This window comes from Bacillus paralicheniformis (assembly GCF_001042485.2).
In the GTDB taxonomy this organism is placed as follows: Bacteria; Bacillota; Bacilli; order Bacillales; family Bacillaceae; genus Bacillus; species Bacillus paralicheniformis.
In genome coordinates this window covers 1-50,529 of sequence record NZ_LBMN02000019.1, presented here as the reverse complement: position 1 = coordinate 50,529, position 50,529 = coordinate 1, and the positions used below count along the sequence as shown (strand labels likewise).

55 protein-coding genes, 3 riboswitches and 1 other annotated feature are annotated in these 50,529 nt (G+C 46.7%); of the genes, 42 read left to right on the top strand and 13 right to left on the bottom strand.

The window, feature by feature from the left end:
* Window positions 1–198 precede the first annotated feature (198 nt).
* From ACH97_RS14755 to ACH97_RS14705, 11 genes are all read left to right on the top strand, one after another.
* A complete protein-coding gene (locus ACH97_RS14755) occupies window positions 199–1,023 on the top strand; it encodes a M55 family metallopeptidase (protein WP_020451078.1) in 825 nt (274 codons plus the stop codon).
* Between the two features lie 15 nt (window positions 1,024–1,038).
* Window positions 1,039–1,965, top strand: a complete 927-nt coding sequence (locus ACH97_RS14750) for an ABC transporter permease (RefSeq protein ID WP_020451079.1) — start codon at window positions 1,039–1,041, stop codon at window positions 1,963–1,965.
* A gap of 4 nt (window positions 1,966–1,969) precedes the next feature.
* Window positions 1,970–2,929, top strand: a complete 960-nt coding sequence (locus ACH97_RS14745) for an ABC transporter permease (RefSeq protein WP_020451080.1) — start codon at window positions 1,970–1,972, stop codon at window positions 2,927–2,929.
* A gap of 6 nt (window positions 2,930–2,935) precedes the next feature.
* Window positions 2,936–3,934: an ABC transporter ATP-binding protein gene (locus ACH97_RS14740; protein ID WP_020451081.1), complete on the top strand. Its 999-nt coding sequence runs from the start codon at window positions 2,936–2,938 to the stop codon at window positions 3,932–3,934.
* A gap of 31 nt (window positions 3,935–3,965) precedes the next feature.
* Window positions 3,966–5,591, top strand: a complete 1,626-nt coding sequence (locus ACH97_RS14735) for a peptide ABC transporter substrate-binding protein (protein WP_020451082.1) — start codon at window positions 3,966–3,968, stop codon at window positions 5,589–5,591.
* A gap of 73 nt (window positions 5,592–5,664) precedes the next feature.
* The gene (locus ACH97_RS14730; protein ID WP_228119596.1) at window positions 5,665–6,597 is read left to right on the top strand and encodes a S66 peptidase family protein; all 933 of its coding nucleotides are present in this window, start codon (window positions 5,665–5,667) and stop codon (window positions 6,595–6,597) included.
* Window positions 6,598–6,615: 18 nt separating this feature from the next.
* Window positions 6,616–7,695, top strand: a complete 1,080-nt coding sequence (locus ACH97_RS14725) for a mandelate racemase/muconate lactonizing enzyme family protein (protein ID WP_020451084.1) — start codon at window positions 6,616–6,618, stop codon at window positions 7,693–7,695.
* 14 nt (window positions 7,696–7,709) lie between these two features.
* Window positions 7,710–8,597 (top strand): C40 family peptidase, encoded by an 888-nt coding sequence (locus ACH97_RS14720; protein WP_020451085.1) that lies wholly within the window; start codon window positions 7,710–7,712, stop codon window positions 8,595–8,597.
* Between the two features lie 19 nt (window positions 8,598–8,616).
* The gene (locus ACH97_RS14715; RefSeq protein WP_020451086.1) at window positions 8,617–9,630 is read left to right on the top strand and encodes an ABC transporter ATP-binding protein; all 1,014 of its coding nucleotides are present in this window, start codon (window positions 8,617–8,619) and stop codon (window positions 9,628–9,630) included.
* A 64-nt stretch (window positions 9,631–9,694) separates the two neighbouring features.
* Window positions 9,695–10,693 carry a patatin-like phospholipase family protein gene (locus ACH97_RS14710; RefSeq protein ID WP_048350384.1) on the top strand — a complete coding sequence of 333 codons (999 nt, stop codon included), beginning with the start codon at window positions 9,695–9,697 and terminating at the stop codon, window positions 10,691–10,693.
* The gene (locus ACH97_RS14705) at window positions 10,690–11,406 is read left to right on the top strand and encodes a hypothetical protein (protein ID WP_048350383.1); all 717 of its coding nucleotides are present in this window, start codon (window positions 10,690–10,692) and stop codon (window positions 11,404–11,406) included. The genes ACH97_RS14710 and ACH97_RS14705 overlap by 4 nt, the downstream gene beginning before the upstream one ends.
* A 26-nt stretch (window positions 11,407–11,432) precedes the next feature.
* Here the strand turns inward: ACH97_RS14705 and ACH97_RS14700 are convergent, their stop codons facing one another.
* Complete coding sequence (locus tag ACH97_RS14700; RefSeq protein WP_020451088.1) at window positions 11,433–12,299, bottom strand: dimethylarginine dimethylaminohydrolase family protein; 867 nt, start codon at window positions 12,297–12,299, stop codon at window positions 11,433–11,435.
* A 190-nt stretch (window positions 12,300–12,489) separates the two neighbouring features.
* On the opposite strand from ACH97_RS14700, the gene ACH97_RS14695 reads away from it, so the two are divergent.
* The 13 genes from ACH97_RS14695 to ACH97_RS14630 all read left to right on the top strand — a co-directional run bounded on the left by ACH97_RS14695 (window position 12,490) and on the right by ACH97_RS14630 (window position 22,793).
* The gene (locus ACH97_RS14695) at window positions 12,490–13,008 is read left to right on the top strand and encodes an acyl-CoA thioesterase (protein WP_023856769.1); all 519 of its coding nucleotides are present in this window, start codon (window positions 12,490–12,492) and stop codon (window positions 13,006–13,008) included.
* 118 nt (window positions 13,009–13,126) lie between these two features.
* Window positions 13,127–13,861 carry a DUF421 domain-containing protein gene (locus ACH97_RS14690; RefSeq protein WP_026579830.1) on the top strand — a complete coding sequence of 245 codons (735 nt, stop codon included), beginning with the start codon at window positions 13,127–13,129 and terminating at the stop codon, window positions 13,859–13,861.
* Between the two features lie 209 nt (window positions 13,862–14,070).
* Window positions 14,071–15,378, top strand: coding sequence for a pectate lyase family protein (locus ACH97_RS14685; protein ID WP_020451090.1), 1,308 nt, complete (start codon window positions 14,071–14,073; stop codon window positions 15,376–15,378).
* Between the two features lie 115 nt (window positions 15,379–15,493).
* Window positions 15,494–15,826 carry a PadR family transcriptional regulator gene (locus ACH97_RS14680; RefSeq protein ID WP_020451091.1) on the top strand — a complete coding sequence of 111 codons (333 nt, stop codon included), beginning with the start codon at window positions 15,494–15,496 and terminating at the stop codon, window positions 15,824–15,826.
* 4 nt (window positions 15,827–15,830) lie between these two features.
* The gene (locus tag ACH97_RS14675) at window positions 15,831–16,580 is read left to right on the top strand and encodes a DUF1129 domain-containing protein (RefSeq protein WP_020451092.1); all 750 of its coding nucleotides are present in this window, start codon (window positions 15,831–15,833) and stop codon (window positions 16,578–16,580) included.
* Window positions 16,581–16,672: 92 nt separating this feature from the next.
* Window positions 16,673–17,173 (top strand): small multi-drug export protein, encoded by a 501-nt coding sequence (locus ACH97_RS14670; RefSeq protein ID WP_020451093.1) that lies wholly within the window; start codon window positions 16,673–16,675, stop codon window positions 17,171–17,173.
* Between the two features lie 4 nt (window positions 17,174–17,177).
* Window positions 17,178–17,699: a DinB family protein gene (locus ACH97_RS14665; protein ID WP_020451094.1), complete on the top strand. Its 522-nt coding sequence runs from the start codon at window positions 17,178–17,180 to the stop codon at window positions 17,697–17,699.
* Between the two features lie 46 nt (window positions 17,700–17,745).
* A riboswitch (guanidine-I (ykkC/yxkD leader) is annotated at window positions 17,746–17,848 on the top strand.
* Window positions 17,849–17,907: 59 nt separating this feature from the next.
* The gene (locus ACH97_RS14660) at window positions 17,908–18,237 is read left to right on the top strand and encodes a DMT family transporter (RefSeq protein ID WP_020451095.1); all 330 of its coding nucleotides are present in this window, start codon (window positions 17,908–17,910) and stop codon (window positions 18,235–18,237) included.
* Window positions 18,237–18,551, top strand: coding sequence for a DMT family transporter (locus ACH97_RS14655; RefSeq protein ID WP_020451096.1), 315 nt, complete (start codon window positions 18,237–18,239; stop codon window positions 18,549–18,551). Before ACH97_RS14660 ends, ACH97_RS14655 begins: the two co-directional genes overlap by 1 nt.
* A 113-nt stretch (window positions 18,552–18,664) precedes the next feature.
* Window positions 18,665–19,567: a formyltetrahydrofolate deformylase gene (purU, locus tag ACH97_RS14650; protein ID WP_020451097.1), complete on the top strand. Its 903-nt coding sequence runs from the start codon at window positions 18,665–18,667 to the stop codon at window positions 19,565–19,567.
* A 55-nt stretch (window positions 19,568–19,622) separates the two neighbouring features.
* Window positions 19,623–19,841, top strand: a binding site (T-box leader).
* A 59-nt stretch (window positions 19,842–19,900) separates the two neighbouring features.
* Window positions 19,901–20,998 carry a glutamate 5-kinase gene (gene proB, locus ACH97_RS14640; RefSeq protein WP_025812022.1) on the top strand — a complete coding sequence of 366 codons (1,098 nt, stop codon included), beginning with the start codon at window positions 19,901–19,903 and terminating at the stop codon, window positions 20,996–20,998.
* A gap of 12 nt (window positions 20,999–21,010) precedes the next feature.
* The gene (locus ACH97_RS14635; RefSeq protein WP_020451100.1) at window positions 21,011–22,258 is read left to right on the top strand and encodes a glutamate-5-semialdehyde dehydrogenase; all 1,248 of its coding nucleotides are present in this window, start codon (window positions 21,011–21,013) and stop codon (window positions 22,256–22,258) included.
* A gap of 112 nt (window positions 22,259–22,370) precedes the next feature.
* Complete coding sequence (locus tag ACH97_RS14630; protein ID WP_020451101.1) at window positions 22,371–22,793, top strand: organic hydroperoxide resistance protein; 423 nt, start codon at window positions 22,371–22,373, stop codon at window positions 22,791–22,793.
* A 40-nt stretch (window positions 22,794–22,833) separates the two neighbouring features.
* Here the strand turns inward: ACH97_RS14630 and ACH97_RS14625 are convergent, their stop codons facing one another.
* Window positions 22,834–23,286 (bottom strand): MarR family winged helix-turn-helix transcriptional regulator, encoded by a 453-nt coding sequence (locus tag ACH97_RS14625; protein WP_020451102.1) that lies wholly within the window; start codon window positions 23,284–23,286, stop codon window positions 22,834–22,836.
* 160 nt (window positions 23,287–23,446) lie between these two features.
* Between ACH97_RS14625 and ohrB the strand changes: the two genes are divergently transcribed.
* Both ohrB and ACH97_RS14615 read left to right on the top strand, forming a co-directional pair.
* The gene (gene ohrB, locus ACH97_RS14620) at window positions 23,447–23,860 is read left to right on the top strand and encodes an organic hydroperoxide resistance protein OhrB (protein ID WP_020451103.1); all 414 of its coding nucleotides are present in this window, start codon (window positions 23,447–23,449) and stop codon (window positions 23,858–23,860) included.
* A gap of 71 nt (window positions 23,861–23,931) precedes the next feature.
* Window positions 23,932–24,594, top strand: coding sequence for a hypothetical protein (locus ACH97_RS14615; protein ID WP_020451104.1), 663 nt, complete (start codon window positions 23,932–23,934; stop codon window positions 24,592–24,594).
* Window positions 24,595–24,627: 33 nt separating this feature from the next.
* Here ACH97_RS14615 and guaD read toward each other — a convergent pair whose 3' ends face one another.
* A complete protein-coding gene (guaD, locus tag ACH97_RS14610) occupies window positions 24,628–25,098 on the bottom strand; it encodes a guanine deaminase (RefSeq protein WP_020451105.1) in 471 nt (156 codons plus the stop codon).
* A gap of 146 nt (window positions 25,099–25,244) precedes the next feature.
* On the opposite strand from guaD, the gene ACH97_RS14605 reads away from it, so the two are divergent.
* Window positions 25,245–25,877 carry a histidine phosphatase family protein gene (locus ACH97_RS14605; protein WP_020451106.1) on the top strand — a complete coding sequence of 211 codons (633 nt, stop codon included), beginning with the start codon at window positions 25,245–25,247 and terminating at the stop codon, window positions 25,875–25,877.
* Between the two features lie 160 nt (window positions 25,878–26,037).
* Here ACH97_RS14605 and ACH97_RS14600 read toward each other — a convergent pair whose 3' ends face one another.
* The 4 genes from ACH97_RS14600 to ACH97_RS14585 form a co-directional block, all read right to left on the bottom strand.
* The gene (locus ACH97_RS14600) at window positions 26,038–26,751 is read right to left on the bottom strand and encodes a hypothetical protein (protein WP_048350418.1); all 714 of its coding nucleotides are present in this window, start codon (window positions 26,749–26,751) and stop codon (window positions 26,038–26,040) included.
* A complete protein-coding gene (locus tag ACH97_RS14595) occupies window positions 26,748–27,062 on the bottom strand; it encodes a hypothetical protein (RefSeq protein ID WP_020451108.1) in 315 nt (104 codons plus the stop codon). Before ACH97_RS14595 ends, ACH97_RS14600 begins: the two co-directional genes overlap by 4 nt.
* A gap of 207 nt (window positions 27,063–27,269) precedes the next feature.
* Complete coding sequence (gene metE / locus ACH97_RS14590) at window positions 27,270–29,558, bottom strand: 5-methyltetrahydropteroyltriglutamate--homocysteine S-methyltransferase (protein ID WP_048350419.1); 2,289 nt, start codon at window positions 29,556–29,558, stop codon at window positions 27,270–27,272.
* 148 nt (window positions 29,559–29,706) lie between these two features.
* Window positions 29,707–29,895, bottom strand: a riboswitch (cobalamin riboswitch).
* 130 nt (window positions 29,896–30,025) lie between these two features.
* Window positions 30,026–30,979, bottom strand: a complete 954-nt coding sequence (locus tag ACH97_RS14585) for a S8 family peptidase (RefSeq protein ID WP_023856779.1) — start codon at window positions 30,977–30,979, stop codon at window positions 30,026–30,028.
* Between the two features lie 292 nt (window positions 30,980–31,271).
* Here ACH97_RS14585 and ACH97_RS23475 point away from each other — a divergent pair, with 292 nt between their 5' ends.
* From ACH97_RS23475 to ACH97_RS14575, 3 genes are all read left to right on the top strand, one after another.
* Window positions 31,272–31,427 carry a transcriptional regulator SplA domain-containing protein gene (locus ACH97_RS23475; protein WP_020451111.1) on the top strand — a complete coding sequence of 52 codons (156 nt, stop codon included), beginning with the start codon at window positions 31,272–31,274 and terminating at the stop codon, window positions 31,425–31,427.
* A 139-nt stretch (window positions 31,428–31,566) separates the two neighbouring features.
* A riboswitch (M-box (ykoK) riboswitch) is annotated at window positions 31,567–31,731 on the top strand.
* A gap of 248 nt (window positions 31,732–31,979) precedes the next feature.
* Window positions 31,980–33,335 (top strand): magnesium transporter, encoded by a 1,356-nt coding sequence (gene mgtE, locus ACH97_RS14580; protein ID WP_020451112.1) that lies wholly within the window; start codon window positions 31,980–31,982, stop codon window positions 33,333–33,335.
* Between the two features lie 89 nt (window positions 33,336–33,424).
* Entirely contained in the window at window positions 33,425–33,832 is a 408-nt protein-coding gene (locus tag ACH97_RS14575) for a hypothetical protein (protein ID WP_020451113.1), read from the top strand.
* 30 nt (window positions 33,833–33,862) lie between these two features.
* Here ACH97_RS14575 and ACH97_RS14570 read toward each other — a convergent pair whose 3' ends face one another.
* Window positions 33,863–34,195, bottom strand: coding sequence for a MerR family transcriptional regulator (locus ACH97_RS14570; RefSeq protein ID WP_020451114.1), 333 nt, complete (start codon window positions 34,193–34,195; stop codon window positions 33,863–33,865).
* A 191-nt stretch (window positions 34,196–34,386) separates the two neighbouring features.
* Between ACH97_RS14570 and ACH97_RS23470 the strand changes: the two genes are divergently transcribed.
* The 3 genes from ACH97_RS23470 (at window position 34,387) to ACH97_RS14560 (ending at window position 35,462) form a co-directional block, all read left to right on the top strand.
* Complete coding sequence (locus tag ACH97_RS23470; protein ID WP_095323572.1) at window positions 34,387–34,542, top strand: hypothetical protein; 156 nt, start codon at window positions 34,387–34,389, stop codon at window positions 34,540–34,542.
* A 104-nt stretch (window positions 34,543–34,646) separates the two neighbouring features.
* Window positions 34,647–34,826 carry a hypothetical protein gene (locus ACH97_RS14565; RefSeq protein ID WP_025812004.1) on the top strand — a complete coding sequence of 60 codons (180 nt, stop codon included), beginning with the start codon at window positions 34,647–34,649 and terminating at the stop codon, window positions 34,824–34,826.
* Between the two features lie 174 nt (window positions 34,827–35,000).
* Entirely contained in the window at window positions 35,001–35,462 is a 462-nt protein-coding gene (locus ACH97_RS14560) for a MarR family winged helix-turn-helix transcriptional regulator (RefSeq protein ID WP_020451117.1), read from the top strand.
* A 5-nt stretch (window positions 35,463–35,467) separates the two neighbouring features.
* On the opposite strand, the gene ACH97_RS14555 is transcribed toward ACH97_RS14560, so the two are convergent.
* From ACH97_RS14555 to ACH97_RS14545, 3 genes are all read right to left on the bottom strand, one after another.
* Window positions 35,468–37,318 (bottom strand): DNA ligase D, encoded by a 1,851-nt coding sequence (locus ACH97_RS14555; RefSeq protein ID WP_025812000.1) that lies wholly within the window; start codon window positions 37,316–37,318, stop codon window positions 35,468–35,470.
* A 3-nt stretch (window positions 37,319–37,321) separates the two neighbouring features.
* The gene (gene ku, locus ACH97_RS14550) at window positions 37,322–38,194 is read right to left on the bottom strand and encodes a non-homologous end joining protein Ku (RefSeq protein WP_020451119.1); all 873 of its coding nucleotides are present in this window, start codon (window positions 38,192–38,194) and stop codon (window positions 37,322–37,324) included.
* A gap of 148 nt (window positions 38,195–38,342) precedes the next feature.
* Window positions 38,343–39,995 (bottom strand): diguanylate cyclase domain-containing protein, encoded by a 1,653-nt coding sequence (locus ACH97_RS14545; RefSeq protein ID WP_048350420.1) that lies wholly within the window; start codon window positions 39,993–39,995, stop codon window positions 38,343–38,345.
* A 288-nt stretch (window positions 39,996–40,283) separates the two neighbouring features.
* Between ACH97_RS14545 and ACH97_RS14540 the strand changes: the two genes are divergently transcribed.
* The 4 genes from ACH97_RS14540 (at window position 40,284) to ACH97_RS14525 (ending at window position 44,104) form a co-directional block, all read left to right on the top strand.
* Window positions 40,284–40,925, top strand: coding sequence for a DedA family protein (locus ACH97_RS14540; protein ID WP_041817192.1), 642 nt, complete (start codon window positions 40,284–40,286; stop codon window positions 40,923–40,925).
* Window positions 40,926–41,197: 272 nt separating this feature from the next.
* Window positions 41,198–41,965, top strand: coding sequence for a TerC family protein (locus ACH97_RS14535; RefSeq protein ID WP_020451122.1), 768 nt, complete (start codon window positions 41,198–41,200; stop codon window positions 41,963–41,965).
* Between the two features lie 295 nt (window positions 41,966–42,260).
* Window positions 42,261–43,019 carry an RNA polymerase sigma factor SigI gene (gene sigI / locus ACH97_RS14530; protein ID WP_020451123.1) on the top strand — a complete coding sequence of 253 codons (759 nt, stop codon included), beginning with the start codon at window positions 42,261–42,263 and terminating at the stop codon, window positions 43,017–43,019.
* Entirely contained in the window at window positions 43,016–44,104 is a 1,089-nt protein-coding gene (locus ACH97_RS14525) for an anti-sigma factor domain-containing protein (protein WP_020451124.1), read from the top strand. Before sigI ends, ACH97_RS14525 begins: the two co-directional genes overlap by 4 nt.
* Window positions 44,105–44,116: 12 nt before the next feature.
* Here the strand turns inward: ACH97_RS14525 and ACH97_RS14520 are convergent, their stop codons facing one another.
* Complete coding sequence (locus tag ACH97_RS14520; RefSeq protein WP_020451125.1) at window positions 44,117–44,314, bottom strand: alpha/beta-type small acid-soluble spore protein; 198 nt, start codon at window positions 44,312–44,314, stop codon at window positions 44,117–44,119.
* Between the two features lie 130 nt (window positions 44,315–44,444).
* On the bottom strand, window positions 44,445–45,164 hold the full coding sequence (locus ACH97_RS14515; RefSeq protein ID WP_020451126.1) for a DUF1836 domain-containing protein: 720 nt from the start codon (window positions 45,162–45,164) through the stop codon (window positions 44,445–44,447).
* A gap of 141 nt (window positions 45,165–45,305) precedes the next feature.
* On the opposite strand from ACH97_RS14515, the gene htpX reads away from it, so the two are divergent.
* The 5 genes from htpX to ACH97_RS14490 all read left to right on the top strand — a co-directional run bounded on the left by htpX (window position 45,306) and on the right by ACH97_RS14490 (window position 50,251).
* Window positions 45,306–46,199, top strand: coding sequence for a protease HtpX (gene htpX / locus ACH97_RS14510; RefSeq protein ID WP_020451127.1), 894 nt, complete (start codon window positions 45,306–45,308; stop codon window positions 46,197–46,199).
* A gap of 148 nt (window positions 46,200–46,347) precedes the next feature.
* Window positions 46,348–47,697 (top strand): TrkH family potassium uptake protein, encoded by a 1,350-nt coding sequence (locus ACH97_RS14505; RefSeq protein WP_026579814.1) that lies wholly within the window; start codon window positions 46,348–46,350, stop codon window positions 47,695–47,697.
* A 111-nt stretch (window positions 47,698–47,808) separates the two neighbouring features.
* Window positions 47,809–49,809: a penicillin-binding transpeptidase domain-containing protein gene (locus ACH97_RS14500; RefSeq protein WP_020451129.1), complete on the top strand. Its 2,001-nt coding sequence runs from the start codon at window positions 47,809–47,811 to the stop codon at window positions 49,807–49,809.
* Window positions 49,810–49,856: 47 nt separating this feature from the next.
* Window positions 49,857–50,072: a hypothetical protein gene (locus ACH97_RS14495; RefSeq protein WP_023856450.1), complete on the top strand. Its 216-nt coding sequence runs from the start codon at window positions 49,857–49,859 to the stop codon at window positions 50,070–50,072.
* The gene (locus tag ACH97_RS14490; protein ID WP_048350421.1) at window positions 50,069–50,251 is read left to right on the top strand and encodes a hypothetical protein; all 183 of its coding nucleotides are present in this window, start codon (window positions 50,069–50,071) and stop codon (window positions 50,249–50,251) included. Before ACH97_RS14495 ends, ACH97_RS14490 begins: the two co-directional genes overlap by 4 nt.
* Window positions 50,252–50,529: the final 278 nt, after the last annotated feature.

Sequence of the window (50,529 nt, the reverse complement as noted above, 5' to 3'; positions counted from 1 at the left end):
TTGTCGACAAGCTGAAGCTGCCTGATCAGGCAGCTTTTTTATTTGCATTCGACAACATTCATCAAAATTCCAATTTTATATTAAATTTCTAAAATTACCAATGGTTATTGCATTTCTATTAAAATTCTAATATAATTTGTTAGAATATTCCCAAAATAATAAAAAATTTGAGACGTTTTTCATAAGGGGTGGTTTTTTGTGAAGCTTTATCTGTCTGTTGATATGGAGGGAATTTCCGGGCTTCCGGATGATACGTTCGTCGATTCAAGCAAGCTGAACTATGAAAGAGGCCGGAAGATCATGACGGACGAGGCCAATCATGTGATTGACGAAGCGTTCAAAAGCGGATGCAGAGAGGTGCTTGTCAATGACAGCCACTCTAAAATGAACAACCTGTTAATTGAGCGGCTTCATCCTGAAGCGCAGCTCATTTCGGGAGATGTCAAGCCGTTTTCGATGGTTCAGGGTCTTGACGATACATGCGATGGAGCCGTGTTCGTCGGCTACCATGCAAGAGCGTCGATGAGAGGCGTGATGTCACACAGCATGATTTTCGGCGTCAGACATTTTTACATAAACGATCAGGCGGTGGGCGAGCTAGGGTTTAACGCTTATGTTGCCGGTTATTACGGCGTCCCGGTTATCATGGTTGCCGGTGACAGCGAGGCGGCAGTTGAGGCGGAGGAGCTGATTCCGAACGTAACGACAGCAGCCGTCAAGGAAACGATCTCCCGTTCGGCGGTCAGATGCCTGACACCGGAGAAAGCGGGGCGGCTTTTAAGAGAACGGACGGCATATGCGATTCAAAACCGCCGTCAAGTCAAGTCGCTCACGCCTCCGGACAAGCCGGTGCTGCGGATAGAATTTGCCAATTACGGCCAAGCCGAGTGGGCGAGTCTGATGCCGGGTGCTGAAATCGAACCGCAAACGACGACTGTCCGCTATCAAGCGAAAGACATTCTAGAAGCCTATCAAGCGATGCTTGTCATGACCGAGCTTGCGATGAGAACGACATTCTCCTAGGAAGGTGGGATGAAAATGGCGGGTTACATCATGAAGCGGCTCCTGTCGATGCTGGCGACCATTTTGGTGATCACGACATTGACCTTTGTGATGATGAAAGTGATTCCGGGCTCTCCCTTCAATGAAGAAAGAAACACGAATGAAGCGGTTCAGCGCAACCTTGAGGCTTACTACCAGCTGGATGAGCCTCTCTTTGTTCAATATTTGTATTATGTAAAGTCGATCGTTACCTTTGATTTCGGACCGTCGATTAAGCAGCCTTCGCAAAGCGTAAACGATTTGCTGTCAAGAGGGTTCCCTGTTTCGTTTGAGCTGGGGATGACGGCGCTTATTGTCGCGGTCATTTCCGGGATCGCACTCGGAATCTTTGCGGCGCTGCGGCAAAACGGCATCATCGACTATATAGCGATGACCATTGCCGTTCTCGGCATTTCGGTTCCCAACTTTATTATGGCGACCTTGCTGATACAGCAATTTGCCGTCAATTGGAACATATTCCCTCCGTCGACATGGACGAGCCCGCTTCATATGGTGCTTCCGACTGCTGCTTTGGCGATGGGACCGCTGGCGATTATCGCAAGGCTGACCCGCTCCAGCATGATCGAAGTGCTGACACAGGATTATATCCGAACGGCCCGGGCTAAAGGGCTTTCCCCTTTTAAAATTGTCATGAAGCACGCCTTGAAAAACGCCCTTATGCCTGTTGTAACGATTCTCGGGACGCTTACCGCTGCGATTTTAACGGGAAGCTTCGTCATCGAAAAAATCTTTGCGATTCCCGGCATGGGAAAATATTTTGTTGAAAGCATCAACTCCCGCGATTACCCCGTGATTATGGGCACCACCGTTTTTTACAGCATCATCCTCATCATCATGTTGTTTCTTGTCGACATGGCCTACGGAATCCTGGATCCGCGTATTAAACTGCATAAGAAAGGGTGAGCTTATGAGCCTTCCAGTCCGCACAGAAAACGAAGCGTCTTCAGGCAGTGATATCCCTGTTGAATGGTTTGCCCCGCTGAAACAAAAGCAGGATGAGCGTGAATCCGTCGCAAGGCCGAGCCTGTCATACTGGCAGAACGCCTGGCGGATTTTACGGAAAAACAAGCTGGCGATGGCGGGATTGAGCGTGTTAATCTTCCTGTTCATCATGGCTGTTCTCGGACCGGTTCTTTCTCCGCACAGCGTCACCCAGCAGACGCTTTCCGAGCAAAACCTGCCTCCGTCGGCGGAGCATTGGTTCGGAACCGATGAGCTCGGACGCGATGTGTTTACAAGAACGTGGTACGGAGCGAGGATTTCACTTTTTGTCGGCGTGATGGCGGCTTTGATCGATTTTGCAATCGGCGTCATCTATGGCGGCATCTCCGGCTATAAAGGCGGCAAAACAGACCACGTCATGATGCGGGTCATCGAAGTGCTGCACGGACTGCCTTATTTATTGGTCGTCATTCTTCTCATGGTCATGATGGGTCCTGGACTCGGGACAATCATCGTGGCGCTGACCGTCACCGGCTGGGTCGGCATGGCGCGGATCGTCAGGGGTCAGGTTTTGAAGGTGAAGCATGATGAGCATGTTCTCGCATCCAAAACCTTCGGAGCGAAAACGGTAAGGATCATCAGGCGGAATCTCCTTCCGAACATGATGGGAGCGATCATCGTCCAGATGACCTTGACGGTGCCGTCGGCTATTTTTGCCGAAGCGTTTCTCAGTTTCCTCGGTTTGGGCATTCAAGCGCCGTTTGCGAGCTGGGGTGTCATGGCGAACGACGGCCTTCCGGTGATCTTATCGGGACATTGGTGGCGGCTGTTTTTTCCCGCTTTCTTTATTTCATTAACAATGTTCGCATTTAATGTCGTTGGAGACGGGCTGCAGGATGCGTTAGATCCGAAGCTGAGGAGGTAATGTATTTTGCGGAAAAAAGTATTGGAAGTCGAGAATCTGCATGTTTCATTTACGACATACGGCGGCACGGTTAAAGCTGTCCGCGGCGTGAGCTTTGAGTTATATGAGGGGGAGACGTTTGCGATTGTCGGCGAGTCGGGATGCGGAAAAAGCGTGACATCGCAAAGCATCATGCGGCTTTTGCCGAAGTTTTCGGCAACGATCACAGACGGTCTGATCCGCTTTAAGGGAAAAGACTTGCGCCATCTGTCCGAAAAAGAGATGAGAAAGATCAGAGGGGCCGAAATCTCAATGATCTTCCAGGATCCGATGACGGCCTTGAATCCGACCTTGACCGTCGGAGACCAGCTCACAGAAGCGCTGTTGGAACATCGGCCCGTATCTAAAACAGACGCTCGAAAAGCGGTCATTTCGATGCTTGAGCTCGTCGGGATTCCGAATCCGCAAGAGCGTTTGAGGCAGTATCCGCATCAATTCAGCGGCGGGATGAGGCAGCGGATCGTTATCGCCATGGCGCTCATCTGTGAACCGGAGATTCTGATTGCGGATGAACCGACGACCGCGCTTGATGTTACCATTCAGGCGCAAATTCTTGAGCTGTTTAAAGACATTCAGCGGAAAACCGGTGTATCCATCATTTTAATCACCCATGATTTAGGCGTAGTCGCACAGACGGCGGACAGAATCGCCGTGATGTACGCCGGGAAAATAGCGGAAACGGGAGCGAGGAGGGATATTTTTTACCGTCCGCAGCACCCGTATACAAAAGGCTTGCTGCATTCTGTTCCGAGGCTTGACCTCGAAGGTGCGGATCTCGTTCCGATTGACGGGACGCCGCCGGACTTGTTTTCTCCGCCTGAAGGGTGTCCGTTTACGGCGCGCTGTTCCTATGCAATGGAAGTGTGCAGCAGGGTTTATCCTGCCGTTGCAGAAGTCTCGGCGGGGCATCGTGTGTGCTGCTGGCTTCAGGATGAAAGGGCGAAACGGGCTCTACTGACGACATAATCATGAAATCGATTTTTAATGGGGGGATTTGATGAAAAGGCTAGCGAGCGTATTGGCTGCCGCATTTGCGGTCATTCTGCTGTTCGGATGTACGGCAAATGAACAGGCTGGGCAGGAAACGAAGAAGAAAGCGAAAGAAACGGCTGGAGAACAGGTCCTGAGGCTGAACAATGAAAATGAACCGACATCTTTCGATCCGCCGATCGGCTTTAATAATGTCTCATGGCAGGCGCTGAACAATCTGATGGAAGGTTTGACTAGGCTTGGCGCAGACCATGAACCGGAAGCGGCGTCCGCCGAAAAGTGGAACATTTCCGACGATGGGAAAACATATACTTTTACAATCCGTGATGATGCCAAATGGTCGAACGGAGACCCTTTAACCGCTGGGGACTTTGAATATGCGTGGAAACGTCTGCTCGATCCGAAAACGGGCTCCTCAGCCGCGTTTTTAGGCTACTTTATCGAAGGCGGCGAGGCCTTTAACAGCGGAAAAGGTGCGAAAGATGATGTCAAAGTCAAAGCGGAGGATGAAAAAACGCTTAAGGTGACGCTCGAAAGTCCGCAGCAGTCGTTTTTAAGCATTGTAGCCAATCCGGCTTTTTTCCCGGTTCCTCAGAAAATCGCCGAAAAAAATCCGAAATGGCATGAAGAAGCTGCTACATTCGTCGGCAACGGTCCGTTTAAACTGACAGAATGGAAGCATGATGAAAGCTTTACGATGGTAAAGAGCGATACGTATTGGGACCGGGATACTGTGAAGCTTGATAAAGTGACATGGGCGATGGTCGATGACAGAAATACCGACTACCAAATGTTCGAGTCGAATGAGCTTGATACGGCTTATGTCCCGGCTGAAATGAGCGAGAAGCTGATGGGTTCTGACGAGGTGAAGGTGTTCGATCAGGCAGGTCTTTACTATTACAGGTTCAATGTCAATAAAGAACCGTTCCAGAATGAAAAGATCAGAAAAGCGTTTGCGATGGCCGTCGATCAGCAGGAAATCGTCGATTATGTCACAAAAAACGGTGAAAAACCGGCCCGCGGGTTTGTGTCTCCGGGAATCAAAGGGCCGAACGGCAAGGATTTTCGCGAGGAAGGCGGCGATTTGCTCAAATATGACGCCGATGAAGCGAAGCAGCTGCTCGAAAAAGGCATGAAGGAAGAAAACTACGAAAAGCTGCCCGCCGTTACGCTGACATACAGCACAAAACCGGAGCATAAAAAAATGGCGGAAGCGATTCAGCAGAAGCTGAAAAGTACGCTCGGCGTCGATGTGAAGCTCGCCAATATGGAATGGAACACATTCCTTGAAGAACAGAAGGCGCTCAAATTTCAATTTTCCCAAAGCTCTTTTCTGGCTGATTATGCGGACCCGATCAACTTCCTGGAAAGCTTTCAAACGGGCAACGCAATGAACAGAACAGGCTGGAGCAATTCAGAGTATGACGAGCTGATCAAGGCGGCGAAAAATGAAGCTGATGAAGAAAAGCGCACAGAGCTGCTGCATCAGGCTGAAGAACTGCTGTTTGAAGGGATGCCGATCATACCGATCCACTTCTACAATCAAGTCCATTTGGAAAAGGAGAATGTGAAAGGCATCGTCCGTCATCCGGTCGGCTACATTGAACTGAAATGGGCCGAAAAAACGTCATGATCAAACTTGTCCGTCTGCCACTTTCTTTGTGCCCGCCACCGCACAGAGGCGGGCGGACTTTTCATAAAGGGGGATGTCTCAGTTGAATATTGCGCCTCAAAGATTAATGCAGGGAGATACGGTCGGTGTGATTGCGCCGGCTAGTCCGCCCGTCCCAGAAAAGCTTGACCGCGCCGTCCGGTTTTTAAAAGAGCTCGGGCTTGAAGTCAAAGTGGGACGCTCGGCCGCTGAAAGACACGGCTATTTGGCGGGGAGCGATGAAGAGCGCCTGGAGGATCTGCATGACATGTTTGAAGACCGTTCGGTCAAAGCTGTCATCTGTGCCTGCGGAGGTTATGGCACAGCGCGGATTGTCGAGAAAATTGACTACCGTCTCATCAAGAGCCGCCCGAAAATTTTTTGGGGCTATTCAGATATCACTTTTTTACATACAGCGATCAGGCAAAACACCGGACTTATTACATTTCACGGTCCGATGCTCAGTTCGGACATCGGCAAAGAAGACGTGCATCCGCTCACCCGGCGCTCCTTCCGGCAGCTGTTTCAAAAAATGACGCTCACCTATACAGAAGAGCTGTCGCCGTTGGAAACGCTCGGAAACGGTGCGGCGAAAGGGGAGCTCGTCGGCGGAAACCTTGCTCTTCTGGTGACGACGCTCGGTACGCCTTATGAAATTGATACGAAAGGAAAGCTTTTGTTTATCGAGGATGTCGATGAAGAGCCTTACCGAATCGACCGGATGCTGAATCAATTGAACATGGCCGGGAAATTATCGGACGCCGCCGGCATCCTGCTGTGCGATTTTCATAACTGCATCCCGAAAAAACGCGGTGAGTCACTCACATTAAAAGAAGTTTTCCAAGATTATATCGCCGCTGCAGGAAAACCGGCGCTGTCAGGCTTTAACATCGGCCATTGTTCACCGAATATCGCCGTTCCGGTGGGGGTGCAAGCCGTCCTTGACGCCGACAAAAAACAGCTTACTATCGATCCGGGAATTTCTTGATGGAAAAAGGAGGCTGCCATGAAGATTGCCGAAATGACGACAAACCGCATCGCCGTGCCGCTGAAAAAGCCGTTTAAAACGGCGCTTCGAACCGTCCGCACCGCAGAAGCCGTCATTGTCAAACTAACGGCTGAAAACGGGATGACAGGCTGGGGCGAAGCGCCTCCGACTGCCGTTATTACCGGTGAGACGCTTGACAGTATTGAGGGGGCAGTCAACACGATATTCGCACCGGCGCTCTCAGGGCGCAACTTGCGAATGACGGAGGCGATATTTCATGATATCGACAAGCTGATTGTTGGAAATACAAGCGCAAAGGCTGCTGTAGAAACAGCCGTCTACGATTGCTTGGCTCAGCTTTGCGGTCTTCCCCTGTATCAATTGCTGGGCGGATACAGGCGGGAGATCGAGACGGATTTTACCGTCAGCGTCAATGACCCGGAAGAAATGGGGAAAGACGCGGCCCGTTATGTAAAAGAAGGGTTTCGTACGCTCAAAATTAAGGTTGGAAAAAACGACATGGCAACAGACCTCGAACGAATCAGGGAAATCCGCAAACAAGCGGGTGCCGCTGTCCGGATCCGCGTGGACGCCAATCAAGGCTGGACGGCGAAACAGGCTGTCAAAGCGATTCGGAAAATGGAGGATGAGGGGCTTTCGATCGAGCTTGTCGAACAGCCGGTCCACCGGTGCGATCTCGAAGGCTTGAAACAGGTGACAGATGCCGTCGATACGCCAATTATGGCGGACGAAAGCGTGTTTACCCCAAGGGATGCTTTTCACGTGCTGAAAACGAGAAGCGCCGATCTCATCAATATTAAACTGATGAAAGCGGGCGGCATCCGCCAGGCGCTGAAGATCAACGCCATGGCAGAAGCGTGCGGAGTGGAATGCATGGCCGGAAGCATGATCGAGACAAGGGTCGGTATCACAGCAGCCGTCCACTTCGCAGCAAGCCAGAAAAATGTGACAAAATTCGATTTTGATGCGCCGCTCATGCTGAAGGAGGATATTGTTGAAGGCGGCATCCGCTATCACGGAGGAACGATCACGATACCGGATGCTCCCGGACTCGGTATCACGAAAGTCAACCATTGAGAGGGGGAAGACGAATGAGCCTTTATACGACAGCCGTCTCGGTCGCCAATGTCTGGACCAGTCCGGAAGCACCGCGCCGCATTGACCGGTTGATGCTGTCAAATCCCGTACATGTGAGAAGCTGGCTTGACGCATTGTCCTTCGATGAGCGTCTTGAGCTGTGTACGGCAAACCTTGTTCAAACACAGGTGCTTTTCGGAGAAGATGTGCAGCTTATAAAAGAGCGGGGAGACTGGGCGTTCGTCATCATTCCCGGGCAGCCGTCTGCAAAAGATGCCCGCGGCTACCCGGGCTGGATACCAAAGGAATGCCTGGTCGAAAAAAGCCCGGCGAAGTCTGAGACAAGCGCCGTCATTCAAAAACCGACGGCTTTTCTATATGATGACAAGAAAATGAAAGTTCTTGAGTTGAGCTTTCTCACTAAGCTGCCCGTTTTGTCTTCGGACGGTATCTGGTTTGAGGTTGATACACCGCTCGGCCGCAGATGGCTGAAAAAAGAAGATGCGGATATCGAAACACCTGTAAAAGGCAGCGGAGACGACATCGTTCAAACCGGTGAGGCGTTTTTGAACCTGCCCTATCTTTGGGGAGGAATGAGCGGTTTTGGCTACGACTGCTCAGGATTTGTCTTCAATATGCTGAAGGCGAACGGCCGCTCAGCGCCCCGCGATGCCGGCGATCAGGCGAACGGCGGAGAAGAGGTGTCCTTCAGCAGCCCGAAGCGGGGCGATCTACTGTTTTTCGCATATGAAGAAGGCAAAGGGCGGGTTCACCATGTCGGCATTTACCGCGGAAACGGAGAGATGCTTCACTCTCCAAAAACGGGAAAATCGATTGAGGTCATACCTCTTAAAGGCACAATTTATGAAAAAGAGCTGTGTGCCATCAGGCGCTATTTTTAATTCGAACGGGGGGATTGGCATGCAAACGGGCGCTTTATTGAAAGTCAGCCGTCTGAAAATGCACTTTGACGCAGGAAGGGGCAAAACGGTCAAAGCGGTCGACGGCATTTCATTTGATATTAAAGAAGGAGAGACGTTCGGGCTCGTCGGAGAATCGGGCTGCGGCAAGTCGACTTCCGGAAGGGTGCTGATGCGCCTTTATCAGCCGACAGAGGGCGAGGTTACATATCGGGGGAAAAACATCCACAATTTGAGCGATGATGAATCATTCCAGTATAACCGGAAAATTCAAATGATTTTTCAAGACCCCTATGCTTCACTAAATCCGCGGCTAACGGTCAGGGAGATTATGACAGAGCCCATGGAAATCCACGGCCTGTACGGAGGGAAAAAGGCGCGTCTTGAAAAAGCGGACGAGCTTCTGGAAGCAGTCGGCCTGCACAAAAGCTTTGCCAATCGCTATCCCCATGAGTTCAGCGGTGGACAGAGGCAAAGAATCGGCATCGCCAGGGCGCTTGCGCTTGAGCCTGAATTTATCGTCGCTGATGAGCCGATATCTGCACTTGATGTCTCCGTCCAGGCGCAAGTCGTCAACCTTTTGAAAAAGCTGCAAAAGGAAAAAGGGCTCACGTTTTTATTTATCGCCCACGATCTTTCCATGGTGAAGCACATCAGCGACCGGATCGGCGTCATGTATCTCGGGCACATGGTCGAGATCACCGACAGCGGCCGACTTTATCAAGAACCGCTGCATCCTTACACCCAGGCGCTTTTATCGGCTATCCCGATTCCCGATCCGGATGTGGAAGATAAGCGGAAACGAATCATACTGAAAGGCGAGCTGCCAAGTCCGATCGATCCGCCGAGCGGCTGCGTGTTCAGAACGAGGTGTCCCGCCGCGACGGACATTTGCGCCGCCAAAAAACCGCTCTTAAAAGAAGCCGATGACGGTCATTTTGTCGCCTGCCATCTGTATGACGGAGATGTGAGAAAAGAGGACGACGGCCTGAAGGTGACACTGCAGGCGAGGTGAAGCAAATCCCAGCATAATTCGTGCTCTCTATAAGAATAATAACAATCAAAAAGGAGACATGAAGATGCTGGAAGATAAGACGTATAAACTGGGTTTGGCTCTCTCCGGCGGCGGATTTCGCGCCGGATTTTTTCATATTGGAGTTTTGTCAAGGATGGCTGATATAGGCCTGCTTCGTCACGTTGACTTGATTTCAGCAGTTTCAGGAGGGTCAATCATCGGTACACTGTACTACCTGCGTTTAAAAAAGCTGTATGAAAGTAAAAAAGGAGCTGAAGTAAAAGATGAAGATTATCAAAATATGATGGTCGAGATACAAAACGATTTTCTCAGAGCAGTCCAGTGCAACATCAGACTTCGCACCTTTACTAACCCTTTGAAAAACTTGAAAATGTGTTTGCCAAACTACTCGCGCAGCGACTATGCAGGCGAACTTTTTGAAAAATTCATGTTCAAACCAGTGGGTGCGTTTTGCGAATGCAAGCGATGTATCTACATGCACGATTTAACAATAAACACGACTATAAAAAATGCGAAAATTCCCAAGCTATTGATGAATGCCACTGTTTTAAAGAACGGCCATAATTGGGTATTTACCAATTCGGGAATGGGGGAAATCGATAGGGATAAAAGTCTTTTGTTTGTTGATGGAAATTTCAAATTGGAACGTGTCAAATCCTATCAAGACTTATGTAAAAGTAACTGTCATTCACGGTGTGAAGAACAAAATAAACGGAAACGCGGACCGTGCAAGCATAGTTGTTTCAGGCTGGGCCATGCTGTTGCTGCTTCAGCAAGCGTCCCTGGAGTCTTTGTCCCCCTTGCCATCAGTGATCTTTATGAGGAAGGCATTCGGGTGCAGCTTGCTGATGGGGGTGTTCATGATAACCAAGGGATTAGTACTCTGTTGAGTGAGAGACCTAAGTGCACTCATTTTATTATTAGTGATGCGTCTAAGCAAATGGAAAGCGAAAAAGAACCGTCCACGCATATCCCTGGAGTTGTGGGGCGAAGCGCCAGCATTCTCGCCGATCTGGTGAGGGAAAGATTTCAGGCCATATGAAAAAATACCATCGCACGACAGCATTGTTGCACTTGAAAAAGCGGCTGTCAATTGACTCGATCCCGATCAAAAATCAAGAAAGACAAGGCTGCTCGTTTAAAGGGCCTTACCACACATACGGTGTCAACGAAGAAGTTCAAAACCTGCTTTCAAAAGTCCGGACAGATCTTGACTCTTTTTCTGAAGTCGAAGCCTACTCATTAATGCTTGACGGGTACAAAATGAGCGAGTACGAGTTTAAGCGATCCCAAATAAAGGATCTTGCCGCGAAGTCTCCTATAAAACCAAAGAATTACCGCTTTTTCGAAATAGATAGCTGGCTTACGGCAGAAGAGATTCATCCATATTATAAAAGGCTTTTAACAGCTTCAAGCAAAACGTTGTTTAAACCTTTTAGAATAAACAGAGGTCTGGGGAATATCGGCATTTTAGTTGCGGTATTTATAGGAATTATGCTTATGCCTAACATCGAGATTCCTTCTAATATATCCTTGCCAACAGTGCTTTTCATTTTGCCAATTTTGTATGTACTTCTTTTAAAAGCAATATATACCGGTCGACTCAGAAACCCTGCAATCAAAATTTTGTTTAAAATTGTTCCTGCGGTATTGATCGCTTTAACGGGATTTATCTTTGTGAATATGTACCTTCTAGTGTTTGATAAGCTCTTCTTATACTTTGGCAGTATGCAAAAGTTAAAAAGAAAAGCGTAAAAAAGAGCCTTCATTCTGAGGCTCTTTTACGTACAGCTACGCTCAATCGGCAATGTACAGCATCTGAAAGACCCGCCGGATTTTATGATCTCGGATAAGTCGATTTCGATGACCGTATAGCCCCTTTTTCTGAGCTCCTGATTCACGTGGCGGTTAACAGGCAGGCTGATCACGGTTTTATTGCCGATGGACAGAACGTTTGTACCGAGTTGGAACTGTTCATCATCCGTAATTTCAATCATCTCATAGCGTTTTTTCAAGACGTCGTATTCTCTTTCTCCTAAGGCTTTTGGATAGACAAGCGCTTCTGTCGGCGAAAGAATGTTGAAGACGCAATCCAGATGAAGGAACGTTTCTTCAAACGGAACCGGTATGACTTCATAAGAGGGAAGCCTGCGCTTCAGTTCTTGGACGGCCGAGAACGTCGTTCTGTGGCTGATACCGGCATATATGGTATTTTGGTCGACGAGGATGTCGCCGCCTTCGATTTGATAGCCTTCATTAAATGTGGCCCAGGAGATCTGTTCTTTTGCCAGCCATTCCTGCAGGACGTTTTCTTCGCCCTGGCGGATGTCGGCTGATAGCTGCGCGGAAAACACAGTGTCTCCGATCGTAAACCCGATATCGCGCGTGAAAACCTGTTCCGGAAATTGGCTTAAAGCAGGCAGAATCACGACTTCAATACCCCGGCTCTCCAATTCTTTTATCAATGTATGATGCTGGCGGACGGCCAGCGTTTTATCGATATTATCTTTTTGAAAATACTTTTGTGTTTCATTGATCACTTCTGCAATCTCCATATATTCCGGTCTGCATAACACCACTTTTTTTAAGACGTCGTATTCGCTTGTACAGCCCGCCCCGCGGTTTTTTTTCGATAATGCTGAGTCCATTTTGATTCCCCCGTCCTCTCTTTAGTCATTTCATTATTCCCTTCCCGCAGCGAGAAATAAACCTTTTAGCCAGAAAATCTGACAGTCAGCCGGATAAAAAAGTTTAGACAAATGAATTCTAATAGTGTTTAATATAGAAAAAATCCACTTTACAAACGCATCTTAGTAGACATCAAAGGAGTAATGGATGATGAATGGACCTGAAAAGAGATACTGCAAAGAATCAAAAGTTGTCAAAACAAGCAGGGTATTTCCGCTTGATACGAACAATCACAACACCTTGTTCGGCGGCAAGCTGATGAGCTATATCGACGATATCGCTTCGATTTCGGCAGCGAGACACTCGAGGTGTGAAACCGTGACAGCTTCCATGGATTCCGTCGATTTTCTCGAACCGATCCGCCAGGAGGATTCAGTCTGCCTTGAATCTTATGTGACATGGGTCGGCAGAACGTCAATGGAGGTATTCGTCAAAGTCATTAAAGAGCATTTGCTGACAGGCGAACGAAAGCTTGCGGCGACATCCTTTTTAACCTTCGTGGCGCTTGATCAGGACGGCAATCCTCAGGCCGTTCCCCAAGTTGTACCGCAGTCTGAAGAAGAAATCATGCTGCACCAGACCGCCCGGCAGCGCGCCGAAGAACGGAAAAACCATCGCAAACACAGCAAAGCACTGGCTCAGGCGCTGGCTGTTGACAAACCTTGGTAAACATACGAACAAAACCCCGGCTCAGCATCAGTTTGCCGGGGTTTTGCTGTGCAATGAATACACAACCCAATATTTGTTCAAAATAAATGACAAAAAACGGAAAGAAGTTTTGGGTGAAATGCTTGAATTTGTATGGACTTTTTTAGCCAAACCTGCTTTAGTGTTCTCTATAGCTTATATTCTTTTTCGAATCGCAGGGAAGAAAGCAGTTTCGCAAATGACGAACTTCGATCTTTTGCTGACATTTGCGATCGGAACGATCATCAGCGAACCGATTCTTACTTCTAAAATCTCAATGTCCATTTATTATGCCCTTTCCTTTCTGATCTTCTATTTGTTGATTGAAAAGCTGTCATTACACAATAAATGGCGCTGGTTTCTTGTCGTCAGCCCGACTGTGCTGATTCGAAACGGCAATATTGATGAAGGGGGATTAAAAAGAGAGCGGCTGACCGTCAATGAACTGCTCGGCAAATTGCGCGAAAAAGGCTATGCCGATCCGAAAGATATCGACATCGCCCTGATTGAAGAATCGGGCCAGATCAGCGTGATTCCCAAATCGGAAGCGAGGCCTGTACAGCCGCGGGACCTCAGCTTGGAGACGAAGCGGAATTTCGTGCCGATTCCGCTTATTTTAGACGGCGAAATCATCGAACACAATTTAAAATACTTGAAAAAAACGAAAGAATGGCTGTTTCAAAAATTAGAGGATCAAGGGATTAAGCAAGCGATGCTGCCAACCATTACGCTCGGCACCCTGAACGAAAAAAATGAGATTATGATTGATAGGGAAGATCCCGGCAGCCCGTTAACTGATGATCCATATCTTTATAAACCGGGGCAAGACCATTAATTTTCGCCGAATAGGCGATTTTTTTATTTTGTGTTATTTCAGAAAAATATTAAGAGTCTGTTCTTTGCTACATCTGTAAAATGAAACGGGTCATATGTCATGAAAGTTGAAAATGGTGTCACAAAAAATAGGAGGAAAATATGTTGTTTTCTGTATTTTTATAGCATATATTAGTTTTTGTGAAAAAATTTTGATGGTAGGTGCAATTGATGAAAAGGTTTTTTAGTGTAATAATTTTGGGCGCCCTGCTGCTGCTCGGCACTTCTGTGCCAATCGAAGCGGCAGACTACGGACGCGACGTCCTCGGCTCAAAAGACGGCTGGGGCGCTTATGGAAAAGGAACGACCGGAGGCGCTGACGCTTCTTCTGATCAGGTATATACGGTCAAAAACCGCAAGCAGCTTGTTGAGGCATTAGGGGGAGACAATAAAAAGAACAGCGAAAATGATACGCCGAAGATCATCTATGTGAAGGGAACAATCAATCTTAGTGTTGATGATGACAACAATCCTTTAGGCTATGAAGATTATAAAGACCCTGAATATTCGATCGAAGCGTATCTCAAAGCTTATGATCCGAAGAAATGGGGGAAAAAGGAGCCGTCAGGAAAGCTTGAAGAGGCAAGGCTCCGCTCCAAAGACAATCAGAGGGAGCGTGTCTTGATCAGAGTCGGTTCAAACACGACGATAATCGGGCTCGGAGATGATGCGAAAATCGTCGGCGGAGGCCTTTATGTCAAAAACGCGGAAAACATCATTATCCGCAATATCGAATTCGAAAACGCGTACGATTTCTTCCCTGGCTGGGATCCGACGGATGGGAGCAGCGGAAACTGGAATTCAGAATATGACAACCTGCTGATTGAAATGTCCAAAAATATTTGGATCGACCACTGCTCATTCAATGACGGAGATCAGCCTGATGAGCTGAACGAAACGTATTTCGGGCGTGAATTCCAGCATCACGACGGACTGCTGGATATCAAAAAGCAGTCGGATTTTATTACGGTATCCTACAGCATATTTTCAGGACATTCTAAAAACACGATTATCGGATCAAGCGACAGCTACAAAGCAGACAACGGTCATTTAAGGGTGACATTCCACCACAATCTCTACGAAAATATAAAAGAGCGGGCACCGCGCGTCCGCTACGGAAAAGTGCACATTTACAACAACTATTTTAAAAGCACGAAAGACAGCTACAATTATTCATGGGGTGTAGGCTATTCTTCAAAAATTTATGCTGAGGACAACTACTTCGACCTGCCGGAAGGAACGAAGCCTCAAAAATTGATGAAGGTCTTTAAAGGTGACGCTTTATATGAAAAAGATACGGTCGTAAACAACCAAAAAAGCGTCGCAAAAATCGATGTTGTCAGCACATACAACAAAGCAAACAATGCGTCTGTCAAAAAATCGGCCGGCTGGAAGCCGACGCTGTTTGAAAAAATCGACGACGCAGAAGATGTGCCGACAATCGTTGAAGCGCAGGCAGGCGCAGGAAAACTGAAGTAATATACGCAAAGCGGACATGGTGTCCGCTTTTTTTGTTCGGGTATCTTGCAATACAAAATACCATATGTTATGATTCGTCTATCTTGTATTGCAAGATACATAAAAGAGGTGGCTTATGAGTTCAACGCAAATGCTGAAAGGGATTTTAGAAGGATGTCTGCTTGCTGTCATATCCGAAGGGGAGATATACGGCTATGAAATGACAAAGGTGCTTGCAGGATACGGTTTTTCGGATATCAGCGAAGGAAGCATCTATCCGATTCTCCTGCGCATGCAAAAGGAAAAATGGGTGGAGACCGAACTAAAACGGTCGGCGAGCGGCCCGAAGAGAAAATATTACAGACTGACACCCCTTGGCGAAGCGGAGCTTCGATCGTTCATCGGGCGTTGGAAGGCATTATCCGGGAACGTCAATGCGCTGCTCGAAAAAAAACTGAAGGAGAAGTGAAATCGTGCTATCAAAAGACATGCAAAACGTATTGGACGACATGAGATTGTATTTAATGTCTGTAGGAAAAAGCGACAAAGAAATCGAAGGGATCATGAATGAGCTGACAGTTCATGCCTTGGAAGGGGAAAAGGAAGGAAAAACCGTCCGGCAAATTTTTGGGGATTCTCCCAAGTCATATGTTCAAGCACTGTCAAAAGAGCTTTCATCAAGGCCTGGGGAGATCGCCAAGTTGTTCTTTGCCATTTTGATCGGCGCGATATCCTATTTTATATTCAGTGACGCCGTGAACGACAGCCTCAATTATTCGGTCTATGTACTGGCAGGCTATCCGCTTTATATTTTGCTGGCAGCGGCTATGTTACCGCTGTTGGGCCGCGTTTCAGCGTTTAAAGGGAAGAAAACGGCCTTCATGTATACGGTGATGTACACCGCTTTGACGTTTTTTCCGATTTTGGCGATTATTTTTATTGATCGGCAATTCGGGACACCTATTCTTTCGTTTGACGGGGGAAGCCGCTGGCTGATTATGGCTCTGTCGTTTCTCGTGATCGTACTTTTGTCTTTCAGGTTGAAAGCTGCAGCCTTGTCCATATTGCCGCTGCTTTTAGCCGGAACGCATTTTTTGTTTCAGTATATGAAGTGGGATTCAGCCGGAGCCATGCTGGCAGAAACTTATATTCCCTATATCGGGCTGTTGCTCGTCATGTTCATTGAGACAAAGCGTGCCAAAAATACGGCTCAATATGAATGAAATACGGAAGAGCATGATATTTTTTAAGGTAAAGACTCTTGCCTTTTGGCGATCACAATGTTTATGATCAGAGCATGAAAGGTGGCCGATATATGGATATGATGTGGGGCTATGTACTCGTCTTTATTTTGGCTGCGATTCCGTGGTTTGAAGTGATCGGTGTCGTGCCGCTAGCGATCGTTGCCGGGCTTAAACCGGTTCCGTCCGCTATTATCGCACTATTCGGAAATCTGTTAACTGTACTGCTGCTTATTTTTTTAATTGACAAAGTGAAGGCGTGGCTTGAAAGAAAACGCGGGGAGCGGGGAACGGAGACCGATAAGCTCTCAAAAAGGAAAAGCAGAGCGAAAAAAATATGGCTGACCTACGGCATCCCGGGCCTTTCTTTCGTCGGACCTTTCTTTATCGGCTCCCACTTAACCGCGTTTATGTGCATGGGCTTCGGGGCCAAGCACAGGCAAACGGCGCTCTGGATGACGGGGAGTCTCACGGTATGGACAGCGGTGTCGGCTGTCGCTGCCTACTACGGTTTCAGTTTCCTCGCTCCTGAAAATGAAGGGCTGCTGAAAAATATCTTTAAACAAGAGGAGTGAAGTTATGCCGTTTTTAAAGGATTTATCTCCAGTTGAAGAGATGGCGCCGACAGTCGGGGTGCTTTTTTCGGCGGTCAATGAAAACATCGAACGGCTGAAATCAATCGTCTCCGGCATCAGCCGGGAGGAGCTGGAATATAAAGGGGAGCATGGCGACAAAAACAGCATCGCCCAGCTGATCTATCATTTAATCAATGTCGATATTCGCTGGGTATACAGGCTGAAGGGAAGCGAATTTCCCAGAGAGCTGGAAGAGAAATACGGGCCGATGACAGATGAAAACGGACGTTTGCCTGAGGTAAAAGGCTTACCCTTATCCGTGTTAATCGAGTGGTATGACGAGGTGCTGGAGATGTTGAAACGCACCGTTAAAGGCTTCTCGGAAACAGACTTGTTGAAGAAGGTTCCGTATGAGGGAGGGTTTTCGACCATCCGCTGGGGAATCTGGCATATGTCTGATCATAACCGCTATCACCAAGCGCATATCCAGGCCTGCTTAGGGGAGTACCGCAAGCAAAACAGTTGATTTTTTCGAATGATTTGGTATGATGCTAATTAGCAAACTTCATAGCGTTAAAGTTTTCTAGGGTTCCGCACATTCGGATGTGGTCTGGTCCGAGAGAAAACACATATGATTTGTTCATATGCACACGGAGGGATAAAAGCCCGGGAGTATCGTTTTCATCGATAACCCGGGTTTTTTCTTTTGCTGAAAATGAATTGGAGGGATTTTGATGAGATGGGGCAGTGTCATACTTGCAGCCTTGTTTGAAATTGGCTGGGTCATGGGGCTGAAACACGCTGATTCGGCTCTTGAATGGATCGGCACGGCGGCGGCCGTCGCGATGAGCTTTTATATACTGGTGAAGGCGGGAGAGAAGCTGCCGGTCGGAACCGTGTATGCCGTATTTACCGGTCTCGGCACAGCGGGAACGGTCGTCTGCGAAATCGTCTTGTTTCATGAGCCGGCAAATATCGCCAAGCTTGCTCTGATCGGTGTTTTGCTATGCGGCGTGATCGGCTTGAAGCTTGTAACAAATGAAGAGAAAGGGGAGGCGTCATAATGGAATGGATCTGCCTCATCGCCGCCGGTATACTGGAAATGCTCGGCGTGACGATGATGAACCAGTTTCATAAAGACAAGCGGCTGAGATGGATCTTATTGTTGATCATCGGTTTTGCCGCTTCGTTTTTCTTGCTATCCCTTGCGATGGAGACGCTGCCGATGGGAACGGCGTATGCAGTTTGGACAGGGATCGGCACGGTTGGAGGTGCGCTTGTCGGCATCCTGTTTTACGGAGAGCCGAAAGACGGAAAACGCATCTTTTTCATCGCGCTCATTTTGGGATCAGCCGTCGGACTGAAACTGATAAGCTAGAGTCCGGCCCGTGCACTTCATGGCAAATGGGCGTCCGTAAATTGATTTTTCAATAAACTCCAGTATAATGAAAAGATAGTTTACGAATTACAAGCAAAGAGGGTTTTACGAAAATGAATGCATATATGAAACAGCAGTTATCGCAATATCAGGAAATCAATAACGATAAGGCCCGCCTTCTGGTCAGCTGTCCGGATCAGCCTGGAATCGTCGCCGCCGTTTCTTCCTTTTTATTTGAAAATGGCGCGAATATTATTGAATCGAGCCAGTATACGACAGACCCTGAAGGAGGCCGGTTCTTTCTGCGGATTGAGTTTGAAGCCGAAGGCATCCGCAAAAAGATCGAACAGATGAAAGCGACATTCGCCACTGTGGCGGAGTCCTTCCAAATGACGTGGAGCATGAATTTGGCGAGCGAGCTGAAACGCGTCGCTATCTTCGTTTCAAAAGAGCTTCACTGCCTGCATGAACTGCTGTGGGAGTGGCAGAGCGGCAATTTGATGGCGGAAATTGCAGCGGTTATCAGCAATCATGAAGATGCAAGAGAAACCGTTGAATCGCTGAATATTCCGTTCCTTTACATGAAAGCGAACAAAGACATCCGTGAAGAAGTGGAAAAACAGCAGCTGAAATGGCTTGAAGAGTATCGTGCGGATGTCATCGTTCTCGCCCGCTACATGCAGATTTTAACGCCTGATTTTGTCTCGGCTCATCCGAACAAAATCATTAATATTCACCACTCATTCCTGCCGGCTTTTATCGGAGCGAATCCGTATAAACGGGCATATGAAAGAGGCGTTAAACTGATCGGAGCAACATCGCATTATGTGACAAACGAATTGGATGAAGGACCGATCATCGAACAGGATATCGAACGGGTCGACCACAGAGACAATGTGGAAGCATTGAAAAACATCGGCCGCACGATTGAGAGAAGCGTTTTGGCAAGAGCGGTCAAATGGCACTTGGAAGACCGGATTATCGTGCATGGAAACAAGACGATCGTCTTTAATTAAATTGTTTGATCTCCCTCTTGACAGAGGCGTTTTTCCTAGGCATAATAATAAAAAATCACGAGCGTTGAAGAGGGCCAGTAAGCAGTTCTTTCTGTGAAAGAGAGTGAAATGGCATGCTGAAACATTTCACCACATGAAACCTGCTGAACCTGCCTCGGAGTCTCAGGGGGAAAACCTGGGCGCATACCCTGGCGTTAAAGGGGAAAGAGGAGTGCGCTTTTTTCTCGCGCATTCAATGAAGGTGGTACCGCGGAAAGCTCTTTTCGTCCTTTTATTTGGACGAAAAGGGCTTTTTTTGTTGGCTTCTGCCAGATCATCTCGGAGGGAAAAAACGTGAAAAAACAACGGATTGTCATTAAAATCGGAAGCAGTTCATTAACCAATTCGAAAGGCAGCATCGATGAGGCGAAGATCAATGACCATGTTCGGGCGATAGCTGCTCTGAAAAAAGAAGGCCACGACGTCATCTTTATTTCGTCCGGCGCTGTCGCTGCGGGATTTTTACAGCTCGGCTATCCCGCGAGGCCTGTCACGCTAAAGGGGAAACAGGCTGCAGCGGCCGTCGGCCAGAGCTTGTTAATGCAGACATACATCAAGCATTTTGCAGACCGCGATATCAAGCCTGCGCAAATTTTATTGACAAGAAACGATTTTGCCAAACGGGAACGGTATCGAAATGCATATGCGACCATTATGGAACTGATTGAACGGGGGCTTGTCCCGATTATTAATGAAAATGATTCGGTATCTGTTGAAGAATTGACGTTTGGGGACAATGACATGCTATCCGCCCTGGTGAGCGGACTGATTCATGCCGACAAACTCATCATTTTAACGGATATTAACGGCCTCTATGATTCGAATCCGAATGAACATCCTGATGCCCGCCGTTTTGATTACATTCCCGAAATTACGGACGAACTTTTGGGCTGCGCCGCATCCGCCGGTTCAAAAGTCGGGACGGGCGGAATGAAGTCGAAGCTTTTGGCGGCAAAAACCGCTCTTTCACTCGGCGTCAATGTTTTCATAGGCGCCGGAGAGGGAGATGATAAGCTGATTCAGATTTTAAAAGGAAACGGGGACGGCACCTATATCGGCCAATCCGACCTGTCTTCCGTCAACAATCATAGACAGTGGATCGCTTTTCACTCTCCTGTCTCAGGGAAGATTACCGTTGATGAGGGGGCTGAGCTGGCGATTATCGAAAATGGCGGCAGCTTGCTGCCGGCCGGCGTAACAGCAATATCCGGGGATTTTCCGAAAGGGGCGGTTGTCGAAGTTTACGGACCGAACGGCTTGGCCGGAAAAGGCCAAACGCTGTACTCCGCAGCAGAACTTGAAGAGGTGAAAGGGAAACGAAGCGATGAGTTCCATCATGAAGAAGGGATAGAAGTCATCCATCGAAATGATTGGGTAAGTATTAAAGAATAAGGGGATGAAAGAATGAGCGAAGTGATTGAAAAAGCAAAAAAGGCTAAAGTCGCAAAAGAAGAACTGGTTCATCAGCCGACTGCAAAGAAAAATGAGGCGCTTTCCTTCATCGCCGAGGCGCTCCGCTTTAAGCAAGATGAGATATTGGCAGAAAACGAGAAAGATATCGTTCGCGGCAAAGAAAAAGGCTTTTCACCTGCGCTGCTTGACCGACTTGCCTTAACGCCGGAGAGACTGAATGATATGGCAGACGCCGTCATGCTGCTCATCAAGCTTGAAGATCCTGTGGGGGAAACGCTTGAAACGATCCGCAAAGACAACGGGCTTTTCATTGAAAATGTCAGGGTTCCGCTCGGAGTCGTCGGCATGATCTACGAGGCCCGGCCGAATGTAACGGTCGACGCCGCGACCCTCTGTTTGAAAACGGGAAATGCCGTCATCCTGCGGGGCAGTTCATCAGCCATCAACAGCAATCAAGCGCTCGTCCGCGTAATCAGAGAAGCGCTCGAACAATCTGCGCTTCCGCAGGATGCCGTTCAGCTCATTGAAGATACAAGCAGGGAAGCGGCAAAACAGCTGTTCACTTTAAACGACGGCTTGGATGTCCTGATTCCGCGAGGAGGGAAAGACCTCATTGATATGGTGGTGCGGGAATCCACAGTGCCTGTCCTTGAAACAGGCGCGGGAAACTGTCACATATTCATTGATGAATCGGCTCGGTCCGACATGGCCGAGCAGGTTGTAATCAATGCCAAAACGCAGCGTCCTTCTGTCTGCAATGCGATTGAAACGGTGCTTATCCATAAAGACTGGGCGAAGAAGCATACGACAGCGCTGCTTCAAAAGCTTGAAGAAGCAGGCGTTGAAATCAGGGGAGACGAAGCTGTATGTGCGCTGCTGCCATCTGCGGTTCCTGCTCGCGAGACCGACTGGGAAACCGAGTTTCTTGCGCCGGTTGTCAGCATCAAAATTGTCGCCGGAATCGATGAAGCCATCCGGCACATCAGGCAGTACGGCACGCGTCATTCGGAAGCGATTCTGACTGAAAATCAGGAAAACGCCCGGTTTTTCTTAACGTCTGTTGACGCTGCAGCGGTTTACCACAATGCTTCCACGCGTTTTACGGACGGCTTTGAATTCGGCTATGGCGCCGAAATCGGCATCAGCACGCAAAAGCTTCATGCAAGGGGGCCGATGGGCCTTAAAGCGCTGACTTCTTCTAAATATATCATTAAAGGAAACGGGCAAATCCGGATATGAAAGTGAAACATCCTGTCTTGACATGCAGACAGGATGTTTTTTTGTTGCGTTTTCGTATTTAATTTTATAAAATTTAATTGTGCACAATATAAATTAAAGGAGACGATAAATCATGAAACCTATATTTACCTCGCAAGCTACTGCCAAAGGCGGCAGAGACGGACAAGTCACCTCATCTGACCGCGTCCTTGAACTGGAGCTGGCCATGCCGGGAACGCCAAAAGCCAAGAAGAACGAAAATGCCACCAATCCGGAGCAGCTGTTTGCTGCCGGATATGCGGCATGCTTTGACAGTGCATTGCAATTGACCGCCCAAAAAGCGCGTCTTCGAATGGAGACAGAGGTGACGGCAAACGTCAGCCTTCTGAAAGATGAAGCAGATGGAGGCTATAAGCTCAGTGTCACGCTGCAAGTAAAAGGAACCGGCGTTGAACAGTCGGAGCTCGAAAAACTCGTTCATCAAGCTCATACCGTTTGTCCGTATTCAAAAGCGATTTCCGGAAATGTTGATGTCAGCCTTGAAGTCATTTCTTAAAAAAAGGCGCCTTCATATCGAAGGCGCCTTTTTGCTGTCTTTACAGCGCATCTGTTTTTTTCGTCAATGAAGCCAGAAGGGATTCAAGCGTTTGTTTCAAGTTCTTCAGTTCGCCAGCCGACAGATCGGTCTGGGCGATCATGTGTTGCGGAATGCTGCTCGCTTTTTCCTGAAGTGCCTGGCCGCCTGCTGTCAGTCTGACGACCACAGACCGTTCATCTTCAGGTGACCGCTCCCTTGTTAAAAGCCCGTGCTGCTCCATCCTCTTCAGCATCGGCGTCAGTGTGCCGGAATCGAGATAAAGGAGCTTGCCCATTGTTTTGACGTTTAATTCCCCGTGCTCCCATAATAAAAGGAGTGCGAGGTACTGCGGATACGTAATATTGAGTTTATCAAGCAGCGGCTTGTAAAGCTTCGTCATTTCACGCGAACTGGCATAAAGGAGAAAACAAAGCTGTCTGTCAAGCCTCATATGTTCAAATTCGTTTGTCATCGTTTCACCAACTCTTTTTTATGTTCCTTTTTATTGTATAAGATTTTTCGTTTTTTTCCCATTGTTCTGCAGAAAACCCGAAAAAACAAAAACGGATGTTTAAAAAACTCATTTTGTGAAATATAAAGAGTAGAGGAAAAAAACGTAAGGAGGAATCAGGATGACTGCATTATTTACAGCAAAAGTCACGGCAAAAGGCGGAAGATCAGGACATGTCACATCAGATGACGGGGTTTTGGATCACAACATTGTCATGCCAAATGAAAAAAAAGAAGGCGAATCAGGGACAAATCCTGAACAGCTCTTTGCGGCGGGATACGCGGCATGCTTCGGCGGCGCATTGGAGCATGTCGCAAAACAAAAAGGCATTAACATCGATTCTGAGGTTGAGGGCCATGTGAGCTTGCTGAAGGATGAGAGTGACGGCGGTTTTAAAATCGGCGTCAAGCTGATCGTCACCTCAGGCGGGGTAGACAAAGAAAAAGCGAAAGAGCTGGTCGAAGCCGCTCATGACTTTTGCCCTTATTCAAAAGCGACGAGAGGAAATATCGACGTCAGCCTTGAAGTAAAATAAACAAACGGGAAAGATGAAAACGAGAAAGCAAACAAAGCTTGTTTGCTTTCTTTTTTAGAAAGGAGCAGCAAATGGCATATCTTAAAAAAGCGCTTGTATTCGCCGTGCTCTCTGCCGCCTTCGTCCTTGCAGGATGCGGAACCGGAGCGAAGGAGAACAACGGAAATCAACCCTCGGCTGATACGGCCAAACAGAAAGCGCCTGATTTGAAAACATATTCTCTTGACAAAAATATCCGGTCTGAAGAAGATTTTGATTTGATAGGCAAGTATGTTCATGCCGAAGACGACCAAATCACGCTCGAAATAAAGGATAAGGAACTGATTGTCCCGAAAAGCAGCCGTTTTCACAGCGAAGAAGACCATGATGACTTAATCGGGAAGCTTGTGAAGGTAGAGGTGGACGGAAAAACGCAAGAAGCCGAAGAAGCTGAGCTCATGCCGCAGTCAAAAGCCGACCAAAACGGCGTATATGAACAGGAGAATGACGGCAGCCGAAAAATCATTGCCGCGTTTGTCAGCGAATCGGAACAAAACATTACAATCAAAACAAAAGCAGGGGAAAAAACTTATCAGAAAACAGCCGATTTTGAGAGGGATGTCGCCGAAGCACCTGAAAAACTGAAAGGGAAAATCGTCAGGCTTGAAATTGAAAAGGATGGAAAGGCGGAAAGCCTTGATTTGGAATCTGAAGATCAAAAGCTTGAATGGTATGAGCCGTCAGCTTCAAAATGAAAAAGCTTCCTTCATCAGGAAGCTTTCTTTATTTTAATATTCCACTTTTTGATCGGTCGTTTCCCACGTGAGAAAGGGTTCAAGCTTTGCTTGAAGGTCCATTTTATAAAAAGGAATTGTCCGTTCGCTTTGCGTTTTTGTGATTTCTTCATAAATAAAAGAATCGTCAAAACCGGCCGATGCGGCATCTGAATGCTGAGCGGCGAAGTAAACTTCCTTCGGTCTCGCCCAGTAGATGGCTCCCAGGCACATTGGGCACGGTTCGCAGCTTGTATAAAGAATGCAGTCGTTCAGCTGATAATCGCCAAGTGCTTCACAGGCGAGCCGAATAGCCGTTACCTCAGCATGCGCGGTCGGATCATTGCTTGTTGTGACATTGTTTTTTCCCTCGGCAATAATTTGGCCGTCTTTGACAATCACAGCGCCAAAAGGTCCGCCCGTGCCGCTTTTCACGCTCTCCACCGCAAGGTCGATTGCGCGCTGCAAAAATGTTTCATGATTCATTTCTGTATCCTCCTTGGTTGTCCTGCCTTCTTATTATAGCTGATGAATCTTGTAAAATAAACGCGCATCAGAATATTCAGTATGTTTGATTTCGAACGGACCATCGCATACAATGAATGCTAGAATGATGAACGGGGGATGATGTTTTGCTTACATTGTATATTGCAAGACACGGTCAGACGGAATGGAATATTGAAAAAAGAATGCAAGGCTGGGAAGACTCCAATTTAACGGCTTTGGGGCTGGCAAATGCAAACGCCCTCGGCGAACGGCTGAAAGATGTTCAATTCCAAGCCGCATATTCCAGTCCAAGCGGCCGGGCTGTTGATTCTGCGCGGGCTATGCTGCAGAACCGCAGTGTTCCCTTTATAACAGACGACAGATTAAAAGAAATCTCGATCGGCCGCTGGGAAGGAAAAACGTATGATGAGATCAAACAAAGCGATCCTGACTTGCTGGAAGCGTATTTTAATGCGCCTGAAACATACATGCCTGATGAAGGGGAGAGCTTTTACGATTTTGAAAGACGGGTCAGCCGGGTGTATGAATTCATTCTCCGCCGCCATCGGGAAGGCAATGTCCTCATTGTCAGCCATTCCGTGTTTATTTTGATGCTTTTGAATCTGTTAAAAAAGAGGCCGGTCAGTGAACTATGGAACTCCAGCTATGTTCATGACACAGCTCTTGCAGTTGTAGCAGTTTCTGATGATGGAAGGGTCACAATCGAAAGAGAAGGAGACGGAAAACATAGAGTAGAAGCAAAGAATGCCACCTGGTAGGCATGCCAAAAAGCCTGATTTCAACAATCAGGCTTTTTGCGTGTCGATAAACCCTTGCAGGCCTGCAAAGGCGGTGCTCACAGGATCGGCGGCAAACCATCCAGGCGTCCTGCCTGAACGCCGCTGTCATCATATCCTGTGAAAGTCCGCTCCGAGCCTCTTAGCCGGAATACATTTTGGCACTGAAGCTGTGGAGCGTGGCAGCGGAAATCGTTTTGTTTTTTGAAAGACAAACGGTTTTGACATCTGCCGCATCTGCTTCCGCTTTTTTTCCGAAAAGGAAGACCGTAAGAGAAAGAGGGCCTTTTGCGATTTGCTGATACGCCAGAAGGCAAAGGTTGTCGGCGATTGTGCGGCTGATCATGCGGCGTGCTGACCACAGCTGCTGCTGTCCCTCTTCATCTAACTGAATATATGCTGCGGCTCGTTTTTTCGTAAAGAGTCCTGACAGGCCGTTTTGTTTGATCTGCTTCATGAGAGCGAGCGGTTCAGACAGCGGCGGCGCGGTCAGTCTGTAGCTATCAGGGGAACATTTGGCCGCAGCCAAAAAAGACATGATCGGCAGGTAGCCTGCCAGACGCCCGCCGCTCTGGAAGAGCTTCTTTGCAAGCATTTGATCGGTCTTTTTCATGCGGATTTCTGTAAAGTGCAGAAGATGCTGCAAATCATCGAGCGTGTGTAAAAATCCATTGAGTTCATGTTCCATTTCGGATTGCGCCTGATCGATCCCGTATGTCCTTGCTGTTTTCACGCTGGAGAAAAGAACATGAAAATGGCGGTTCAAAAGGTTTATTAAATCGCTGATTCGCTGGTGGGAATAGCGAAATTGGCGGGCGAGCGCGTGCAGATCATTGATGTTCAGCCGGATCGTCATGTCAGCTCCTCGGCTTTCAGCTGAAGCCGCTCAATTTCTTCGGACGCCTGCTCCTTAATGGCCCTCAGCCTGTCATACACGCGCGATTCCGCCCGGTCAAGATCGTCCAAAAGTGCGTCATACATTTCGCGCGCCTGTCCGCGCCATCCGTTGATATACATTTGGTGTGCTTTTAAAATAGAAGAACTTTCCTGCCTCAGCTCATCAATGGCGGCAGTCACTTCTTTTACGTATAGCTGAAGAGAGTGAATGTCTTCCTGATATATTTTTCGTTTGATTTTTCGTTCTAACGCTATTCCATCGTCAATCACTACATATTTTCCTTCCCTTCCATCATCTACTACAAATATGTTAAAAGAAAAGGATACGGAAGGAAATCGTACGAATGAATCAAAAGTCTTAATGATTTTTGGGCGGACATACCTTATATAACGGTTCTTTCGGCCTAAAAAGGGCTGAGGACATGAAAAGAGCCGCCCGTGTGAACAGGCGGCGTTTGTGTTGGATTTTTTGTGGAATTAAACAGTCTGAGCGAGTTTGCCTCTTGCTTGTTTGGCTGCTTCAACCATATGTTTAAGCGCTGCGATCGTTTCTTCAGGCTGTCTCGTTTTTAAACCGCAGTCAGGGTTTACCCAGAAGCGGTCAGCCGGGCAGACTTTCAGCGCGTCTTCTATAATCGTGAGCATTTCATCGCTGGAAGGGACGCGGGGACTGTGAATATCATAGACGCCAAGCCCGAGTCCTTTCAGGTAAGGATGCTGTTCCAGATAATCAAGGAATCCGCCGTGGCTTCTGCTGTGCTCGATCGTAATGACGTCTGCGTCAAGATCTTCGATCGTGTCTACAATATCTTCAAAGTTGCTGTAGCACATATGCGTATGGATTTGCGTCGTATCTTCTACTGATGAAGTGGACAGTCTGAACGCTTCGGCAGCCCATTTAAGGTACTCGTCCCAATCCCGTTCTTTAAGCGGCAGGCCTTCTCTCAAGGCGGGTTCATCGACCTGGATGATTTGAATGCCTGCTTTTTCGAGCGCTTCAACCTCTTTGCGGAGAGCTTGGGCGATTTGGAAGGCAATCTCTTTTCTCGGCAGATCATAGCGGGCAAAGGACCAGTTTAAAATCGTAACAGGACCTGTCAGCATGCCCTTGACTTTCTTCGAGGTCAAGGATTGGGCGTAAACTGTTTCTTTTACCGTCATCGGCTCTTTAAACTCGACATCTCCATAGATGACCGGCGGACGGACGCAGCGGGAACCGTATGACTGAACCCAGGCGTATTTGGTAAAGGCGAATCCTCCGAGCTTTTCACCGAAATATTCAACCATGTCTGTCCGTTCGAATTCTCCGTGAACGAGAACGTCAAGTCCGAGGTCTTCCTGAATGTCAATCCATTTCTTTGTTTCTTTCTGAATAAATGCTTCATACTGCTCGTCAGACCATTCTTTTTTCCGCCATTTTTGCCGCGCGCTCCGCACTTCCGCCGTCTGCGGGAAGCTGCCGATCGTCGTTGTCGGCAATAGAGGAAGTCCGAGAGATTCATTTTGGATCCGCAGTCTTTCTTCAAAAGTTGTCGAGCGTTTAAAGTCTTCCTCGGTCAGCTTGTCTATTTCTTCGGCAAAGGCCGAATTTGTCGCTGCACCGTATTGTTTGAGAGCTTGAAGGTGCCCGTGCGCTTCATCGATTTCCGTTTGGATGGCCGCTTTTCCGGAAACAAGTCCGTTCTTCAGCAGTGTAAGCTCCAGAAGCTTTTCTTTTGCAAAAGATAAACCGTTCAAGAGATCATCGGCAAGCTGCTCGTCCGGGTGTTTTGCGACAGGGACGTGAAGCAGGCTGTTTGAAGGCTGAATCCAGACTTCGTCAACACCCGCACTCTGGATCAGCTCAAGCGTCAGGTTCAGGCGTTCTTCGAGATTGGCTTTCCAAATGTTGCGCCCGTCTAAAATACCGGCGGCAAGGACTTTGCCTTTAGGAAAACCGTGCGCTTTTAAATGCTCGAAGTTTTTCCCTTTATCATGAACAAAATCAAGACCAATCCCGGCGACAGGAAACGATATCAGCTCTTCATAAGCGTCAACCGAATCAAAATAGGTTTGCAGAAGGATATTCACTCCAGGGACTTCCTCTGTAATCGTCTGATAGATTTCTTTGACTGCAGCCGCTTCTTCATGTGAAGCCGTCACTAGAGCGGGCTCGTCGATTTGCACCCATTTGCCGCCTTCCTGCTCAAGCTCTTTCAGAACTTGGATGTAAAGAGGTGTCATTTGGCTATAAATATCTTTGATATCTTGTTGTTCATAGCCTTTTGCAAGGGCTACGAAAGTGTAAAGGCCGAGTATGACGGGCTTCGTTTCTGTTCCCAATGCTGCTTTTGCTCTTTTATAATCTTCAAGCGGTTTGTTTCTCGTCACGCGGTATTGTGCGCCTTTTTCAAATTCAGGCACAATATAATGGTAGTTTGTGTTAAACCATTTTGTCATTTCACACGATACAGCATCTTTCGTGCCTCTCGCCATTGCGAAATAAGTATCTAACGGATCATGTACATCCTTGAATCTTTTTGGAATCCAGTTGAACATCACCGCCGTGTCAAGAACGTGGTCGTACAGGGTAAAGTCGGAAACCGGTATGATATCGATTTGCTGATCAAGCTGGGTCTGGAGGGCTGCTAAAAATTGTTCGTCCATTTCTTTTAAAAAGGTCTCACGGTCTGTGTTTCCTTTCCAATAAGCCTCAAGCGATTTTTTCCATTCTCTGTTCAAGCCGATTCTTGGAAATCCCAAGCTACTCGTTTTTACATTTGTCATTCTGGTCTCCTCCTTTAGTGTTCAATAAAAAAAGACACTCACACTTCGGACAATGAGAAGGTGAGTGCCTGAAAACAGCATTTTGCGAACGAGAAATAAACGTAGCGATTGTTACGTCAACTCGAACACCTCCTATCGACCGTAGGTTGATGGTGCGTCAGAACAGGCAGGTCTCCTGGCTCATGAATCGACGGTTATTTCCCCCTTCCCGTATAGAAACAGTGGGTTTTATGAAATAACCTCCTCATTCACAGTGGCGGGACCGCGTCGGATTTTCACCAAACTTCCCTTTTAAAATCTAACCTCGTTAGATTACCATGTTCCCGGCGATGAAATTGTTTAGTAGATTATATACCGTCACGATCTTTTAGTCAAAATAATTTTTGAATTCTTGCAATTAAAAAGATTCGGCCTTATCGATAGCCATGAAAAAGGCCGCCGACATTGTCGGCAGTCTCCTTAGGCTGTTAAAGGGAAAGAAGTTTTGCTTCGCCGGCTTTTTCCGCCAGTACCTCCGGCGCCGACAAATATAAGAATCCATTGCCGATCAGCGCTTTTGAGTAATCAAGAGGAAGCGTGCGGCGGATTAACTGAGCATACAGTTCCGGTTCTGTCAGCTTCCGTTTAAACGCCTCTTCTTCAGCTGACTTGATGAGAGCGAGCGCGCCGCTGACGTGCGGTGTGGCCATCGATGTTCCCGTCAGCTTTCCGTATTGATGATCGGGCAATGTAGAGAGGATTTCTTCTCCTGGTGCAACGAGGTCAATTTCTTTGTTCGCATTTGAGAATTCGGAAGACTCCCGCGTCAATGACACAGACCCGACAGCGATGACTTCGTTGTATGCAGCAGGGTATGAGTACTCCTCTGTACGGTCATTGCCGTCGCCTTCGTTTCCGGCGGCGCAGACGACGAGCACTCCGTTTTTCACGGCGTTTGTCACCGCTTCTTTCAATTCCGGAACGTCGGCAGGTCCGCCGAGCGACATTGAAATGATATCGGCTTTTTGTTCGACGGCGTAGTTGATCCCGTTGATGATCCATTCATAATCGCCGCTGCCGTCTTCACCGCCGAGCACCTTGACGATTAATAGGTTCGCTTCAGGTGCCACGCCGGAGATGCCGCCGTTTTGATCGTTTGCGGCAATCGTACCCGCCACATGGGTGCCATGTCCATTATAATCATGAAATTGATCTTCTTTTCCATTGTCATCATCAGTAAAGTTTCTGCCTCCGATGATTCGGTCTGCCAAATCGGGATGGGTTGCGTCACAGCCTGTATCAAGCACTGCGACAGTGATATCTTTTCCTTTAAAACCTTGTGACCACAGCTCCGGTGCCTTAATCGCATCGATTCCTTCCGGCAATTCGTTCACGTCCATCAGCTTTGTGTCAGTGACATAAGGAATTAATCGCATTTGCATTTCAAAGCCCTCCCTGTTATATGCTGCTTTAGATGGGTTACAAGGTGCGTGATTTTATTGTAAAACATTCACTTTGTTAAAAAAAGGTTCATTTGTATGAATTTTATGAAAAGTTAAAAAATATAGATAATAGAGGAGAAAAGTCGAATAACTGCGAACAATGCTGGAATTGTAAGCGAAAAGACCTGTGAAATCGGCGAAAGGGCGAGAGAATCACTATATATATGAGATTTCGCTTCATCATATTATCCCGGCAAAAGGATATCCTATTATAAAAAGGAGTTGATACAGGGTGAAAGAACAAGAAAACGAAAAAAGAGACGAATTGTCAATCGAGCAGGCGGAGTTTGTGCCGCATCCAAAATATGAAGGAGAATACGCGCTTTTGCTGCACGAAAACTATCACCTGCTGTCAAAGGACGACCTTGAACAGGATAGCGAAAAGTAAGAACGGAGCTCGGCATCTCGGCGAAAGAGCTGGTTTAATTTTGACGAAAAAGGGAATCAACCATAATAGAGAGCATTAAGTTTGCTTTTCTTATTGACAGTTATCCTTTTTTTCTGTAATCTCATTGTGTCCGGTAAATACAGCTCTTCGTTAGGTGAGGCTCCTGTATGGAGATACGCTGCTGCCCAAAAATGTCCAAAGACGCCAATGGGTCAACAGAAATCATCGATCTAAGGTGATTTTTAATGCAGCTGGCATGCTGCCTATGCCATACAGTGCTAAAGCTCTACGATGGAAGGCGTTAGGGTTTTATTTTGTATGGCTTTTAACACCTTCATTTCAATGAAATAGGTGTTTTTTTATTTTTTGAGGAAAGTGAACTTTCCGTATTAAACAAGGAGGTGGAAGTATGGATTCTCCCCATTCGAGGCGGTTTAATCATACGAGAAATATTTTACAGCATCACACATTGATTGATGAGGAGATCCTTATACTTCACCCCTTTTGCTATGGTGATATAAGGATCTCCTGAAAAGGGAGGTACAGATTGCCATGGTAAAAAACATGACATATGATGAACTGATTTTACGCATTATTATTTTACTGAGAGACGGAAAACGAAAAGAGTTTCAAAACGTTTTAGAGGAACTGCAGCCTTATGATATGGCGATTCTGTTTAAGGAAATGCCCGAAAAGCACCGCGGCCGGTATCTGTCTTTTTTAACGGTTGAAGACATTACCGATCTCATGGGCGAACTGGACAGAGAAGAGCAGCTTGTCGTTCTGAACAAGGTCGGCAAGGAAAAGGCGATCCATGTGATGAATAAAATGGACAACGACGACCTTGCCGCGCTCTTCGAGGAAATGGACTCAGAGCTGAAAGACCAGCTTCTTTCCAGTATGGAAGCGGAAGAATCTGAAGCGGTCCGCGTTCTGATGAACTACCCACCTGAAACAGCGGGAAGAATCATGACAAACCGCTATGTCTGGATTCCGCAGCATTACACGGTAAAAGAAGCGGTTGTCAAGCTGAAAAGCTTTGCGGAAATCGCGGAGTCGATCAACTATTTATACGTTATCAATGAACAAAAGCAGCTTGTCGGGGTTATCTCATACCGGGATCTCATTTTGGCAGAACCCGATGAGAAGGTTCAGGAATTAATGTTTACAAGGGTCATCTCGGCGGACGCTCTTCAAGATCAGGAAGAAGTCGCAAGGCTCATTGAGCGGTACGACTTTCTGGCGATTCCCGTTGTAGAAAAAAACCATGAGCTTGTCGGGATCGTAACGGTCGATGACATTATTGACATCGTCATCCAAGAAGCGAATGAAGACTACGAAAAATTTGCTGCATCAGGTAAAGCAATCACGTTTGATACAAAATCGTATGTCGCTGCATATCGACGTTTGCCGTGGCTGATCTTGCTTCTGTTCATCGGTTTGATCTCAGGCAGCATCATGAGCTATTTTGAAGACACACTGCAGCAGGTTGTCGCATTGGCCTTTTTTATGCCGATGATTGCAGGAATGACGGGTAACACCGGAACGCAGTCTCTCGCTGTCGTCATCAGAGGGCTGTCAAAAGAAGAACTCAATAAAAAAACGATTTTCCGCTTGATTTTCCGGGAGCTCAAGGCCGGCATTATTATCGGCGTTGTTTGTGCGGTCGTGATTACAGGAATCGCGATTGTATGGCAGGGGAATCTGCTGCTCGGATTTGTGGTAGGGACTTCGCTCTTTGCCACACTGATCATCGGAACGATGGCGGGAACGATCGTCCCGATCATCCTTCACAAGTGCAACGTCGACCCTGCGATTGCATCGGGTCCGCTGATCACAACTTTAAATGACATTTTGTCACTGCTGATCTACTTCGGTATTGCAACTGCATTCATTCATTCACTGTAAGACAGCAGCCCTCCTTTTTAGGAGGGTTTTTTGCTTGCCAGAATCCGTAAAAGCCTATATATTTTAGGCAGAGATCAGGGGGGATTGGTATGAGAAGATTTGCAGCTGTGCTGATTTGTTTAGCCGTTGCAATGGTTGCTGCCGGCTGTCAGAATGAAGATGAAGGAAAAGACAGGCGGCTCGTCGCAGTCGAGGGTATGCTTGAGGCGATATTGAACGATGATGTGTCAAAGATGAAGCGGTTGTACGTGGAGGGCGCAACCCCCTCTCCGGAAACAATCCTGGAAAACAAACAGAAATGGGGAATTTCCGGGCTTCGTGCTGATGATTTTCAAATTTCTGAAGCGAGCATCCATGTGTTTCATGCCGCTTACAAGATGGAAAATACCGGTCAGCCCGGAACGATCGCGTTTCGGATACGCAATGATCCAGATAAAGGCGTTATGATTGATTTCATCGGATACATAAAGGAAACGAAACAGCAGGAAAACAGGTGACGAATCATCCGGAGGGTATGATTCGTTTTTTTAGCGGTTTTTGTATTTAAAATGAGCGTTAAGCTGTCCTTCGAGCATTTTCTTTCTGAGCTGCTGGTCGTTTTTCAGTCTCTGTTCTTTTTTGCGCATATCTTTGAGGATTTCTGCCGTCTGAACACCGTCTTCCCGCTTGTTTGCGATTTCCATCAGCCGTTCGACGTCAGCAAAGGAATACTTGCGCGTGCCTCTTGAAGAGCGCTGCGGATAGATCAGCTTGCGTTCTTCGTAATAGCGGATCTGCCTGACCGACAAACCCGTCAGCTCGCTGACAATGCCAATAGAAATCACTTTTTTATCTTTATAAGAAAGATCTTCGACTGTCATTTTCCCACCCCTAAGATGACTTTTTTTGTATTATATAAGAAAACGCGCGAAAAAACCTGACGTTTGTTAGAAAATCTAACATTGTTGAAAAACTTTTAAAAAAATCGCGGAAGAAAAGTTTACAGGAACCATGCGAGGGGTAAAAGTGTTTTGTATACTGTAGGTACAGACTGATGAGGAGGAATCGTTGGATGAAGGAACACAAAGCCGTCACGCTCGCCAAAGAAATCGTTGCTTTAGACATTAAGAGAGACGAATTGCTCGAGACATTCATGAAGCTTGCCGGAAAGGATGCGTTTCCGCTGCTGAGGGCGGTGCAGAACGGCTTTTATCAAAAGTCCTCTTAAATCCGGAAGCGGGCGTGAAAGCAAACTTTACACAGCCTTAAAGCCTGGTTAATAAATAAGGTCTATTCTTATATTACAACACACGAAAATGAAAGGAGAAAATCATGAGCAGATTGTTAAAAAACGCTTTGGAAAAGGAAAGAAACCACTATTTAAAAAAACTGAACTCACTCGGTGAGTATAATCAGGATGTTTTGCAGAGGATGACGATTACGGAGCTCAGAAATGAATATTTTTATTTTTTCCGGAAAAATAAAGCCCGTTTTCAAAATCGGCCATTTTGAAAAAAACGGGCTTCTTTTTAATATCTTAAAAAAAATAAGCAGGAGTTTTCTTTCGGATAACGAAAATATATACATATAGAATATGGGAAAAGCATGACCCTTTCTTTTTCTATATTTGTAAGGGTTTTCATTTCCCGGGTGCATTTTAAGAAAATAGTATAAGAGGTAGATGATATGAGACTTTCGTTTAATGAGGAAGAAGTACACCGTGCTATGTCGCTGTACAAGGTTTTTGCCAGGGCTTTTAAAAGCGTTTCAGAACATAGTATTCGGGACAGCAAGGAACACGGCTTTAATCCTACAGAATTTGCTGTATTGGAGCTTTTGTATACGAGGGGAGCCCAAAAGCTGCAGCAAATCGGCTCGAGGCTGCTCCTTGTAAGCGGAAACGTAACCTATGTGATCGACAAATTGGAAAAAAACGGTTTCATCAAACGAGAGCAGGACCCGAAAGATAAACGGTCTGTCTATGCGAATTTGACAGAGAAGGGAAAGGCATATCTCGATGAGATTTATCCGATCCACTCCCTGAGAATTGCGCGGGCTTTTTCAGGCTTAACAAAAGAGGAACAGGAGCAGCTGATGGCCCTTCTGAAAAAAGCCGGAATCCACAGCCAGCACCTATTGTTTCGCTGAAAAAGTCAGTTTTCCGTACGGTCATTTTCTTTTAAGTGATCGAGAATAGCTTTGATCTGTTTGTCTTGGGGCTGTCTGAAGAAGCTTTCGAAAGGGCATCCGAGTTCCTTTGTGCGTTTGATGACAGCCTCCATCGTAAAATTTGAGGGTGCCAAGTCTGAATGGACTTCATCCCAAAACAGCGGTGCGGCCACTGTGCCAAGCTCATTGCCTCTTGTGGAATACGGGCAGATAATCGTTTTTCCCGGAGCGTGCTGCACATAGTCAATATAGAGTTTTCCGCCCCTGTTTTTAATCAGGCGTTCGGTTGTGAACAGATCGGGAAAAAGCGAGACACAATAAGAAGCCGCAAAGCTTGTGAAAAGGCGGGTTTCTTCATAAGTAAAGGCGTTTTTTGAAATCGGAATATAGATTTGTATCCCTTTATTTCCCGACAGCTTTGGAAAAGATAAGAGGCCGAGCTGATCAAATAAACGGTGAAGCTCTTTCGCGGCTCTGACGGCCAGCGGAAACGCCGACCTTGAAGGCGGATCGAGATCGAAAACGATTTCGGTCGGACGGGTCGTATCCGCTGTTTGAAAAGGGATATGGAACTCCAGCGCAAGCTGATTGGCAAGCCACAGCAGAACCGAATAATCGCTGCAGATGATATGCTCGTGCTCGTCATCCCGAATCGACGTGATAAATTCGGGTGCGTAGTCGGGCTTGTTTTTTTGAAAAAAAGATTCTCCGCCGGAACCGTGCGGATAACGGATAACGGTAAGCGCCCGATTGTCGAGAAACGGAAGCAGAAAATCGCCGATTTCATTCAGGTATCCGATGTAATCCGCTTTTGTTTTATTGCTTTTAGGAAAGATGACTTTATCAAGGCTTGTCAGCTGCAAATCGGGGTGGACGTTTCTTGAATGAAGCAGCAGGCGCTTGTAAGTACAATCTTCCCAAGCCATGTCAAATTCAAAAGAAACAAACGACACCTCGCGCAATGTCCCGTCATGAATCGTTAAATAATGGACCGTCATGCAAATCGACGGATCTATGGTATATTCGCCGGGCTTTGTTTCGGTTCCGTACTGCTTGACGATTGAAAGAATGGCGTTTCTTTCCTGTTCTCCAAGTCCGTGGGAAACCGAACCGACTTCTTTGATTTGACCGCGGTCATAGACGGCGATGGTCAAATAACGGTTTGCCATGTTGTAGCCTGTCATAAATACAGCTGCTTTTTTGTAGTTTTTGAGCTTGAGCCATTCGGCTGTTTTTTTACTTTCAGCCCAGCGGCTGTCTTTTTTCTTCGCGACAATTCCCTCGCCGTCAAACCTTTTAACAGCATGCCAAAGAGCATGGAAATCTGAAGTGTCAGGGATGTATTGAATTCGTGCGTAAGCCATCGGATCGGGAGCCATCGGCAAGCCGAGTTCTTTCATCAGGTCGGAAAGCATGCGTTTTCGTTCGGTATAGGGGAGCGGGGTTACACTTTCTCCTTTAAAGACCAGTAAATCAAAAGCGAGGTACTGACACGGTTTCTTCGCGGCAGCTTGTTCAATCGACTCGGTCTTTTTGCTTAACCCTCTTTTTTGGACGTATTCAAACCGGGAACGAAAACGGTTTGTCAACGACACAATTTCCCCGTCAATTGTGATCGGCAAGTGTTCTTTGAGATTTTCGATCATGCTTTTTGCAAACTCCGTAATTTCCGGAAATGTGTTTTCGAGCGGCTGCGCGTTTCTGCTGATGAGCGAAACGTCGCCGGCCGCGGAAATTTTTAAAAGCCCCCGATACCCGTCATACTTGGCTTCATATCGCCAATTGCCGCCTGAAGGAGCGGATGTGGTCAATACGGGCTGCATCGTGATTCCCATTTTTTATTTTGCCTCTGAAGCTTTTTTGCGCGACGTTTTTTTCTTTTTTTCCCCGGTTCCTTTTGCAACAGGCGCTTTTGCCGCTTCCCGGTCAGGCGCTTTTGTTCGTTCGATGCTGGCTTGGAGAGCGCTCACGAGATCGATGACATCTTCGCGCGGAGCGGCGGCCCCGGCATTTGGCGTGACACCCTCATGATGATCGATTTTCTCTTTGATTTTATCCATCAGCGCAAGTCTGTACGTATCTTCATATTGTTCAGGCGCAAATGTCGTCGTCAGCTCGTCTATTAGTGAAATCGCGGTTTGCAGCTCTTTTTCGTTGACCGCGGTTTCCTCCGGAACACCGGGTACGTGGGCCGCGTTTCGGACTTCATCAGGGTAGTGGATGGACTCCATTAAAATACAGTTTTCGTAGACGCGAAGAATGGCGAGCTGTTTTTTTGAGCGGATGGTCATATGGGCGATCCCGATCTTTTCTGTTTTTCTGAGCGCTTCGCGCAAAAGGGAGTACGCTTTTACACCGTTATCTCCCGGTCCGACGAAATATGAACGGTTGAAATAGATGGGGTCGATTTCCTTTAGCTGCACAAAATCAACAATTTCGACAGCCTTGTCTTCCTGCTCTTCTTTGAGCTGTTTCAGCTCATCGTCTGATAAGACGACGTATTTGCCTTTAACATATTCGTAGCCTTTGACGATGTCGTCGGGCGCGATTTCCTGATGGCAGTTTGTGCACTTTTTTTCATACTGAATCGGGGCGCGGCATTCTTTATGAAGCGACCTTAATTTAATATCCTTATCCTCTGTCGCTGCGAACAGTTTAATGGGGATATTGACAAGGCCGAAGCTGATTGAGCCTTTCCACATCGTATGCATCGGTTCGGTTCAACTCCTTTTCTTTTATTGATGCCTCTCTGCAGATTGTTTCATGAATAGCAACTTATGGATGACGCAGAGCGAAAAAAAGCATCCGGGCTTCGGTCCGGATGCTTGCGCCATACAGTGATTTGCTTGGAGAAAGCGCTTAGTTCGGCTCGGTTTCCTCCTGCAAAGACGGCCTGTTCTTTCTGGCGAGAGAAGTTGAGAAATATTGGTATCTGCTTTTGCTTTTGTGCTTCGCGGCGTACATGGCCATGTCGGCTTTTCTCATCAGCTCATCACCGTCTGTTCCATCGGCCGGAGAAACGGCGATTCCGATGCTGACCGATGTTTTGAGGCGGTGCTCTTTAATGTGAAAAGGCGTTTCAAACTGACTGATCAATTGCCTGGTCAGCTGATCTGTCCCTTGTAAAGGGGCGACAATGATAAATTCGTCACCGCCTAACCGGGCGATGAAGCCTTCATCAGGCACACAATGCGCCAAACGCTGTGCTGCCGCCACCAGCAGCAGATCACCGATGTCGTGGCCAAGGGCGTCATTAAACACTTTGAAACGGTTTAAATCCAAAAACAACACAGCCGTCCCCGTCTTCTGCCGCTCCAGAACATTTGCGAGATGGTCGACTGCATACCGTCTGTTTGGCAAATCTGTCAACGCGTCATAGTGAGCCATCCTGTGGATTTTGCGTTCTGCTTCACGCTGGTTTGTCATATCTTTGCAAATGACATAAATGCTGTCGAGCTGCTTTCTGACGTACACCGGTATCAGCGTCACATTTACATCAAAACGTTTTTCAGCTATTTCGATTTCCGTGTCGCGGTTGAGGGCCTGTTTTTCATTTTGGACCTGAAGAAACCAGTTGAGCAGTCTGTCATGATCCTCCTGTCGAAAAAACGAAGACAGGCGCTCAGGCTCAACTCCCATTTTTTCAAGAAGGCTGTATCCCGATGAATTGGCGGAAAGCATTTTGCCTTCAAGCGAAAACACGTAGATCGGATCAATGTTGTGGTTAATTAAGGACTGGAACCGTTCCTCATTATCTTTGATTTTCTCGATATGAAACAGCAGACGCTTGTCAGTGAAGGCGCCGAAAATCAAGAAGCATTGAAGCATCAGGCTGACAAGTACGATCATAATGCCCAGTTCAATTGCATCGATTCCTTCGCGGCCTGTATCACGGCCGTCAGTCATGAAAAGCGTAGCTGCTGCCATTCCTGTATAGTGCATGCCGGAAATGGCGCCGCCCATTAAAAGCGCGCTTCCGATTTTAATGAACAAGATTCGAAAGGAGCCGGTTTTTTTGGCGAATACCACTGACAGTTTTAAGGCAGCGAAGGAGGCGAAAATGGCGATTGCAAAAGAGGCGGCATAAAGAACGGGATGATAGACGATTGTCATATTCTCCATCGCCTCCATCCCGAGAAAATGCATGGATGCGATCGCACTTCCCATTGCAAGGGAGCCCGCCGCCAGTCTTGCATTCGTCGGTTCTTTTCCATTCACAACATAAAATGAAATGAGCGAGCCTGCGAAAGCGGCAACAATCGAAAGCAAGACGAATCTCAAATCGTATTTCATTTCTTCGGCTGTCTGAAATGACAGCATCCCGATAAAGTGCATAGACCAGATACCAAGCCCCATCGTGAGGGATCCGGCCAAAAGCCATCCGATATTTTTCCTGCCCTTTGTATGGACGACTCGTTCCGATAAATCAAGGGCTGTGTATGCTGCCAAAACCGCAGTGATATAGGATAAAAGAACGAACCATCCATTATATTCACCAAAAACTTCTGTCACTTTCTTCTCCGCCTTTTTGTACTATGATGAAAAATCTGAATTTCTATACTGTATTATGAAAGGCCAGACTGCCGTACTCTTAACCGTTGACATAAAAAAGCGGCAATAGCGCTACATCCGGTATAATTCGTGAATTATACTATATATAATGAAATTCGCCAATAAAAAATGATATCCTTCTGCTCTTTCTAAGGAGGACTTCCCATTTTGCTCTTCAATTTTCCTGAATTGTGTTAAAATCGTTTTTGTACGTTCTTTGGAACTTGAAATTATCAATCGTCAAAGGTTGTGGTCGATATCGAGGAGTTTATTTTATCATTGGCTGAGGCGTTTAAGAGCCTCTCGTATTTAGGGATTTTTCTGGCGCTGTGCATCGAATTCGTGCCGGCTGAAATCGTTCTGCCGCTTGCCGGCTACTGGGTGTATCAAGGCGATATGTTGCTGATCGGGGTCGTTGCCGCAGGTTCACTGGGCGGTGTCGCAGGTCCGCTGACGCTTTACTGGCTCGGGAGGTACGGGGGGCGGCCGTTTTTGGCGCGCTACGGCAAATACTTCTTCATTAAGCCTGAAGCGCTCGAAAAATCGGACAGGTTTTTTGAAAAGCACGGGGGGTTTGTCGCATTCAGCGGCCGGTTTATACCGGGCATCAGAACGCTGATTTCCATTCCATGCGGACTCGCTAGAATGAACGTGTGGGTGTTTTGTATTTATACATTCCTTGCGATCACGCCGATTACGTTCGTCTATGTCTATTTAGGCTTTTACCTCGGCGAAAACTGGAGCAAAGTCGGCAGCCTATTGGACGGATACCTTCTTCCGGTCGGCATCGGATTCATCGTTTTGTTCGTTCTTTACCTTTGGGTGAAAGGCAGGCGGAAGAAAGTCAAATCGCAAAGCGTTTCAACTTTTTTAAATAAAAATAAGGATTGACAGCCGGGCGCATATGAGGTTAATATTATCTTATAATTCAATATTTTCTTTTATCCCAAAGGGGAGTAGCGTCCGGATGTTAAAACCGGAAACAAAGTCGTCAGTTCATGGATGTTCATCCATCGGCTTTGTTGGCATGATTTAATCAATGATAACCATGTCTAGCAAGACCTTTGCCTAATGTTGGCAGAGGTCTTTTTTGTTTTCTGAAAATACCCTGCTGCATTAGCGGGAATAAGAGAAAGAGACAATCACTTAGGAGGAATTATAAAATGGATGCAGCATTATTACTTGAATATGGTTGGGTTCTTCTCATCCTAGTCGGGCTGGAAGGTATTTTGGCCGCGGACAATGCCCTCGTCATGGCGGTCATGGTTAAACACTTGCCTGAAAAAGACAGAAAAAAAGCGCTCTTCTACGGGTTGGCCGGCGCGTTTGTGATGAGGTTCGGCGCTTTGTTTGCGATCTCTTTTCTTGTCAACGTCTGGCAGGTGCAGGCGATCGGCGCCGTCTATCTGCTTTACATCTCCATTCACCATATTTTGAAAACCCATGTTTTCAAAAAGGACGAAAAGGTGAAAGAGTCGAAGCAAAGCGGTTTTTGGCCGACGGTTATCAAAGTTGAGCTGGCGGACATCGCGTTTGCCGTCGACTCGATTTTGGCGGCGGTTGCGCTGGCTGTCACACTTCCGGCAACGAACCTGCCGCAAATCGGCGGACTTGACGGCGGACAGTTCATGGTGATTTTAGCCGGTGGGATTATCGGACTGATTATTATGCGTTTTGCTGCAAGTCAATTTGTGAACTTGTTAAAGAAACGTCCGAGCCTGGAAACGGCTGCTTTTCTGATTGTCGGCTGGGTTGGTGTGAAACTGACGCTCTATACGCTCGCACACCCGCAAATCAACATCGTCTCTGAACATTTTATTCATTCAGGTACTTGGAAGTTCATCTTCTGGGCGGTGCTGATCGCTATTGCGCTCGGGGGATGGTTTATGACAAATCCGAACAAACACGAGAATAAAGCTGCAGAGGAGTAAACAGCTTTCGCCAGACTGCCGGTCTTTCACCGGCGGTCTTTTTTGTTTGCCCGCACTGGGAAGCACCAGGGATGATTGCCCTAGTCCAACCGAAATAAGATTTCATTTTATTAACAGGCGTGTTACAAAAACGGCGGGAAAACCCCCTTAATCGTCAAACAGATCACGAATTGTTCTAGGAGATCAAACAAATCATTGTCACAATTGAAAAATTAGAAATGAATACCGCGTTTTCTCCTTTGCGAATCCCTATCAAATTAGCTATCATTAATGAGTAGTATAGGGAGGAACTGAGGTGAAACCAGTGCTTAGCCTTTTGTTTAAGACAGGAAAAAAGAAACAACAATCATTAGAAGAGTCTGTAATAAGCATACAAAAAGGAAATCAGCAGTTGCAAAACGAGCTTATCCATCAGTATAAGCCTTTTGTGGCTAAAACGGTTTCATCCGTGTGCAAACGATATATTGATGAAAAAGATGATGAATTCAGCATCGGCTTGATTGCATTCAATGAAGCCATTGAAAAATATTCTTCTGATAAAGGAAATTCTCTGCTGGCATTTGCAGAGCTGATCATTAAGCGCAAAGTCATTGATTATATCAGAAAAGAAGCGAGAAATGCCCAGAATATCAATATGGACATGCAAGAAGGAGAAGAACAGGAATCCTCTCAAAGCATGATTGAAGCGGAGCTTTCCATTTATGAATTCAACCGCATGCTCGAACAGGAGCAGAGGCGGGAGGAGATTTTCCATTTTAAAGAAAGGCTTAAAAGTTTTGGCCTGTCTTTTTCCGATTTGCTGGAGCATTCGCCGAAACATACGGATGCAAGGCAAAACGCCATCAAAGTGGCATATACGCTAGTCGAACATGAAGAGTTAAAAAAGATCTTGTTTGAAAAAAAGCAGCTTCCCGTCAAACAGCTTGAAAAGCTGGTGGCTGTCAGCAGAAAAACCGTAGAGAGAAACCGCAAATATATCATTGCTATGGCGATCATTATAACGGGCGATTATGTTTACCTTAAAGATTATCTAAAAGGGGTGCTCAATTCATGAGAAGAGGAATTATTGTAGAAAAAAATAAAAAATTCGTCACATTGCTAACCCCTGACGGACAATTTTTAAAAGCAAAGAGCACAGAGGAAGATTATGAAATCGGTCAGGAAATTGCTTTTCCCGCGGAGACAAGAATGTCGAGGAAGCGTGCGGGCTTTTTTGATCTGCTTTCGCTCCGTCCGCTGAAAGCAGGCGTTTTTTCAATCGCGGCGATCATGCTGCTCGCTTTCATGATCATCCCTGATGTTTTAAACAATAAAGCATACGCCTATATGACGATCGATATCAATCCAAGCTTTGAATTGACACTCAACAAAAACTGTGAAGTTATCGATTTGGTGCCGCTGAACGAGGATGGGAAGGACTTAATGAGCAGTATAGAAAATTGGGAAAAGTCTGACTTTAAAGAAGTGATCAGTGAAATTGTCGAAGACAGCGATAAGAGCGGTTATGTCACCGAATCAAAAGAAGTGCTTATCGCCACCGTATATGAAAACAATAAAGATGATACATATAAGGCGACGGTAAAAAGCGAAATCGATCATGTAGCGAAAAAATACGAGCAGCAGAACTATAAGATGGAAGCGGTGGAATCAGACCTTGATACGCGTGCAAAAGCACAAAAAGAAGGCATCTCAACAGGCCGTTATATCCGTTCCCACAAAGATGAATTAGAAGACAAAAACAAAGATGATGACAATGAAAATAACAAAGATGATCAAAATCAGGAAGAAGATACAGGAGAAAAAGAGAAAGCTGTGAAAGAAGAAGATCAGCCGGAACAACATATGGATGATGAAGAATCAGACACGGAAGATCATCCGGACGGCGAAAAACCTTCAGATCAAGATCACTCTCAATCTGATCAAGAAATAGAAAAAGAAAAGGAGTCAAAATCCCCTAATACCGAAAACCCTCAAGAACATAACCATAATGACAAAGACGGTCAGCAGTCGGAGGAAGGAACGCAGAGAAGCGGTTCCGGCACAAATCAAGAGAGCCCTAAAACTCCTTATCAAAAGGAGAAAAAACCTTCTGACCAAACAAATCAACAAGAATATCCGCCGAGCGGGCCCGGCGAATAAACCATAGGGTATTTATTTGTCAGTATGCCCATTCATTTGAGCTTGTGCCTGCTGTACAAGTCGTTTTGTCATTTCCCCGCCTACAGACCCGTTTGAGCGAGCGACCGAGTCCGAGCCGAGCTGGACGCCGAACTCCTGGGCGATTTCATATTTGAACTGGTCTAAAACCTGCTCCGCCCCGGGAACGACGAGTTTATTCGTTCTTGCCATGATTCTCAACTCCTTTTTCAATTGGTACTGCTTGTTTAGTTTGAAATGGACTGAGGCTTTTTATGCTGGCAATTGTTGAAGGTGTAAAAAAACGCCTGGCTCAATAGCCAGGCGCACCGGTCAGCGGCGATTACTTCATACCATATTTTAAGAAGACGCTGTCAATCATGGAATGGGCGGTCGCCTGTATGTGCGAAGCGATAACGGATAGCACAGTGACAGCGGTGATATCTCTCGCTTTGTTCCATTCGGGATCGGCCAGATCTTGATAAAAACCGCGGAGCTGTCCAGTCTGCTCGATGACGATTTTTTCGAGCGCCGATTCATTCAGCGTATAGTCTTTGATCCGGTACACATAATCGAGAACCCGCGCATACCCTTCATAAAAGCGCAGCGGACTCACCACATCATCTGAGCGGTCTGTAATCGTATTAAAAACCGTTGTTAAGATTGGACGGATCGTTTCGAAGTCATAAACCGATTTTAAGTCTCGTACAATGAGAAGGATGACGGCTTGGTCGATGGAATATTTTTTGCCGAGTTCCGGATGTCCCATCAGATCTTTTATATCGCGTTTGATCCAGTTTTGGATGGCTGTCGATTTTAAGGATGTCAGTTCGCACAAATTTCCAAGTTCAACAATTTCATTTGTGGAAAGCCCGTGTTCCGTTTTTGGCTTTTTTCGTTCGTACCGGACAATGAATTCGGGGATGTCCAAATTGTCTTCCGGCTCATCGAGCGCCAAATCGGCCGATCTCAAAAGAATCGCAAGCGGACTGACATCCAGCTGCCCTTTTAAAGCGTACATCAGTTTGGCCATTTCCAGGCGAGTCAGTTTAAAAGGTTTCATCATTCCACCTCATTATGTATTAAAATGAAATAGCAAACAATATAAACATTATCTTACGTCTTATCGCTTGCATTTTCAATTCTATGCCGTATAATTTTATTATACGAGTTCATTTGATCTTATTATAACATGGAGGTAATCATGGGAAAAAGAATCTTTCTCTTTCTTTTATCGAACATTTTAGTTATTACGACGATCGGTATTGTGCTGTCCATTATCGGTTCGCTGACAGGCGTAGGCACGTATTTCACGGCTGGCGGCGGCATCGATATTGTTGCGCTTCTCGTATTCAGTGCGGTTGTCGGCTTTGTCGGCTCCTTTATGTCGCTTTTGATGTCAAGATGGATGGCGAAAATGGCTATGGGCGTTCAGGTGCTGAATCCTGATAAGCAAACGCTCAGCTACGAAGAGCAGCAGCTCGTTGACCGGGTATATAAGCTGTCCCGCGCCGCCGGACTGACAAAGATGCCGGAAGTCGGCATCTACAATTCACGCGAAGTGAATGCCTTTGCGACAGGGCCGTCCAAAAACCGCTCGCTTGTCGCTGTATCGACGGGTCTTCTTCAGGAAATGGATGACGACGCAGTGGAAGGCGTTCTTGCTCACGAAGTCGCGCATATCGCAAACGGCGATATGGTGACAATGACGCTCCTTCAGGGAATCGTCAACACGTTTGTTGTTTTCTTCGCCCGGATTGCGGCATGGGCTGTTTCACGCGTTGTCCGTGAAGAGCTGGCGCCGATCGTTCACTTTATCGCGGTCATCGTATTCCAAATCGTGTTTTCCATTCTCGGAAGCCTTGTCGTGTTTGCGTACTCCCGCCACCGCGAATATCATGCGGATAGAGGAGGAGCGGACCTTGCAGGCAAGGATAAGATGATTCATGCGCTCCGCTCGCTTGAGCAGTACACTTCAAGAGTCAAAGAAGAGCAGGCATCTGTTGCCACTTTGAAAATCAACGGGAAAAAGCACACATCGCTTTTCTCAACACACCCTGATTTAAGCGACAGAATCCGCCGTCTGGAAGCAAAATAATCAATATGCAAACCCCCTTTTTCAAGGGGGTTTGCTTTTTAAATTTAAAAATCGAAAATCGGCTGTACATAAGAGCATGTTTCCTTTAAAATGGAACACGTTATACACAAGAAGCGCAACTTTTGAATATTGAAAAGAAGGAACGATTATGAAGGTTTTATTGAAAAAACTACTGCGCGTGCTGTCTCCTGTACAGCTGATCGCGCTCTATTATTTTTTGGCGGTGACGGTTTCCGTTATATTATTAAGTCTGCCCGTTGCACACAAGAATGATGTGGAATGGTCATTTATCGATGCCCTTTTTACTGCGGTGAGCGCAGTGAGCGTAACCGGTTTGACGGTTGTTGATACAGCTGATACATTCAGCACGGCCGGAATATGGATTTTGGCGTTTGTTCTGCAGTTTGGCGGGATCGGTGTGATGGCGCTCGGAACATTCGTCTGGCTGATTTTCGGCAAGCGGATCGGTTTGAAAGAGCGCCGGCTGATTATGACCGATCAAAATCAATCCAACTTATCGGGCCTTGTCAAGCTGATGAAGCACGTGCTCGGCTTGATCCTGCTGATCGAGCTGTTTGGCGGGCTGATTCTCGGAACTTATTTCTTAAAGTACTTTGAGACACCTGGAGAAGCCTTTATGCACGGATTTTTTACAAGCATCAGTGCAACGACCAACGGAGGTTTCGACATTACAGGCAACTCGCTGATTCCGTTTCAGCATGATTATTTCGTTCAGTTTATCGTGATTATGCTGATCATTCTTGGAGCGATCGGCTTTCCGGTCCTCATCGAGGTAAAGGATTTCCTGCTCAGCAAAGAACGGAAATTCTCTTTCAGCCTGTTTACCAAATTGACATCAGTCACTTTTTTCCTTTTAGTGATTGGAGGTGCGATCGGCATATTTGCCATGGAAGCGCGCTTTGCTTTTTCAGGGAAATCGTGGCACGAGGTATTATTCTTTTCGCTGTTCCAGTCGACGACGACCAGGAGCGGCGGACTCGCGACGATCGACATCAGCCAATTCACACACACGACTGTTTTATTCATGTGCATGCTCATGTTTATCGGCGCTTCGCCAAGCTCTGTCGGAGGGGGCATCCGGACAACGACCTTTGCTTTAAACCTGTTGGCGCTGTTCCACTTCGCGAGGGGAAATAAATCGGTGAAGGTTTTCAAACGTGAGCTGCACCAGGCGGATTTAATGAAATCATTGATTGTGACGCTGATGGCGGTTATTCTCGTTTTCGGCTCGACACTTGTTTTGACAGTAACGGAAGAGCATTCTTTGCTTGAACTGCTGTTTGAAGTGTGTTCCGCCTTCGGTACGACCGGCTTGTCGATGGGCATTACTTCAGATTTGAGCACGATCGGCAAAAGTGTCATCATCCTTCTGATGTTCATCGGCCGAATCGGCATTGTCACGTTGCTTTATTTATTCGGCAGAAAAGAAATCGAAGCGAACTACCATTATCCAAAGGAAAGAATAATTATCGGATAAGAAAGACAGTTTAGTTAAACTGTCTTTTTTTATGATCATAAAGTCGGTCGCTGTATTTATTTGTATGATATAATGCTTAAATGGCGGATTGAAAAAAAGGGGGAAGCAACGATGAAAATGAGAGTCATCCATTTGTTTATAGCCGCCGGATTTCTATTGCTCGCCGGAGCCTGTTCTAACGAGCCGACAGCAAAAGAAAGCATGGATCAATATGTAAACAAATGGAACGATCAAAAATTTGAAGAAATGTATGAACAGCTGTCGGCTGAAGCGCAAAAATCGATTTCAAAAGACGATTTCATCAAGCGCAATCAATCCATTTATGAACAGATCGGAGTTTCCGATTTGAAGGTTTCAGCCGTCGATAACGATGAAGATGAAAAAAATAAAGAGAAAAAAGATGCAGTGACAATACCGTATAAAGTCAGCATGAATACATTGGCCGGCCCCGTTTCTTTTGAAGGGAAGGCAAAGCTTGTCAAAGAAAAAAAAGACGGTGACACGTCATGGAAAGTCAACTGGAACCCATCCTTTATTTTTTCACAGCTGAAGGAAGGGGAGACCATCCGGATTACCGCCAAGGAACCAGCGAGAGGCATCATTTATGACAGAAACGGAAAGAAACTCGCTACGAATGCGACAGTGCCTGAAATCGGCGTCGTTCCGGGGCAGCTCGGAGATGATAAAGATGGTGTCATCAAAAAGCTCGCGAACATGCTTGACATGGAAAAAGAAGACATCGAAAAACAGCTGTCCGCAAGCTGGGTGACGGACGAATCATTCGTTCCCTTGAAAAAAGTGAAGCCTGGTAGCACAGAGCTTCTTAAAAAAGCGACCTCTCTTCCCGGGGTTTTGAAACAAGACACGCAATCAAGATACTATCCTTACGGTGAAAAAGCCGCACATCTTACCGGTTACATACGGCCGATTACTGAAGAGGAATTAAAGCAGAATAAAGAAGGCTACAGCGAGCATTCACTGCTCGGAATCGTCGGTCTCGAACACATTTATGAAAAAGAACTCAGAGGAGAAATCGGCTGGACGATTTCGATTCCTGAATCAAACGCGACGGTTGCCTCAAAGGATGCAAAAGACGGAAAAGACATCCATACCACGATCGATATCAACAAACAGGAAGAACTGTACAACCAGTTAAAAGATGACTCCGGTGCTGCCGTTGCGTTAGAGCCGCAGACTGGAGAAACGTTGGCGCTTGTCAGCGCGCCTTCATACGATCCGAACGGGTTTTTGTTTGGCTGGAAAAAAGGAGAATGGGAAAAACTCAACAAAGATGCGTCTGCGCCATTCACCTCTAAATTTAATAAAACCTATGCTCCGGGTTCAACGATCAAACCAATCACGGCTTCAATCGGTCTGAAAAATGACGCGATCAAAGCGGATGAACCTAAGAAGATCGAAGGGAAGGAATGGCAGAAAGATTCGTCATGGGGCGGATATAAAGTCACACGGGTTTCCGATCGATTAAGCGATGTCAACCTGGAAAACGCGCTGATCACTTCCGACAACATTTATTTCGCGCAGACCGCCCTTGACACAGGGAAGGATCAATTTGTCGAAGGCCTGAAATCATTCGGCTTCGAGGAAAAACTTGATTATGAATTCCCGACGAAGTCTTCCTCCATATCAAACGAAGGAATCGACTCGGATATTCTCCTTGCCGATTCAGGATACGGACAGGGGCAAATGCTGATGTCGCCGATACACCTCGCGGCAAGCTATACGCCTTTCTTGAACGATGGTAATCTGATCAAGCCGCACCTGATCAAAAAGGACGGCGAAGAGAAAGAAATATGGCATAAAAACGTACTGCCCACAGGCGGAGCAGAAGCGATTACAAAAGGATTGAAAGGCGTTGTAGAAGACCCTCGCGGCTCGGCTTACAAGCCGGTTGTCAAAGGGCTCACGATCGCAGGGAAAACGGGAACGGCCGAGCTGAAAACGAAGAAAGACGAAAAAGGTAAAGAAAACGGCTGGTTCACCGCTTATGATTACAAAAACAAAAACCTTTTAATCACGATGATGATCGAGGATGTGTCAGATCGCGGCGGCAGCTCATATGTCGTCAATAAAGTGAAAAAAGTGTTTAAATAAGCACCCTTCAGGGTGCTTATTTTTTTGCCGAAAACTGGATGTGTGGAATGTACGGAAACGGAAAGGATATGGATGAAACGACAAAAGAAAGGAATGTCATCATGAAAAGAAAAGTTGCCAGAAATGAAGCGGCTCTTAACAATAAAACGCCTGCTGAAAGCATGCATGATCATCAATACATGACCCAATATGATGCCGAAAACGGAGACAGGGGCGCCAACCGCAACTCGAAACAAGGGAAGCAGGGAGAATCGCGCCAATGAAAAAACATCAAAAAAGCAAGGATATGCAAAACCATAAAAAACCGATGAATCCAGATGTGCTTCAAGAGGAATTTTCAAACGAACTGGGCGATGTCAACGCCTTTAAATTGATTGATGTGATCGAGAACAATAAAAAGAAGAACAAAAAGGCGGACGGACAGCAGCGGGATAAAGAATAAAACTGCGGATCAAACGAGAAAGGTGCAAATCGGAAACGATTTGCACCTTCCAGCGTGTCGCCAAACCCTCGCATTCGTTGTCAGGCCTGTGCGTCGGTGCTCACGAATTCTAACATTCGCTCCGCTCCGATGCTCGGCCTTCCTAGACTGCAAGGGTTTTCAATCACGCTGATGGGATGAAAAAATCGCAAAACAAAAAAGCTGTTTTGCGATTTTTTCAACAATCTGAAAGGTCCAAATCGGAAACGATTTGGACCTTCATTTATTTTAAATAAGGG

Coding starts and splice junctions, on each gene's coding strand:
- ACH97_RS14750 (WP_020451079.1), top strand. CDS start 1,039: ATGGCGGGTTACATCATGAAGCGGCTCCTGTCGATGCTGGCGACCATT.
- ACH97_RS14745 (WP_020451080.1), top strand. CDS start 1,970: ATGAGCCTTCCAGTCCGCACAGAAAACGAAGCGTCTTCAGGCAGTGAT.
- ACH97_RS14735 (WP_020451082.1), top strand. CDS start 3,966: ATGAAAAGGCTAGCGAGCGTATTGGCTGCCGCATTTGCGGTCATTCTG.
- ACH97_RS14730 (WP_228119596.1), top strand. CDS start 5,665: ATGTCTCAGTTGAATATTGCGCCTCAAAGATTAATGCAGGGAGATACG.
- ACH97_RS14725 (WP_020451084.1), top strand. CDS start 6,616: ATGAAGATTGCCGAAATGACGACAAACCGCATCGCCGTGCCGCTGAAA.
- ACH97_RS14720 (WP_020451085.1), top strand. CDS start 7,710: ATGAGCCTTTATACGACAGCCGTCTCGGTCGCCAATGTCTGGACCAGT.
- ACH97_RS14715 (WP_020451086.1), top strand. CDS start 8,617: ATGCAAACGGGCGCTTTATTGAAAGTCAGCCGTCTGAAAATGCACTTT.
- ACH97_RS14710 (WP_048350384.1), top strand. CDS start 9,695: ATGCTGGAAGATAAGACGTATAAACTGGGTTTGGCTCTCTCCGGCGGC.
- ACH97_RS14705 (WP_048350383.1), top strand. CDS start 10,690: ATGAAAAAATACCATCGCACGACAGCATTGTTGCACTTGAAAAAGCGG.
- ACH97_RS14700 (WP_020451088.1), bottom strand. CDS start 12,299: ATGGACTCAGCATTATCGAAAAAAAACCGCGGGGCGGGCTGTACAAGC.
- ACH97_RS14695 (WP_023856769.1), top strand. CDS start 12,490: ATGAATGGACCTGAAAAGAGATACTGCAAAGAATCAAAAGTTGTCAAA.
- ACH97_RS14690 (WP_026579830.1), top strand. CDS start 13,127: ATGCTTGAATTTGTATGGACTTTTTTAGCCAAACCTGCTTTAGTGTTC.
- ACH97_RS14685 (WP_020451090.1), top strand. CDS start 14,071: ATGAAAAGGTTTTTTAGTGTAATAATTTTGGGCGCCCTGCTGCTGCTC.
- ACH97_RS14680 (WP_020451091.1), top strand. CDS start 15,494: ATGAGTTCAACGCAAATGCTGAAAGGGATTTTAGAAGGATGTCTGCTT.
- ACH97_RS14670 (WP_020451093.1), top strand. CDS start 16,673: ATGGATATGATGTGGGGCTATGTACTCGTCTTTATTTTGGCTGCGATT.
- ACH97_RS14665 (WP_020451094.1), top strand. CDS start 17,178: ATGCCGTTTTTAAAGGATTTATCTCCAGTTGAAGAGATGGCGCCGACA.
- ACH97_RS14660 (WP_020451095.1), top strand. CDS start 17,908: ATGAGATGGGGCAGTGTCATACTTGCAGCCTTGTTTGAAATTGGCTGG.
- ACH97_RS14655 (WP_020451096.1), top strand. CDS start 18,237: ATGGAATGGATCTGCCTCATCGCCGCCGGTATACTGGAAATGCTCGGC.
- purU (WP_020451097.1), top strand. CDS start 18,665: ATGAATGCATATATGAAACAGCAGTTATCGCAATATCAGGAAATCAAT.
- ACH97_RS14635 (WP_020451100.1), top strand. CDS start 21,011: ATGAGCGAAGTGATTGAAAAAGCAAAAAAGGCTAAAGTCGCAAAAGAA.
- ACH97_RS14630 (WP_020451101.1), top strand. CDS start 22,371: ATGAAACCTATATTTACCTCGCAAGCTACTGCCAAAGGCGGCAGAGAC.
- ACH97_RS14625 (WP_020451102.1), bottom strand. CDS start 23,286: ATGACAAACGAATTTGAACATATGAGGCTTGACAGACAGCTTTGTTTT.
- ohrB (WP_020451103.1), top strand. CDS start 23,447: ATGACTGCATTATTTACAGCAAAAGTCACGGCAAAAGGCGGAAGATCA.
- ACH97_RS14615 (WP_020451104.1), top strand. CDS start 23,932: ATGGCATATCTTAAAAAAGCGCTTGTATTCGCCGTGCTCTCTGCCGCC.
- guaD (WP_020451105.1), bottom strand. CDS start 25,098: ATGAATCATGAAACATTTTTGCAGCGCGCAATCGACCTTGCGGTGGAG.
- ACH97_RS14600 (WP_048350418.1), bottom strand. CDS start 26,751: ATGACGATCCGGCTGAACATCAATGATCTGCACGCGCTCGCCCGCCAA.
- metE (WP_048350419.1), bottom strand. CDS start 29,558: ATGACAAATGTAAAAACGAGTAGCTTGGGATTTCCAAGAATCGGCTTG.
- ACH97_RS14585 (WP_023856779.1), bottom strand. CDS start 30,979: ATGCAAATGCGATTAATTCCTTATGTCACTGACACAAAGCTGATGGAC.
- mgtE (WP_020451112.1), top strand. CDS start 31,980: ATGGTAAAAAACATGACATATGATGAACTGATTTTACGCATTATTATT.
- ACH97_RS14575 (WP_020451113.1), top strand. CDS start 33,425: ATGAGAAGATTTGCAGCTGTGCTGATTTGTTTAGCCGTTGCAATGGTT.
- ACH97_RS14570 (WP_020451114.1), bottom strand. CDS start 34,195: ATGACAGTCGAAGATCTTTCTTATAAAGATAAAAAAGTGATTTCTATT.
- ACH97_RS23470 (WP_095323572.1), top strand. CDS start 34,387: ATGAAGGAACACAAAGCCGTCACGCTCGCCAAAGAAATCGTTGCTTTA.
- ACH97_RS14565 (WP_025812004.1), top strand. CDS start 34,647: ATGAGCAGATTGTTAAAAAACGCTTTGGAAAAGGAAAGAAACCACTAT.
- ACH97_RS14560 (WP_020451117.1), top strand. CDS start 35,001: ATGAGACTTTCGTTTAATGAGGAAGAAGTACACCGTGCTATGTCGCTG.
- ACH97_RS14555 (WP_025812000.1), bottom strand. CDS start 37,318: ATGGGAATCACGATGCAGCCCGTATTGACCACATCCGCTCCTTCAGGC.
- ku (WP_020451119.1), bottom strand. CDS start 38,194: ATGCATACGATGTGGAAAGGCTCAATCAGCTTCGGCCTTGTCAATATC.
- ACH97_RS14535 (WP_020451122.1), top strand. CDS start 41,198: ATGGATGCAGCATTATTACTTGAATATGGTTGGGTTCTTCTCATCCTA.
- ACH97_RS14525 (WP_020451124.1), top strand. CDS start 43,016: ATGAGAAGAGGAATTATTGTAGAAAAAAATAAAAAATTCGTCACATTG.
- ACH97_RS14520 (WP_020451125.1), bottom strand. CDS start 44,314: ATGGCAAGAACGAATAAACTCGTCGTTCCCGGGGCGGAGCAGGTTTTA.
- ACH97_RS14515 (WP_020451126.1), bottom strand. CDS start 45,164: ATGAAACCTTTTAAACTGACTCGCCTGGAAATGGCCAAACTGATGTAC.
- htpX (WP_020451127.1), top strand. CDS start 45,306: ATGGGAAAAAGAATCTTTCTCTTTCTTTTATCGAACATTTTAGTTATT.
- ACH97_RS14505 (WP_026579814.1), top strand. CDS start 46,348: ATGAAGGTTTTATTGAAAAAACTACTGCGCGTGCTGTCTCCTGTACAG.
- ACH97_RS14500 (WP_020451129.1), top strand. CDS start 47,809: ATGAAAATGAGAGTCATCCATTTGTTTATAGCCGCCGGATTTCTATTG.
- ACH97_RS14495 (WP_023856450.1), top strand. CDS start 49,857: ATGTACGGAAACGGAAAGGATATGGATGAAACGACAAAAGAAAGGAAT.
- ACH97_RS14490 (WP_048350421.1), top strand. CDS start 50,069: ATGAAAAAACATCAAAAAAGCAAGGATATGCAAAACCATAAAAAACCG.